This window comes from Sciscionella sediminilitoris (assembly GCF_000737195.2).
Lineage (GTDB): Bacteria > Actinomycetota > Actinomycetes > Mycobacteriales > Pseudonocardiaceae > Sciscionella > Sciscionella sediminilitoris.
The window spans coordinates 1-56,155 of record NZ_JALM01000009.1; the positions used below are offsets into that span (position 1 = coordinate 1).

Sequence of the window (56,155 nt, forward strand, 5' to 3'; positions counted from 1 at the left end):
CCTCCCGCTTCGGCTGCCGCAGCCGAAGCGGGAGGGCGGACTGACGCTCACCGAGGCGCCGAGCACGGTGAGCTTCACGGCCGATCCCGGAGCGGGCACCCCGCCGGGGCAGTTCCAGACGTTCTGGCTGTCGCTGGGCCCGCTGCCACCGGACACGGATGTGCTGCACCTGCCGACCGAACAGCGCTACGACGACGGAACGGTGGTGGACTGGGCCACCCCGGCCCGGCCGGGTGCCACGGAACCGGAACACCCGGCCCCGGAGATCACGCTGGCCGGTGTCTCCCGCCCTCGAGCAACGGCCCAGCACGCGGGAACCGGCGACGGGACGGCGCGACTACTCGGCGGGCTCGGCGTGGGGATCGGGGTACTCGGTCTGGGGCTCGCGATCGGGGTGCTGCTGCGCCAGCGAAGGGTGAACCGATGAGGCGGGCAGTGCTACTGGCCGCGCTGATGCTGGGATTCGCCGGGCTCGCCGGTCCCGCGTTCGCGCACAACACCTTCGTCGGATCGAGCCCGGGAAACGGTGCCACGGTCGGCAGTTCCCCGAAGCAGGTGACGGTGACCTTCGGCGAACCCGTGCAACAGGGGGAGAATCGCATCTCGGTGCTCGGCCCGGACGGGCGCAGCCAGTGGCAGGCACAGCGTCTGGCCACTGTGGACGGTGACAGCGTACGGGTGCCGCTGCGCGAACTCGGCCCCGCGGGCCGCTACACGATCGCGTACCGGGTGATCTCGGCGGACGGGCACCCGGTTTCCGGAACCGCCACGTTCACCCTGAGCACACCGGGCCACGGCACGCCCGCTGATCCGGAACAGTCCGAACAGGCCGGTACCGGCGGCGGGATCCCGGTCTGGGTCTGGGTGGCCGGGGTCGTGCTGCTGCTCGTGGTCGCGATCGGGCTGGCGCTGCGGCTGACCAGGCCCGCGAGGAAGTAGTGCGCGCTCTGCCCTTCGCGGCGCTCGCCGTGGTGGTGGCGCTGACCGCGGCGGCGCTCGGGGTGGCCACGATTCCCATTGCGGTGCCGGGGATCCCGAACAGCCCACCGGCCATCGGGATCGGAATCTCGGTACTGCGCGGAGTGTTCTACCTTGCCGCCGTGGCGCTGCTCGGTGTGCACCTGTTGCCCGCGCTGGGGGCTTCGAAGGCGGGAACCCAGCCCATCGCCGCCTGCGCCGCGCTGGTGCTCGGTGCCTCGGCGCTCGGTCAACTCGTGCTGCAGAGCGCGGATTTCCGCCCGGAGCGTCCGGTCACCCTTGCTTCGATCGGCGAGTACGTGGTGCTGGTCGGCGCGGGGAAGGCGCAGGTATTTCTGTTCGCCCTCGCCGTGGCCCTCGCGGTGCTCGCGGTACTGGATGCGCGGCGCGGCGGCGGGATCGCACCCGCGCTGCCGCTGCTGGTCTCCGGTGCCGCGGTGCTCGTCCTGCCGCTTGTCGGGCATGCCACGGATCAGCCGGACTGGCGCGGGCGGCTCGGCACCGTGGCGATGGAGCTGCACGTGCTCGGCGCGCTGGTCTGGACCGGAGGGCTGCTCGCGGTGCTGTACACGGCACGACATCCCGCGGCGACGGTGCTCGCCCGGTTCTCCACGGTGGCCGGGACATGCCTGGCCCTCGTCACGGTCACCGGGATCTGCTTCGGTCTGCTACAGCTTGCCGCTGTTCCGGGAATTCCCTGGTATGTCACGCTTTTCCGGAACGACTACGGCCTGCTGCTGTGCGCCAAGCTGGTCTGCCTGCTCGCGCTGAGCGGGCTCGGGGCTGCCATGCGCTATCGAGTGCTGCCCGCCGTGCTCAGCGGAGCGCGTGGCGGATTCGCCCGGCTCGCGGTCGTCGAGCTCGCCGTGCTGGGGCTGGCGATCGGTGTCGCGGTGGTACTCACCAGAACACCGCTACAGCAATAGTGCGCCGATTCGATTTATTCGATCCCGGATATGCTCGAATACGAGCATATAACGAGACTATAACAGTGCCAGTTGCCGGGAACTTTTCCGCATCGTCATTGTTGGTTCGTGAGCTGCGAATATGCCCGCTATTCCCTGCTTTGTACGCCTGATCGGGTGATGACAAGGATGGTGGGACACGTTGACATCACCCGCGCGGGGCGAAAATATTCACCCATGCTTCGTACGCTCCTGGTAGCGCGTATTCATGCGGACCTGTGCCGCACGGCGAGCGCACTCTGTCACTGAACTCCGTATTGTTTCTGAATTCGCGGTAATTCGAAGTATCTGTTTCCGCCGTATCCGGATCGGATGGGCGGGTTTGTTCGTGCCCTCGCACGCTGTTGGAATCTGAAATGGAGAGTGGATGGTGAAAACCTCGCGACGATGGTCCAAGGTTGCGGCCGTACTCGCCGCCGCCGTGGTCGGTACCGGCCTCGCGGCATTCCCCGGAACGCAACCGGCCGAGGCGGCCGTGCAGGTCTCGACCGAGCACGCCAAGGCCGCGGACGGCAGGGACTACTGGGTGAAAAACCACCTGGTTCCGGGAAATCTGGCGGCCAAGGCCGATACCGGAGGCAAACGCAAGGAATGGCTGCTCGTCTGGGCCGGTGACGAGAACGTCGCCGATACCGCGGTCAAGGACATCAAGGGGTTGCCCGGATCCCTCGGCGGTGGCCTGGACAAGGTGAAGAACGCCCTGCCGGGGCCGGACTTCCTCGCGGTGATCGATGCGACGAAGGGATCCCCGGACTACGGCAAGGTGGTCAACACGGCCACCGTGGGGCCGCTGGTGGAGAACGAGCCGCACCACATGCAGTACACCTGGCACAAGGGCGACACGATCTATGCCGGTGGTTTGTTCAGCGCGGCCACCTACGCCTTCGACGTGTCGGCGCTGCCCAAGCTTACGCTCAAAGGGGTGAGCCTGCCGACCCAGACGCTCGGCGGGTCGGTCCCCGACGCGTACGACACGCTCAAGGACGGCACCGCCTACGGCACCTACATGGGTGGCCCGGTCGTTCCCGGTCCCTATGTGGACAGTAACGGGAAAACCGTGATCTCCAACGGGTTCGCGGGAAGTCCGGGGGAGGTGGTGCGCTTCGACCGGAAGGGCAAGGCACTCTCCCAGGTCTCCGCCGCCACCCCGCAGGGCGACAATCAGAAACTCTGTGACGACCTGCCGCAGCTGGGCAAGGCGACCTGTGCGAACCCGCACGGCATCCAGGTGCGCGAGGATCTGAACACCATGGTCACCAGTGACTACGTGGAACCGCGGAACATCATCCTGGACCCGGTGAAACAACCCTCGCCGTATCTGCGCCGCCCGACGATCCGGACCTGGGACATCGCCGACCGCGATCATCCGAAGCTGAAGTCGGTGGCCTATCTCCCCGACGGGCCGCGGTCGAATCCGAAAGATCCGCTGCACAACGAGAGCCGCGCGGTGATGGAGAACGGGGTCACGCACAAACCGGGCCACAAGGGTGCCTTCGCGCAGACCATGCAGGGCGGCGCGATCTTCTACACCCCGGACATCACGGCGAAGAAGCCGGAATGGCGCGAGGTCTGGGACGACGGAACTGCGGGCAAGAAGTTCGCCCAGGGGAACGACAACATCGGATCCGGCACCAACGGCGGCTGGGTCGCGGTGAGCCCGGACGACAAGTTCCTGTACCACGCGGTCATCGGGCGACCGAAGGGCACGCTCGGCCCGAGCGATCCGGGGACCAGTGGCGGGGTCTACACGCTGAACATCCAGAAGCTGATCGGTGCCGGTGATGACGTCAAGTGCGCCATCGACACCAAGTCCAAGGCCGAACAGGGCGGCGGTGCCGACTGCCCGACACTGGCCGGGGCGGCCGGGATCAACCCGGGGCAAGCCGGTCAGGGCCCGCACTGGGGCACCTACGATCACTTCCAGACCGGCAAGGACGGCTACTACCACGAAACCGAGCAGCCCTCACGCATCGCGGCCTCGGACTACTTCGTGGCCCGCTCCGGGCTGGACGGGGACCACAAGGTGTGGATGCTCGGCCTCGGCAAGGACGGGAAGCTGTCGGTGGACAAGGACTTCCGGGACGAGGTCACCGGCCAGGTCGGGGTCGACTTCAACCGGAAATCCTGGCCGCACGGCGATTTCGGATACGCGAAACCGCACTCCGAACTGTTCGTCGTCGCCGACAAGGACCTGAAGTAGGTCACCGGCAAGGAAAACCGGTCGGTGGTGCCGGGATATCCCGGCACCACCGACCGCCGAGCTTGGAGTCGTCATGGACATGCCGGGGATGGATCACGCGGCGCAGGCCGCCGAGGCCGGAACACCGATCCTCGCGGTGCTGCTGCGGATCGTGCTCCTGGTGGCCACCGCAGTGGTCGCCGGGCTGGGACTGCTGCGTCCGGTGGTGCGCGCGCACTCGAAACGGACCACGGTCTCGGTGTGCGCCGCGGCCGGGATCGCCGTGCTGGCGGCCGCGCTGTCGGTTCCGTTCGCACAGGCGGGGATCGCGGTCACGGTGGTGCAGATCGTGCTCACCGCCGCGATCGCCGTGCTGCTCGGTAAACCCGGGCCGGTCGCGGTGCTCGCCGTGCTGTTGACCGGATTGCTGATCGCCGAGGGATCACGCGAGGCGGCAGGCGGGCTGTGGTTCGCGCTGGACCTGTTCTTCATCCTGGCCGCGGTGGTACTGCTCGGCGCGGCCGGTTATCTGGCCACTGTGGACATTCGGAACTGGCGCCTGGATCGGTCGCGGGTACGGACACTGGGCCTTGGCGCCGCCGCGGTGCTGGCGGTCACCGGGACCGGGCAGTTGCTCGCCTCCGGGGTTGCCTTCGACCGGCGGCTGTACCAGACGGCGTACGGGCTCGTGGTGTTCGCCGGAGCGGTGCTCGCCGTGCTGGTGCTGATCGCTCTGCTGCTGCGCCGGTACGCGCGGATCGCCTCCCGGGCGGCGGCGATCGCCGTGGTGCTGAGCTTCGGCGCCTGGACCGCGGTGGCCGCGATCCCCGAGCCCGGTGCGCTGCCCACGCCGGGGGTTCCCGAACTCACCCACGTCCGGCTCGCGGGCAAGCAGGTTCCGCTGCTGGTCACCCCGAACCGGCCGGGTCCGAATCTGGTGCACTTCCCGGATTCCGCGGGCAGGGACATCACCGTCACAGGCGCGGACGGCCACCGGGTGCGCGCCGGTTCCCGGCCAGGAGCCGAGGGCAGCTGGGCGCGGGTGAACCTGCCCGCGGGGCGCGGCACGCTCACCATCGGCGATCAGGAAGTGGGCGTGGACACCGGAACCGGTGCCCCGCTGCCGCAGGCGGCCGGGCCGGACGGGCCGGAGTGCGCGAGTGCCGCACTCGGTTCCCTGGTCACCGGGAACCGGAACGTACTGCGTGGCTGCCCCGCCGATGCGCTCAGCGCGGGCGATGCGCGGGATCTGCGCACCACCGTGGGATTCCTGGCCGGTCGCGGGGCGCGGGTGATCACCGTGGCCGGGGACGCGAGCCCGCGTTCCACGGCGGCACAACGGGTTGTCCGCGAGGCCGCCGCGCGGCACGGGATCACGATCGCCGCAAGCCCGCATCCCGATGGGGCACTGCTGGTGCTCGCCGGATGGCAGCACGCGAGCGACACCCTGGTGCACACCCGCCGCGCGCAGCAGGAGGATCCGCTCTACGCCTACGGGAACTACCTCGCGCCCTGGCTGCTCAACGCGCCGATCGTGAATTCGGTGCCGACCTCGGAGCTGCCGCTGCGGTTCGACCCGCGGGTGCGCGAATCGCTGGAATTCTCCGTGGCACTGGAAAACCTGTTCGGCGGGGAGAACCCGTCCACGGCGGCCTATCGTTCCTGGGCGGCCGAGACCGGCGCGCCGGTGGATGCCGGGCTGCAGATCTACGGCTGCGCGCAGGTGAACGCGATGCCGATGGATTCCATGACAGACATGGGAAAACCGTATCCGGGGCAGTGGATCCCGGACGGCACGATCGTCCCGGTCACCGGAATTCTGCGCTGAGACATGTCCCGGGCAGCACGAGAAAGGACGCGATATGACGGCAATCGACGGCGGTTTCGGACTACCCGCGGCGCGGGCGCCCTCGGCACGGGCAGGCGTGGTCGGCGTGGGACTGGTGCTGGCGGTGGCGCTCGGGCTCGCCGTGTTCAACGCGGCGGGCTGGAAACCGACCCTGCTGTACACGCTCGGCTTGCTGCTCGGCCTGGTGTTGTTCCACTCCCGGTTCGGATTCACCTCGGCGTGGCGGCAGTTGGTCACCGTCGGCCAGGGCAGCGCGCTGCGGGCGCACATGCTGATGCTCGCGGTCGCGTGTGCGCTGTACGCGGTGATCCTGGGATTCGGGGCGAGCCTTTCCGGGCGGCCGGAGGGGCTGGTCATGCCCGCCGGGGTCGGGGTGATCCTCGGCGCGTTCCTGTTCGGGGTCGGCATGCAGATCGGCGGTTCCTGCGCCTCGGGCACGCTGTTCGCGGTCGGCAGCGGCCAGACGGCGATCCTCTACACCCTCGGCGGGTTCATCCTCGGTTCGATCGCGAGTGCCTTCGCCGCGAACTGGATCACCGTGCTGCAGAACCTCGGTCCGAAGGTCTCGTTCGCCGAAACCCCGCTCGGATATCCGGGCGCGCTGCTGATCTCGCTGGTGATCATCGCGGGCGTGGTGCTCGCCTCGCGGTGGGTGCAGCGGCGGCGCAGCCCACCACCGGTGCAGCGACCGCCATCGGCGCGGGGCGTCGCCAGGGTGCTGCGCGGTTCCTGGCCGCTGTGGGCGGGAGCGATCGCGCTGGCCGTGCTCAACGCCGTCACGCTGTTCGTCTCCGGCGGCCCGTGGGGCATCACCTCCGCGTTCAGCCTGTGGGGCGCGAAGATCCTCGGCTGGCTGGGCATCGACATCTCCGGAGCGCCGTACTGGCAGGTGACGAAGAACGCCAAGGCATTGCACGCTTCGGTGCTCGCGGACAAGACCTCGGTGATGGACTTCGGCATCATGATCGGCGCGCTCATCGCCGCGGCGCTCGCCGGAGCCTTCGTGCTGCACCGCAGCGTCCCGCCGCGGATGGCGCTCGGGGCCGTGCTCGGCGGAATCCTGATGGGATTCGGCGCGCGGCTCGCGGGCGGGTGCAATATCGGTGCCTATTTCTCCGGTATCGCCTCGTTCAGCCTGCACGGCTGGCTGTGGGGAATCATGGCCATCGGCGGCACCTATGCGGGAATAGCATTGCGCCCGCTTTTCGGACTGACAAATCCCAAACCGACGGATTCGGTCTGCTGAATCCTGATCCGCAACAACAGTGAGGAGTACGTACCTATGAAACGACGTTTCGCGCGTGTCCTGATCGGTGGCGGTATCGTCGCGGCGGCGCTGGCCGGAGCGGCCGGACCGGCGAGCGCGGCGCAGCCCGCGGACCAGGACGGTCCCGCCGTCTGGCTGGTGCCCGGGGTCGACCTCGGCGGCGTGCTCAGCCCCACCGTGGGGCTGCCGACCGCCCTGCTCGCTCCGGTGGACAAACTGCTGACCGTGTTGCACGGCTGAGGGCACGAAAACGGGGCCGTCGCGCCGAATCCGGTGCGGCGGCCCCTGTTCGCGGGTTCAGCTTCCGGAGGGCAGCAGCTTTCCGGGGGCCTCGGCGACCGACTGGATCAGCCCGACGACCGGGACCCCGAGCACCGTGTAATCGGTCCAGATGTCGTGCAGACCGCTGGTGTCCGGCTCGCCCACGATCGCGGGATCGCCGCCATCGCCTGGGCCGCCGCCGGTCGCCGCCATCGCCGGTACTCCCGCGCCCGCGAGCAGGCCGAGCGCGATCACCGAGGACGTGATTCCACGCCGGAGACAAGTGCGCATAACCGTATTCCCAATCTGGTTCCGGTGGTTATTTTCCGGAACTACCGTGGCATCGCGCGCTGGGAAAAGAAAGCGTGATCCAGTTCTCGGGAATTCCTCGATATTCGAGTATTCGCGGGTCAGTAGGCGAGCGCGGCGCTGTTATTGCGGTTGTGCGAGGCGGCCTCGACCCGGCCGGTGACCGGATCCCGGGAGATCGCGACCCAGTAGCCCTCGCCGCCGAACCGCGCGGCCTCGGAGCTGACCTCGGTCCACGGTAGCCCGCTCGCCTCGAGCACGGCGTGGTCGTATTCGCCCTCGTGGAACACGGCGGTGGCGGCCCCGGTGGCCGGGTCGAAGGACGGCATGAAGAAGTCCGGCGTGTTCACCGCCTCCTCCACCGTCATCCCCAGCCGGAGGTGATTCAGCAGGCACTGGAAGGTTTTCTGGTGCAGGCCCGAGCCCATCGAGGCGAAGCCGAGCACCGGATCGCCCGCCCGGAACACGATCCCGGTCTCGGTGGGCGCGGGCAGCCGGCCGCCGGGTTCGGTGGCCGCGATCTGCTGTTGCTGGTGCGCGCCCGGATCGCCGACCGTGATCCCGTCCACCACGATCGCGGGCCTGCCCCACAGCACGCAGTTGATCGAGTGGGTGATCGCCGCGATGTTGCCGTGCTCGTCGACCGCGACCACATCGTCGGAGTGCCGCGGCGGCACGGTTTTCCAGGGCAGTGGGGAACCGTTCTCGATCCGCTGCCACAGCTGCCGGGCGTGCTCCGGGGTGACCCGGTTCTCCGGCGAGAAATCCAGCCCGGGGAACGCGGCAGCCACGGTCTCCGCCGGTAGACTCGACACCAGCAGCAGTTGGGTGATGTCCAGCGCGCGGCGCAGGGATTCCCCCGATTCCGTCCAATGTGGACTATCGGTCAGACCCGCCGCGGTGGCGAGGTTCTGCGCCTCGATCATCGCGATACCACCGGCGTTCGGCCACGGCGCGGTGGCGATGACCAGTTCCTCGCCGAGGTCCGCGCGCAGTGCGGGAGCCCACCGCACCTCGTAGTCGCGCAGGTCCTGCATGGTCATCCGGCCTCCGTCGGCGCGCACCGCTTCGACGATCCGTTCGCCGAGCGGGCCGTGGTAGAGATGATCGGTTCCCGTTTCGGCGATCTGCCCCAGGGTGCGCGCGAGCCGCGGCTGCCGAAGCGTTTCACCGTGACGGTAGCGCGAACCGTCCGGCTTCAGCAGGGTTTCCCTGGTCTCCGGAAGCCGCCGCAGGTCCTCCTCGCGCATCGTGTAGGCGAGGTCCAGCCCGGGACTGATCGGAATCCCGCGCTCCGCGAACTCGATCGCGGGTCCGAACAGGCTCGCGAACGGAAGCCTGCCGAACCGCTGGTGCCCCGCCTCCACCCCCTTGAGGAAACCGCCGACGAGCGCGGCCCTGCCGCTGGGCGCCGCGCCCCGCGCCGCCTCGACGCTGCCATCGAGGGTCACCCCGCCGGGGATCGACAGCGGATCGTTCTCCCCGGCGACCGTGTTCCACTCGGCGTTCATCGTGTGCACTTCGCCGCTGCTCGCCTCGTAGTACACCAGCGACATGATGCCGAAGTAGCTGACCGCGGATCCGGCGGTGAGCGCAACCTGGGCCAGCGCGGTGGTCATCGCCGCATCGGCCGCGGTGCCACCCTGGCGCAGGGCTTCGAGACCGGCCCGCGCCGCCGGTGCTCCGTAGGCGACGGTCACCGCCCCGTGGTCGCCGCTCGCCGCGCCGGCCCTGGTCCGCACCGCGGTCTGCGCCTGGAAAAACCGCTCGTACTCGCCCGGCTGCCAGCTCGCCGGGCCGAGATCGATCCCTGAATCAACCACGATGTTCCTTTGCTGCCGGGGACGACCCAAGAATCGGGCATCTCATGCTCACCGCGCGTCCGGCAACTGTCAAAAGATCCGGCCCGCAGGTGCGACAAGTGCCGAGCCTGGCCGCAGGCTATACCGATCTGTATAGTCGACCGCGGTATACAGATCGGTATAGTCAATCGGCTGGAGGAGTCCACATGACCTTTCTGAGCGGCGATCTCCTGGTGGACGGTGTTCGGCTCGCGTATCGCGATCGGGGTACGGGGGAGCCGGTGGTCTTCGTGCACGGCACGCCGTCGCATTCCCATGAATGGCGGGACGTGGTCCCCCGGGTCGAGGCGACCGGTCATCGCGTGCTCACCTATGACCTGTTGGGGTATGGGCGATCCGAGCGTCCGCTGGACCGGGACACCTCGGTGGCCGGGCAGACCACGCTGCTCGGGGCGTTGCTCGACGAGCTCGGTCTGGACCGTGTCACCATCATCGCGCACGACATCGGCGGTGCCATTGCTGCGCGGTTCGCCCTCGCCGCCCCCGAACGGGTGCGGCGGCTGATGCTGCTGGACACGGTCAGCTATGACTCCTGGCCATCGGCGAGCTGGCGCTCGATCATCGCCGAACACCTCGAGGACTACCGGAATCTGTCCCGGCGGGAGTTCGACACTTTGCTGACCCGCCAGCTCGAAATGACCGTGGCGGACAAGGAAATCATGACCGGCGCGGTACTCGAGGCCTACCTGGCACCACACCAGTCCGGCCTCGGGCCCGGTTCGTTCTTCGAACACCAGGTCCGCCACTACGACTCGATCTACACCGAGGAGATCAGCGCGCACCTCGGCCGGTTGCGCATGCCGGTGCGCATCCTCTGGGGTGCGCAAGACGAATGGCAGCCCCTCGACTACGCCCGGAAGCTCGCCGCCGACATTCCCGGCGCCGAACTCGTCACCATCCCGGATGCCGGTCACTTCGTCATGGAAGACGCGCCCGACCGGGTCACCGAGGAGATCCTGGACTTTCTCGGCATCTCAGCATGAGGGAACACCGGAGCAGGATTTCGTTGCGGTGACTGCGTTTTGTGGTCTTCGCGCGTCCGGGTGTCGCCTGAACGGCGGTAGGTCCGGTCCTGCCGCGGATGGCAGGCTCGATCCGGTGGGCGGATGCGCCGCTGTCCACATTGTCTAGTGGAAGGTCACTCGATGACGGTCCAGGGATCTGTCGGGCAGCAAGCGGTGAGCGCACTCGCCGCGCCGGACACCGAGGGTTTCACGACGCTGTGCGACATGCTGCTCAGAGCCGATGAGGCCCGGCTGGTGTTCCCGGAATCCGGGCAGGTACTGACGACCGGCGAACTGGTCGAGCGGGCGGGCGGAATCGCCGCCGAGCTGGCGGATTCCGGTGTGGGCACCGGATCGGTGGTCGGCGTTCTCGGCCCGACCTCTCCGGACTTCGTGGCGGCCGTCTTCGGGATCATGTTCGCCGGTGCGGCGGCCACACTCCTGCCGGTCCCCTCGATGGCCACCGGGCCGGACGCCGCAGTCGAGGCCTTCTCCGGCCTGCTGAACAAGGCCGGGGTGCGCCTCGTGCTCACCGACGCGGCGACCGCGGGCCTGCTCACCACGCTGATCCCCGGGGAAACCGGAATCCGGTTGCTGGAGGTGGGAAACTGCCGAACGGGCACGCCACCGATCGCCTGCCGCCCCGGCCCGCGGGATCCCGCGGTGGTGCAGTTTAGTTCCGGAAGCACGGCCGCGCCGAAGGGAATCGTGCTCACCCACGAGGCGCTGTTGCCCAGCATCCGGGGCACGCTGGCCCGGATGGGCACGACCAGCTCGGACATCGCGTGGCAGTGGGTTCCGTTGTTCCACGACTTCGGCCTGATCGGCCTGCTGAGCTTTCTCTACATCGGCCTGGAGGCCCATCTGGTCAACCCCGGCGCGTTCATCCGCGATACCGCGGGAGCGTTGCGCTATCTGGCCGAGCACCGGGTCACGATCTTCACCGGACCCAATTTCGCCTATGACCGCCTCGTTTCGGCCGCGCGGTCCGCGGACGGCCGCCCCGATCTGCGCTTTCTGCGCAGCGCGGTCAACGCCGGTGAGGTGGTCCGCGCGTCCACGATGCGCGATTTCGCCGAAATACGGGGAAAAGCGGGTGTGATGACGCCCGGCTACGGCATGGCCGAATTCTGCGTCGGTATCACGCTGCAGCACACGGAAGTGGTCTCCCGGACGGTGCACGTCGACCGGTCCAGCCTGGAGAACGGGGCCAGGGTCCGTTTCCTCGCCGAAGCGGATCCGTACGGACTGCCCGTTGTCTCCCAGGGGCCGCCGTTTCCCGGGGTCACCGTCCGGATCGTCGACGCAACCGGGTTTCCGCTTCCCGCCGGGCATGTCGGCGAGATCGAAGCGACCGGCCCCAACCTGATGAGCGGCTATCTCGGGGACCCCGAGGCCACCCGCGAGCGCATGCACGCGGGCTGGTTCCGCACCGGCGACACCGGTTTCCTGCACGACGGCGAGCTCTACGTCACCGGCAGGATCAAGGACGTGATCATCGTCGCGGGCCGCAATATCCACGCCGAGGACGCGGAATCGATCGCCGGTGTGGTCGACGGCGTCTATCACGGGCACTGTGTGGCCGTGGCCGAGCCAGACAGCGAACGCATGCTCGTCGTGGTGGAAACCCGGAGCGAGGACCACGATGCGCTCACCACGCGGGTGCGCCAGGCGATCTCCGGACGGCTCGGCATCGGCGAGATCGCGGTCCGCGCCGTGCCACGCGGCTGGCTTCCCCGCACCACCAGCGGCAAATGGCGGCGCGCCGAAGTGCGCGAACGCCTTGCGGCGCAACAGGAGCAGCACGGATGAACGAGACAACCGAAACACTGCGGGTCCTCGCGCGTCATCTCGCGCACGCGCTCGAGCTCGCCCCGGAGGACATCGATCCCGCACAACCGCTGACCGAGCTGCCGAACGTGGACTCGCTTCGGCTGCTGGATGCGGTCTCGGCGACCCAGGACGAGCTCGGTGTGCAGATCAGCGAGGAGGCCCTGTTCACCGCGCGCACGGTCGCCGACCTCGCGGAGCTGTGCCGTCCTGTCGGCCACGAAGGGAAAACCGCGTGACCACCGAACCGTTCACGATGTGCCCGTACCAGACCGATACCGATGCGAAACTGGCCGAGCTGCGGGAAAGCGGCCCGGTGCACCGGCGCGTGCTTTCCACCGGGCTCCCGGTGTGGATCGTCACCAGGTACGCCGAGGTGAAGGAGGCGCTGCAGCATCCACTCCTTTCCGCGAATCCCGCCACGGTCACCGATCCGCGGGCGCGCTTCGGTGGCAGCCGTCATCCCGAGGACGGCATCACCATGAGCGGCAGGCACGCGCTCAACACCGAGGAAACCGAGCACCGCCGGTTGCGTGCGGTGCTGTCCTCGGCCTTGTCGGCCAAGGCGGTGGCCCGGCTGCGGCCGATGGTGCACGAGGTCGTGGACAGCCGCCTCGAACACCTTGCGCGGCAACCGCGGCCCGATCTCTGCGCGGATTTCGCCTATCCGGTGGTTGCCGAGGTCGCCTGCCGGGTCTTCGGTATCGAACCGGGCCTGGCCGGGGAAGTCGCCCACCTGGTCACGACCATGTCCACCTTCGCGAGCCCGGTCCGCGGCGATATCGCCGAGGCGCAACGCGAACTCCAGCGGTTGTGTCTCGCGACGATCGAGGACAAGCGCGCCGCTGCCGGTGACGACCTGATCTCGCTCGCGGTGCACCGGTATTACCGGGCCGAGAAACTGAGCTTCCGTGAACTGGTCAGCACCGTCATGCTGGTGCTCGCCGCCGGTATCATCACCACGGCGACCGCGATCGGGTACGGTGCCGCCCTGTTCGCCGGGCAGCCGAGGCTGCTCGATTCCCTGCACGACGAGGATCCCGGGCCACTGATCGACGGGCTGCTCCGGCACCATCCCTCGATCCCGTTCGCCATCTGGAGATTCGCCAGTGCCGAGCTCGAACTCGGCGGGGTGCGTATTCCCCGCGACGCACACGTGATGCTCTGCCTGGCCAGCGCCAATCACGATCCGCGCGTGTTCAGCTCCAGCGGAGCGCTCGAGGAACAGAACTCCGCCGAGCCCGCGCACCTGAGCTTCGGGTACGGCATGCACTACTGCGCCGGTGCGCACCTGGCCCGGCTCGAACTGACGGTCGCGCTTCCCGCACTGTTCGCGCGTTTTCCCGGGCTGCAACCGGAAATTCCCGCCGAACGCCTGGAATGGACGCCGAACCTGATCGACCGCAGGATCGTCGAACTCCCCGTCCGGCTCGGCGCGGCCACCGCACCACGATGAGGATCGGCGGACAACTGCACCTCGCCGCCGCCACCGAATGGCTGCCGGACAAGCGTTATCGAGCGGAAGAAGCGGTGGCCGCGGGGGCCAGCACCGACTCGGACACCGCGAACGCCGCCTACCGCGCGGTGCCCGTCGCCGGGGAGATTCCCGCCTGGCGCATGGCACTGGCCGCGTGCCGGAACGCCTGCGCGACCGCGCGGATCGAGCCGGACGGGATCGATGTGCTCGGCTACTCCGGAATCACGCTGAGCGAGGAGGATCCCTGGTCGCCCGCGCACCGGATCGCGCGCACCCTCGGCGCCGAGCACAGCATCGCTTTCGCCACCGAGCAGATGTCGAACGGCGGGGTGGCCGCACTGCACTACGCCGCGAGCACCCTGCTCACCGAATCCCGCACCAGTACCGCACTCGCCTGCACCGCGGCGAACTTCAGCGAACTGCCCTACGACCGCTGGAACACCGCGCCGAGCACCGTCCTCGGCGACGGGGCCACCGCCGTGCTCATCGGAACCCGGCCGGGCCCCTACGCCGTGCTCAGTCTGGCCATCGCCGGTGATCCCCGTGCGGAGGAACGGTTTCCGCGGTTCCACCCGTTCCGCAGGCAACCGGAGGGCAGTGCCGAACTGAGCACCGATTTCGTGCACAACCTGCGCGCCATCCGCGAACTGACCGGGATCACCTGGCAGCGCGCCCTCGCCGATGCCGGGCTCACCGAGGAACAGGCGCGGGACACCATCGACGTCGTGTGCACCGTCCGCCTCGGTGCCCAGGTCGTCCGGCACTCGATCCTGGCCGCGCTGCCCGCATTCCTGCGCCGGCGCCATCTCCCGTTCGGCCACGAAACCGGCCACCTCGGGCCCGGGGACACCCTCGCCAATCTCGCCGCGCTCGCCCGGCTCGATACCCTGGCACCCAGCAGACGGGCGCTGCTGCTCTGTCTGGGTGCCGGTCTCACCACCAGTGCCCTGATCATCGAGCGAACGGATGTCCGCCAGCCGAATCGGACACAGGATGGCGGCCCTCAGGCGAAGTAGGCGCGGCAGGCGAGCTGGAGTCTGAGCCGCTGTTCCGGGTCGTCGAGGTCGGCGGCGAGTAGTTCACCGGCCCGGCGTACGCGCTGGCTGACGGCATTGCGATGCAGGTGCAGTGCGGCAGCCGCGTTGCTCGGCGAGCCGTTGTGGTCGAGGTAGCTTTGCAGCGCGGCGATCAGTGGTTCCGCTTTGTGCGCGCCGAGGCACAGCAGCGGACCGAGTAGTTCGGTCACGGCTTCGCGGGCGGGTGTGGATGAGTACCAGTCGAAAAGCATCCGGTCGAGACCTGCCGCGTCGTAGTAGCCGGGCGCGGTGGCATCGGGCTCGAGTCGTTGTACGGCACCGCGGGCCTCGCGAGCCGAGGCCTGGATACCGCGCGGGCCCTGATGTGCGGTGCCGACCCCGCAGCGGAATCCGTGCCCTGGCAGGCGAGTGCGGATGTGGTCGAGCAGCTGCCCGGCGTGCGAACGCGGCTCGGGCCGGTCGTGGTGCTCGGTGAGCAGCACGTGCACGGCATCGTCCGCGGTGCAGGTGGTGCGCTGGGCGCAGGGGTGGTCGAGGCCCTGGATTTCCCGTTCGGCGGTGGCGAGCAGCCGGTAGCGCTCGGTACCGGTACTGGCCGACGGTTCGATCCGGGCCACGGTGTGCGTTCCGTCGATGGCGAGGCCGAGTGCCCGGGCACGGGCGGCGAGGCTCAGCGCGTGTTCGGCAGGCGCACTGAGCAGTTCGGCGAGCAGCCCGCCGCGCGATCTGGCGGAGATGGTGCTCACCCCGGCGGCGTGTACCGCCGCGGCCAGGCTGAGCACGATTCGGCTGAACGGGGTGTCGGCGCCGCCGGAAAGCCGGTTCTCGCCGAAGGTCACGGTGCATTCGCCCGCCGTGGCGCCATCGTGACGCACCGGTTCCCCGATGGCTTGTGCCGCGATCTCGAGCGGATCGGCTTCGCCGGAGCGGAGTGCGCGGGCGGCCGTGTCGAGCCGGGAGAGCGCGGCGGTGGCATCGCCGAGCAGGGCATCGCGCATGATCAGGAACAGCTCGACCGGATCACGAGGAGTGTGCAACAGGCACAGCTCGCCCCGTTCGGCGATCCGCTGCGCCGTGACCGGGATCGCCGCGTCGGTCTCCACCAGCAGTGCGGCCAGCCCCGCGCGCACGGCGTCGCGCAGGGCCAGATCCAGCCGATGTCCGAGGTGCGGGCCGAGCAGCACGGCCAGGGTCCCCGGGGAGCATCGGGTGATCTCTTCGGCGGTACGCAGCAGCCGCGCCGACCGCGCCGAGCCCTCGGTGGGCCCGGCGAGTACGGAGATCCCGGCCAGTCCCGGGGTGGCGAGCAGTTCGGACAACAGCATCCGCACAGTGTGCTTGCTGCACAACGAATTCGCCAGCTGTGTGCGCACAGCCCTTCGTTCACCTCCCGGTGCGCCTTAGGGTGGCCGAATGCTGCTCACCGCCGAACTGGTTCCCGACCTCGCGCTGGGCTGCGCGGTCCTGGGCTCCGGAGGTGGCGGCAGCACGAGCCTGTCCGCGGCCCTCGCGGCGCAGGCGATCGAGGAATGTGGCCCTGTGCAGGTGTGCGCACCCGGCCTGCTGCCCGCCGATACCGCGGTGTTCACCGTGAGTCAGGCGGGATCCACCCTGCTGAGCGAGGAGATGCTGGGCGGGAGAGCGGACGCCGAGGTGATGCGCGAGGCCCTGGAACGGCTCACCGGACGGGTGCCGCGCGCCGTACTGTGCGCCGAGATCGGCGGGTTCGGCGGGCCGTTCGCGGTGGCCTGGGCGGCCCGTCTCGGCTTGCCGCTGTTCGATGCGGACGCCATCGGCAGGGCGTATCCGCGCATGGACCAGAACGTGTTCGAGCTCGCCGGGCTGCCCGCCGGTCCGGCGCTGCTCTGCGACGGGCGTGGGCGGACCGTGTTGCTGGACTGGGCGGACGGTGCTTGGCTGGAACGTTTCGTGCGCGCCAGCCTGGACGCGTACGGCGGCCAGGTCTTCTCCTGTGACTATCCGGTCGACGCCGGTCAGGTCGCCGAGTACGCGGTCGGGGATTCGGTGTCCCGCGCGCTGCGTATCGGCGCGGCGGTGCGTGCCGGTGATCCCGATGCCGCCGGGTTGCGCACGCTCGCCACGGCCAAGGTCACCGAGGTCGGGCAGTACGAGGGGCACACCGAGGCGGTGCTTTCCGGAGTGCTCGCCGATGCGGACCGGCTGTTGCGGCTGGTGGTGGCCGACGAATACCTCGCGGTGTTCGAGAACGGCGAACCGCTGGCCATGGTCCCCGATGTGATCACGCTGCTCGGCAGCAGTGGACCGGTGAGTGCCGAGGAACTGCGCTACGGGCAGCGGGTGACCGTGGTGACCGCGCGCAGCGCACCCGCCTGGTACACCCCGGCCGGTCTGGCGCTCGGTGGTCCGGAGGCATTCGGGGTGCGCACATGATCGGTGTGGACATCGGTGTCCGCGAGACGACGGCGGTGCTCGACGGTACGACGGTGCGGGTGCCGAGTACCGCCGATGTGTACGGCGGAGTGCGTACGGCGCTGGACCGGCTCGGTGCCAGCGGGCCGGTGGTCTATGGGCTGCACAATCTCGGGCGCGCGGTGCTGTGCCGTACCGGGCTTGCCCGGGTGGCGGTACTGCGTATCGGCGGTGGTGCGGTGGATGCGGTGCGCCCGTTGTACGACTGGCCGGAGCCCTTGCGCGCGGCGGTACACGCGGACAGCACGATCGTCGACGGTGGCGTGGAACGCAGCGGCCGCGCGATCGCCCCGCTGGACCGCGCCGCCACGATCGCCTTCGCCGAACGCAATCGTGGCGCCGCCTTCGCGATCTGCGGTCCGTTCGGTCCGTTGCACGACGAGCAGGAGCGGGACGCAGCCGAGCTGGTGCGTGCCGCTGCCGGAACCGAACACGTTTCCTGCTCGGCGGATATCGGATCGCTCGGTTTACGAGGGCGGGAGAACGCCTGTGTGCTGGACGCCGCGCTGCGTCCGCTCGCCGCCCGGCTGGCCGAACGGCTTGCCGCTCCGGATGCCTATTTCCTGTGCGGGGACGGCAGCTGCTGCGCGCTGGATCTGCTCGCCGAGCGGCCGAGCAGCGCACTGGGCAGTGCGCACGCGGCCTTGCTGCGCGGTGCGGCGGAGCTGCGCGGACGGACCGAATTGCTCGTCGTGCTGGAGGACGCCGTCGGTGCGGTGGCGGGCGAACTGCTCGTGGAATCCAGCGCGGCGCGGTTCGCCGGGGTTCCGGTGAGCCTGCCGATCGCCGAGACGCTCACCGCCACCGATGCCGAGGGGCTCGCCGAAGCGCTGGACCGGTTGGCGCCGGTACCGGGACAAACACCGGTGCAGCGGATCGGCGAGCTCGACGCCGATCCCGCGGTGGTGCGCGCCGTCGGGGCCGCCGCGGCTCCCGTCGTCGGGCGGAGCGTGCGGGTGGACGATTCGGGAGAGGCCGCCGAACCGGCCGCCCGCGCGGATGCGATCCGCCGCGGTGCCGAACCGGCGGACGTGCGCACCGTTTCCGCATGGCGGCACCGCTTGCCCTACCTGCACGCGGCGGGAATTCGTTCGATCGCGGTCGCGGCCGGCCCGGCGGTGCACCATGGGAAAGGAGCAGCGGATGGCGGATGAGGACTACCCGCTCGAACGGGTGCCGAGGGCCAAGCGGCATGCCTGGTTCGGGGTCGCGGTGCAGCGCTTCGGGCAGCTCTCCGATCTGACCCAGTTCCTGGTCGGTGCCTCGCTCGGGGCCGGGCTGACGTTCTGGGGCGCGTTCTGGGCGTTCACCCTCGGTTCGGTGACCCTGGAGGTCGTGTCGATCTTCATCGGGATCGCCGGGATGCGCGAAGGGGTCTCCACCTCGGTGCTGGCCCGCTGGACCGGTTTCGGCCGGTACGGCGGGGCGTTGCTCGGCCTGCTCATGGCGGTGAGCCTGTTCGGCTGGTTCGGTGTGCAGACCGGGGTGTTCGCCGAAGGGCTGCATTCGATGCTCGGCGGGGTGCCGCTGTGGGCCTGGTGCCTGATCGCCGGGGTCGGCACGACCCTGTTGGTGCTGCGTGGTTTTCGCGCGATGGGCTGGACGGCTTTCGTCACGGTGCCCGCTTTCCTCGGTCTTGTCGGCTGGGCGGTGGGAACACGTTTGGCGGATCAGCCGGTGCACGCGGGTTTTGCCGGGCACCCGTTCGGCGCCCCGCTGACCATCGCCAGCGGGGCCACCATCGTCGCCGGTTCGTACATGATCGGCGCGCTCACCACTCCGGACATGACCCGGTTCAACCGCACCGCCGGGGATGTGGTGAAGCAGACGGTCGTGGGTATCACGCTCGGCGAGTACGTGCTCGGGCTCGCCGGGGTGTGGCTGGCCCAGGCGATGCGTTCCTCGGATCTGATCGCGCTGATCACCGCTTCCTCGGGGGCGGTCGGGGTGCTGATCCTGATCTGCGCCACCGTCAAGATCAACAACTGGAACCTGTACTCCTGCGTGCTCGGGCTGATCAACGCCGTGCAGACGCTGTTCGGGATCCGGCTGCACCGGGTGACCTGCACGATCGTGCTCGGGGTGCTCGGCAGTCTCGCGGCCGCGCTGGGCATTCTCGGCGCGTTCACCGGTTTCCTGAACGCGCTCGGGATCGTCACCACCCCGGTCGCGGGGATCATGGTCGCGGAGTACTTCATCGTCCGGCGCTGGCGCGGTGAGCTGGACGTTTCCCGGGCGCGCGGCAGGCTCCCGGACACCGAGGTCGGCTGGGTACCCGGCACGATGCTGGTCTGGGCACTGGCGATCGCCGTAGGCTGGCTCTCGGATTCCCTTGGCTGGTGGGGGATTCCCGCGTTGAACGCGCTGCTGATCGGGCTGCTCGGCTATGTCGTGCTCGGCAGGCTCGGCTGGCTCGGCGCGCGCGGGAGCTTCACCTTCGAACAGCCGGAAAACCCGGCGGCAACCGTCGAGATCGGAGAACAACACGGTGCGAATCGGGATTGACGTCGGTGGCACGAACACCGACGCGGTCGTGCTCGACGCGGACAACCGGGTCCGGGCGTCGACCAAACAGGTCACCACGGCCGATATCACCACGGGCATCACGGCCGCGGTGGGCGCGCTGCTCGCGGAGATCGATGCGGAGATCGAGTCCGTGATGATCGGCACCACGCATTTCCTGAACGCGCTCATCGAGCGCAGCAGGCTGGCGAAAGTGGCCGCGGTCCGGCTGTGCCTGCCGTCCTCGGCCGCGGTGCCACCGATGGTCGACTGGCCCGGCGAACTGCGCACCGCGCTGGGGGACACGGCCTTTCTGTGCCACGGCGGCCGGGAGTTCGACGGCCGCGAACTGTCCACTATAGACACCGAGGAACTGCGCCGGATCGCCGCGCGGATCGCCGATTCCGGGATCGACTCGATCGCGATCTCCTCGGTGTTCTCTCCCGCGGCCCCGGAGGACGAACGGATCGCGGCGGAGATCCTGGCCGCCGAACTCGGCGAGGTGCACATCTCGCTGTCCAGCGATATCGGCCGGATCGGTTTGCTGGCACGAGAAAACGCGACGATCGTGAACGCCTCGCTGCGCGGGCTCGCGGAGCACATCGTGGATTCCTTCGCCACCGGGCTCGCCGAGGTCGGGGTCACCGCGCCGATCTTCCTGTCCCAGAACGACGGCACCCTGATGGATGTGCAGCGGGCGCGCCGTTATCCGGTCGCCACCTTCGCCTCCGGGCCGACCAACTCGATGCGCGGCGCCGCCTTCCTCTCCGGGCTCACCGACTGCGCCGTGGTGGACATCGGCGGAACCACGACCGATATCGGCATCCTCTCCGCCGGGTTCCCGCGGATCGCCGCGAACGAGACCAGGATCGCCGGAGTGCGCACGAATTTCCCCATCCCGGACGTGTACTCGGTCGGGATCGGCGGTGGCTCGCTGATCGCCGGGGACGCCACGACGGGCCCGCGCAGCGTCGGCTACCGGCTCACCGAACAGGCCATGGTGTTCGGCGGGGATACCCTGACCGCCACCGATCTCGCGGTCGCCGCGGGATATGCCGAGATCGGTGATCCGGCCAGGGTGGCGCAGCTGGACCGGACGACGGTGGACACCGCGCTGCGCGGGATCGCCACCCGGATCGACGAGGGGATCGACCGGATGCGCACCTCGGCGGCCGCGTTGCCGGTGGTGCTCGTCGGCGGGGGCAGTGTGTTGCTGCGCGATCGGCTGCCGAACTTCGCCGAGGTGCACCGCCCGGACCATTTCCCGGTGGCGAACGCGGTCGGGGCCGCGATCGCGCAGTGCAGCGGTCTGGTGGACGGCATCTACCGGATCGGCCCCGGACAGCGGGAGACCGTGCTCACCGAGGCGCGCGCCGAGGCCATCGACCGGGCCCACCGGGCCGGTGCGCGGCAGGGAACGGTGGAGATCGTGGACATCCAGGAAATCCCGCTCGCCTATCTGCCCGGCGGGGCGACCCGGATCTGTGTCAAAGCGGTGGGCGAGCTCGCCGCGCGAAAGGAGGAGCCGAGCCGTGCGTGAGATCGGCGTAGCACAACTCGAGGATCTGGCCAGGGGTGCGGCGATCCTCGGCACCGGCGGTGGCGGCGATCCCTATGTGGGGATGCTGTACGCGCGTGGTGCGATCGAGCGCAACGGACCGGTGCGAGTGCTGGAGTTCGGCGAGGTCCCCGCGGATGCGGCGGTGCTGGCCATCTCCGGGATGGGAGCGCCGACGGTGCTGCTGGAGAAACTTCCCGCGGGCACCGAGGAAATCGCCGCACTGCGCGCCTATGAGCACTACACCGGCATCACGGTGAGCCATATCGCGCCGATCGAGATCGGCGGCATCAACTCGATGATCCCGCTCGCGCTCGCCGCCGAACGCGGACTGCCCGTCGTGGACGGGGATGCGATGGGCCGGGCGTTCCCCGAGCTGCAGATGGTGCTGCCGAACCTCGCCGGGATCAGGGTCACCCCGATCGCGCTCGCCGACGACAAGGGCAACACGCTCGTCGTCGACGCGGTGGACGCGCACGCTGCCGAACGCATCGCGCGCGCCGCGTGCACCGAACTGGGCGGCCAGCTCAGCAGCGCGGACACGCTGATCCGGGGCGAGCAGCTGGATTCCGCGCTCGTGCCGGGAACGCTCGGGCTGGCCGAACGCCTCGGCGCCACGGTGCGCACCGCCCGCGAACAGGGCGCGGATCCGATCGCCGCGGTCACCGAACTGCTCTCCGCGGTCGTGCTACTGCACGGAAAGGTCGAGGATGTCGCGCGGCACACCGCGGGCGGGTTCGTGCGCGGGCACGCGTGGATCACCGCGCCGGAGGGAAAACTGCGGCTGGACTTCCAGAACGAGCACCTGCTCGCCACCGTGGACGGGCGGATCCGGGCCACCACACCGGATCTGATCTGCGTGCTGGACACCGAGACCGGCGAACCCGTCACCACCGAGGGAATGCGCTACGGGCTGCGGGTCACCGCGATCGCCGTGCCCTGCGATCCGCGCTGGCGCACCGAGGCGGGCCTTGCGCTGACCGGTCCGCGCTATTTCGGCTACGAGACCGATTACCGCCCGATCGCCGCGGACCGCTAGGAGAGGGGTTCCCCTGGTTTGTCCGCGGTCTTCCGGCCCGGGTTCAGGTCGTGCTCGATCTCCTCGAGGCTGCGGCCGCGGGTTTCCGGAACCCAGCGGTACATGAACAGCACGGCAGCGATGGTGAGTGCGAGGTAGAGCAGGAAAACCTGGGCCTGGCCGAGAAGTTCGACCAGTGGCAGGAAGGTGATCGAGACGATCGCGTTCGAACCGAAGATCATCATGGTGGCCAGCCCCGCGGCCCGTGCCCGCAGCCGCAGCGGATAGATCTCGGAGTTGATCAGCCAGAACGCGGGGCCGAGCCCGATGGCGAACGCGCCGACGAAAGCCATCAGCGCGGTGACGCTGAGCCAGCCGGGTGCGCTGGCGGAGAAGACGAACGCGAGCAGCGCCAGGCAGACCGCCATCACGGCGGTACCGGCGATCAGCAGGGTGCGCCTGCCGATCCGGTCGAGCAGCAGCAGCGAGACCACGGTCATCGCCAGGTTGACCACGCCGATGCCGACCGTGCTCAGGGTGGCGCTCTGCGCGGAGAATCCGACGTCGTCCAGGATCGTGGGCGCGAAGTAGATGACCGTGTCGATCCCGGTGATCGTCTGGAACAGTGCCAGGGTCAGCCCGATGAACAGTGCGGGCCGGACGGCGCGGCCGAGCAGCGCCCGCATCCCGGCTTCCGGTCGTTGCGAGGCGGCGCGGATCTCGCCGAGTTCGTGTTCGGCCGAATCCGCCCCGGTGACCCGGGTCAGCACGGTGCGAGCCCGATCGAGGTGGCCCTTGGTGGCCAGCCAGCGCGGGCTTTCCGGTAACACCGCCAAGGCCGCGAGCAGCACCAGCGCGGGGACCGCGGCCAGCCCGAACATCCACCGCCAGCCGCCCGTCGGGGCGAACGCGGAGTTGACCAGATAGGACACCAGGATCCCGGCGGTGATCATCAGCTGGTTCAGCGAGACGAGCGCGCCGCGGAATTTCGGTGGCGCGATCTCCGCGATGTACACCGGAACGGTGAGCGCGGCGGAGCCCACCCCGATTCCCTGCAGAATCCGGGCCAGCACCAGGATTCCGTACCCGGGCGCGATGGCGGCGAGCACCGCACCGGCCACGAACGCGACCGCGGCGAAGCTCAGCGCGCGCCTGCGGCCCCACCGGTCCGAGACGGGCCCGCAGACCCGCGCACCGGCCACGGCACCCAGCTGCATCATGCTGACCACCACGCCCTGCTGGAAGGAGGTCAGGTCGAACTCGGTGCGGAAGAACAACAGGGCACCGGAGACGACGCCGGTGTCATAGCCGAAGAGCATGCCACCGAGCGCCGCGGCGGAGGCGATCAGCCAGATCGAGAACCGGGAAGTGCTTCGTCGCACGGATTTTCCTCTCAACGCGGGACAGGGTGATGGTTCGGTAGCAGTTCCGGTCCACCCGTTTCCGGGAACGTGGGCAGCTGGCGGAATGCCTCGCCGTACCGGGCGCCGACCAGGGCACCGCGATCGGCGGCGTGCCCGCGCATCAGATCCTGGTACTCGATGCCGTAGGCGGTGTGCAGCCATTCGCGCTGGCTGCGGTGTTCGCCGAGGATCGCGGACTTGCGGTCGATCACCGTGGACACGTCGACGATCTGCTGTGGCGCGAAGCCGTGCCCGCCGAGGGTGTCCATGATGAACACGGTGGGGATCTCGCATGCGGGGAACGCGCCCTCGATGAGCGGGACCGCGCAGGGGATCCGTGCGTCCTGGGCGATCTGGCCCGCGGTGCGGTGATCCGGATGGTAGTCCGCGGTGGAGTGGGTGAACAGCACCCGCGGCCGCGCCTGGCGGATAGCGTCGATGAACCGCCGCCTGGTGGGCTCCTCGTTGAACAGGAACTCGTCCGGGTACCCGAGCCAGATCAGCTCGGCGCCCAGCCGTCCGGCCGCGGCAAGGGCTTCCCCGTACCGGCGTTCGGCGATCTCTTCCTTGGTGCCGAAACTGGAACCGACCTCGCCGTTGGTGGCGATGGCGATGGTGACCTGATCGCCGCGGTCGGCATAGAGCGCGAGCGTGCCGCCGCACAGCAGCTCGACGTCGTCCGGATGGGCGCCGATGGCCAGAACGTTCATGACTGCTCCGTTTTCGCGGTGTGCCGGGGATTCAGACGCTCACCGAGGACTTGGCGAGGACACCGCCGTCGCAGCCGATGAGTGAGCCGGTGGTGTAGGAGGAGGCGGCGGAGAGCAGCCACAGCACGCACTGGGCGATCTCCCCGGGACGGGCGAGGCGGCCGAGCGGGACCTCGCCCGCGATCCGCTCCCGGATGGCCGCGCGCTCGGTTGCGGTGACATTGGCCCACATCAGTTCGGTCTCGGTGGGCCCGGGGAGTACGGCGTTGACCCGGATGCCGTGCCGTGCGTAGTCCACGGCGAGGGTTCTGGTCATGGACGAGATCGCGCCCTTGGACGCGCCGTAGGCGGTGACCCCGCCCGCGGCGAACCCCACCTGCGCGGCGGGGGAACCGCAGAGCACGATGCTTCCCCCGCCGCCGGTGGCGAGCATCGCGCGCAACGCCTGCCGCACGACCAGGAACGTCCCCGTCGCGTTGACCTCCAGGACTTTCCGGAAGGTGTCCGGACCGAGTTCATGGGCGAGGCCACCGAGATCGACCCCGGCCGAGGTGAAGACCCCGCGCAGTGCGGGTCCGCGGGCCACCGTGGCGAACGCTTCCTCGACCTGCTCCTGCGCGGTGACGTCGACGTGGTGCGCGGTGGCCCGCCCACCGGCCGCGTGGATCTCCCCGAGCAGGGCGTGCAGCCCCCCGGCGTCCCGGTCGAGCGCGTGGATGTGCTGTCCGCCAAGGGAAGCGGCCAGGCAGACGGCGCGCCCGATTCCCGATGCGGCGCCGGTGACCAGGACCGCGGTCTCGCTCATCGGTCCGCTCCGAGCAGCGCCTCGGCATCGGTGTAGCGCCCGAGCGCGTCCGGATCGAGTTCGATGCCGAGCCCCGGTCCCTCCGGAATCGGGAGCATGCCCTCGCTGTCCAGCGCCCAGGGCGTGCTCAGGATGTCGTCCACATACGGGGAACCGGTGACGTACTCGACCAGATCGGTGTCCGGCAGCGCGGAGGCGAGCTGCAGATCGGCGGCCAGGCCGACGGCCGTGTTCCATCCGTGCGGGATGAGCCGGATGCCGTGATCGTGGGCACTCCAGCCGACCCTGCGCAGTTCGCTGATCCCGCCGACCTTGGTGACATCGGGCTGGACGATGTCGAAGGCGCCGCGCTCGATCCAGGGCAGGTAGCTCTGCCGCCTGGTCAGTACCTCGCCCCCGGCGATCGGGACCGGGGCGTGCTCGCGAAGCCGGATGTAGTCCTCGATGGCATCCGGCGGAAGCGGTTCCTCGAACCAGGCGATGTCGTAGGCGCGCAGCATGTCCGCGGTGCGCCGCGCCCATTTGTAGCCGTTGCGCCAGGCGCTGTCGCTGGCCCCGGCGTCCACCATGAGCAGCGCATCGGGCCCGACGGCTTCCCGCGCGGTGGCCACGATCCGTTCGTCGAGCGCGGCGCCGGACCGGCCGAACGGGCCCCAGCCGATCTTGAACGCGGTCCATCCGGCGGCCACGCAGGGGCGGAGGCGATCGGCCAGCTGTTCGGGCTGCGTCATGAGCAGGGAGGCGTACGGCCGCACCCGATCCCGGTGGCGGCCGCCGAGCAACCGCCCCACCGGCTGACCGGTCGCCCGCCCCAGCAGGTCCCACAGTGCGGCGTCCACTCCGCTGATGGTGTGCGTGATCGAGCCGCCGCGGCCGAGCCAGAACGTGGCCCGGTGCAGTCCCTCGGCGAGCCGCTCGGGTTCGAGCGCGCTCTCCCCGATCAGCAGCGGGCGCAGCACATCCAGCGCGGCGCGGACCAGGTTCTCACTGGTGAACACGCTGCCGAGGCCGAGGATCCCGGCATCGGTGTGCACCGCGACCAGGGTGTGCACGACATCCTCGGAACGCAGTTCCTCGGTCCAGCCGCCTTCCGGAGTGGCACCACGCAGGCCGGCCGCGCGGACATCGGTGATCTTCATGGGGAAGCAACCTAGGCGGCAAATGGCAGATGGTCAACCATCTGGCACTTGCTAGGGTTCGGGAATGCAGTTGTCGGTGCCCCCCGAGAGTCCTCCCGAGTCCCGCCGCGACTGGGTCGTGCGGCAGATCCGCGGCCGCATCGCCGCCGGTGACCTGGTCGCCGGGGACCGGCTCGTGGAGCGGGATCTCTCGGCCGCCTACAACCTCAGCAGGGGCCCGGTCCGGGAAGCGATCATGGTCCTGGAGCACGAGGGCCTTGTACAGACCCAGCCCTATCGCGGCGCCGTCGTGGTCGGGATCGAGCAGGCGGAGATCACCGAGATCCTGGTGCCCATCCGCCTGGTCATCGAGCGGGCGGCGTTCCGCGCTGTCCTCCGGTCCCGGCCCGACGGCCTGCTCGACAAGCTCGAGGGCATCGTCGCCAGGATGGAACAGGCCGCGCGGATCCCGGTGAACTTCGACGCCCTCGTGGACCTGGACGTGGAGTTCCACGAGAGCGTCATCGCCGCGGCCGGTTCCGCGCAGTCGCTGCAGATCTGGCGCACCATCCAGCCACGCGTCCGGGCGTATTTCCTGCGCGACGCCTCCGGGCACACCTCGCCCCAGGATGTGGTCGACCAGCATCGCCTGCTGCTGGATGTGCTGCACGAAGGGCGGCCCGAGCGGATGGACATCGCGGTGGAGAACCACGTGCAACTGTTCCTCGACGCCGACCAGCACGCCTAAAGCGGACAGGTTCCGGCCGCTTCCTCTGCGATCCTTGCCGATCCGAAGCGAAGGAGCCGATCTTGTCCGTCCCGACCACCACCCGCCTGAGTACCCGCGCGCTCAATCGCGCCACCCTGGCCAGGCAGTTGCTGCTCGACCGCGCCGAGGTCCCGGTGCACGAGGCCGTCGCGCACCTGTGCGGGCTGCAGGCCCAGGAACCCCAGGAACCGTTCATCGGGCTGTGGTCGCGGTTGCGCGCCTTCGATCCGCACGCCCTCTCGGACCTGCTCGTCCGGCGGAGCGTGGTGCGGACCCATCTGATGCGCCGGACCGTGCACCTGGTCACCGCCGAGGATGCCCTCGCGTGGCGGGCCCGGCACGACGCGATGCTGCGCCAGCGGGTGCTCGGGAACTACCGCCGTGAGCTCGCGGGCGTGGACCTCGAGGAGCTGGCCGCGGCGGGTGCGGCGGTACTGGCCGACGGCGAACCCCGTTCGATGACCGGGCTCGCGCGGGAACTCGAGGAGCGCTGGCCGGAACCGGGGCCACGGGCGCTGGGGGAGATGCTGGTCGCAGCGCTGCTCCCGATGGCGCAGTTGCCGCCGCGCGGACTGTGGCGCACGAACGGCGGGGTGCGCAATGTGCTGCTCTCCTCGTGGCTGGGGCGCGAGATCGAGCCGCTCGCCCCGGACGGCAGCGATCCGGCCGGTGCCGCGCTGGTGCTGCGTTATCTGGCCGCGTTCGGTCCCGCGGCCGTCGCGGATCTGCGTGCCTGGTGTGGACTCGCCGGATTTCCGGCCGCGGTTGCCGAGATCCGCGAGCGGTTGATCGGTTTCCGCGATGAGCGTGGCCGGGAACTGCTGGACCTTCCCGATGCGCCGCGCCCCGATCCGGACACTCCCGCCCCGGTGCGGTTTCTGCCCGCCTTCGACAACGCGGTGCTCGGCTATCAGGACCGCGGCCGGATCATCGATGACGCGCACCGCGGACTGTCCGTTGCCGGGGAGCGAATGGTGCTCGTGGACGGCCGGGTCGCCGCGACCTGGAGGCTTGAGGAGGGCACCGTGCTGGTCGCGCCGTTGCGCCGGTTCTCCCGGGCCGACCGTGGGGCCGTGGCCGAGCAGGGGCGGGAGCTGGCGGCGTTCCTCTCCGAGGGGGCGTGTCAACGGGTGCGGGTGGCCGCCTCGCCGCGCTGATTCGACGTTTGCGGCGAGCTGCGCTAACCTGATGACGAACATGTTCGTTACGAACACATTCGAGGGAACCGATGCCTGAACCACGCAGCCGCCGCGACCGGCCGGCGAAGCCACCGCTTTCCCGGCAGTGGATCATCGACACGACGATCGGGATCATGCGCCGCGAGGGGCTCGGCAAGGCGACGATGCGCCGGGTCGCGAAGGAACTCGACACCGGACCGGCCTCGCTCTACGTCTATGTGCGGAACACGGCGGAACTGCACGCCGCGGTCATCGACGAACTCCTCGGCGCGGTGACCGTCCAGGAACAGGGCGACTGGCAGGACCGGCTGCTCGCGCTGGTCACCGACTACCGCACCATTCTCGCGGCCCATCCGGGCCTGGCCCGCTCGGCGCTGGTGATCCGCCCGTCCGGACCGCATCTGCTCGCCCTCTTCGACCGCGCGATGGGCCTGTTCATCGAGGGAGGCGTGGATCCCGCCCAGGCCGCGTGGGGAGTGGACCTGTTGTTGCTGACCGCCACCGCGAGCGCGGCCGAACACGCCGAGCCCGAGGACGGGGATGTGGACGCGGACACCGATGCGCCCGCGAAGTGCGACGCCATGGCCGAGGCGGTCCGCGCCGCGGAGGCCCCGCTGCTCGCCGAGCACGTCGACGCGGTCCTCGGCGGCACCCCGCAGGGGCGCTGGACCTGGTATTTCCGGGCGCAGATCGCCGGGATCGCCGCAACACCGACATCGAACGACTGAACAGGGGAGTCCCATGACCGCGATACCGCATTTTCCGATCGCCATCATCGGCGGTGGCCTGGGTGGCCTGACCGCCGCGCGCGTGCTGCACGTGCACGGCATCGAAGCGGCCGTTTTCGAACTCGAAGCGGGCCGCCACATCCGGACCCAGGGCGGCATGCTCGACATTCACGTGGAGAACGGGCAGCGGGCGCTGCACGCGGCCGGTCTGTTCGAGCAGTTCCTCGGGTTGATCAACCGGGGCGGGGAGGCCATGCGCATCCTCGACAAGCACGGCACCGTGCTGCGTGACGAGGCCGATGAGGGGAACCTGGAACGGCCCGAGATCGACCGCGGCACCCTGCGGGATCTGCTGCTCGACTCGCTGCCCGGGGACACCGTGCACTGGGGGAGCAAGGTCGCCGCGATCCGGGCGGTGCCAGGGCATTCCGGGCGGCACGAGGTCACCCTCGCCGAGGGCGGCACATTCACCACGGATCTGCTCATCGGCGCGGACGGTGCCTGGTCGAAGGTGCGCCCCCTGGTCTCCACCGCCTGGCCCGCGTACACCGGGATCTCGTTCATCGAGGCGGATCTCTTCGATGGCGCGGAAAAGCATCCGATCGAGGCCGCCGTGATGGGTGAGGGCATGCTGTTCGCGCTCGATGGCCGGTCCGGTCTCGGTGTCCTCGGGCACAAGGAAACCGATGGCAGCCTGCACGTGTACCTCGGGTACCGGTGCGGTCCGGAATGGGTGGCGAGCATCGATTTCACCGACACCCCGGGCGCGAAGGCGGCGATCCTGGAACTCCTCGAGGGCTGGGACGAGGGACTGCGCGGGCTGATCGCGAACGCCGACACCGGGCTGATTCCCCGGCACATCAACGCTTTGCCGGTCGGACACTCCTGGGACCGGGTGCCGGGGGTGACCCTGCTCGGCGATGCCGCGCACGTCATGTCCCCGTTCGCGGGCGAGGGGGCGAATCTCGCCATGCTGGACGGCGCGGAACTCGCGCTGGCGATCGCCGCGCACCAGGATGCTTCGCCCGCCGAGAACCGCGAGGCCGCGCTCGCTGCCTACGAGGCCGAGCTGTTTCCCCGATCCGCTGCCTCGGCCCAGGAATCCGCGGACGGGCTCGAGATGATCTTCGAACCCGAGGCGCCGAAGGGCCTGGTCGAGCAGTTCGCCGCGTTGGATCGGGAGGTTCAGTGATGGCAGGGAATCCGGTGTACGAATCCGGGAGCGGCCGGCCGGTTCTGGTGCTGCATGGTGCGCCCGGACCACAGGGCGCGCGGCAGATGGTCGACCATCTGGCAGGTGTCGGTCATGTCTACGCGCCGACCCACCCCGGCTGGGAGGACGTCCCGCTGCCCGAGGGTGAGGTCTCGGTCCCCGCGCTCGCCCGCCGCTATCGGGAGCTGCTCGCCGAACTCCGGCTCGAGGATGTGCTCGTGGTCGGCACCTCGTTCGGCGGATGGATCGCCGCCGAGCTGGTCGCCCAGGACGCGAGCGCGATCCGGGGACTCGTACTCGTCGACAGCGTCGGCATCGAGATTCCCGAACATCCGCTGCGGATGCCCGAGGGGCTGCCGCTGCTGGACGCCTACGGCAAGGGCGCGCTCACCGATGCCACGCTGGGACCCCGGCTCGCCGGGACCACCGTGCCCAGCCTGGTGATCTGGGGCGAGGACGACCCGATCGCGCCGTTGCCCTACGGCAAGGCGGTCGCGGCGAGCCTGCCCGGGGCCACCTTCGTGCCCATCGCGGGTGCCGGGCACGTGCCCTACCGGGACGCACCCGAGGAGGTGTGGGCGGCGCTGGACCGCTTCGCCGGGTAGCGGCACGCATGGCTTGACCCTGCCCTTGGGACACGGTTTCGAATGAGGCCACGTCGCGAACCGCGACGCCCGCCGACCGTCAAGGACCATTCGATGACCACGACCCTGGATCAGGGCACGAACCGTGTGTCCCGCCTCGGGAAACCGTTCCGGATCATCCGCGCGAACCTGCGCGCCTACCTGGTGATGAACGCGATCGTCTATGGCCTGTGCCTGATCGGCATGGGCGCGGGGCTGCTCTTTCCCGGGCTGACCGCCGCGCGCAACACCACCCTGCGCCAGGACGGGACGGCGGATCTTGTCGGCTGGCTGCTCGGGAACATGTGGCTGTTCAGCCTCGGCATCCTGGTGGTCAACATCCTCACGGTCGGCCTGCTGAAGATCCTGCTGCCCTCGACGATCGTGCCGTTCGCCGGAATCGCGGTCTACGCGTACTGGGCGTTCAACACCGGAGTAACCCTCGCCCCGGTGAACGCGGTCGCCGCGAAGACCATGATCCCGCATTCGCTGACCGTGCTGATCGAGTTCCAGGCCTACGCACTGCTGATGCTCGGCGCCTATCTGCTCGGCAGGTCCTGGCTGCGTCCCGGGAGCATCGGCGCGCGGAATCGCCGTCAGGGGTATGTCCGCGGGCTGGCCCGGATCGGCTGGCTGAGCCTGCCCGCGCTGGCGCTGTTCGTCATCGGCGCCGTCTACGAGGCCTTCGAGGTGATCCACCTGGTTCCGCGGCTGGTCGCGGGCTGATCCGGGAACCAGCAGAATGAGCGTGCACAACGTGGGAGGAAACGATGGCGTGGAGCACCCGGCAGCTCGCCGAACTCGCGGGCACGACGGTGAAAGCCGTGCGCCACTACCACCGGATCGGGCTGCTGGAGGAGCCCGAACGCGCGTCGAACGGGTACAAGCGCTACGGGGTGGCGCACCTGGTCCGGCTCGTGCAGATAAAACGGCTCGGCGAACTCGGGGTTCCGCTGGCGCAGATCGCGGCGATGGAGCGGGCAGATGAGGAACCGGACGAGGCGATCCGGGTGCTCGACGCCGAACTCGAGGCGACGATCGGGCGGTTGACCCGGATCCGCGCGGAACTGGCCGTGATCCTGCGTCATCGCGCACCACTCGGGGTGCCGCCCGGATTCGAGACCATCGCCCGGGATTTCTCCACCACCCAGCGAGCCCTGCTGACGGCCTATTCGACGGTCTTCAGCGAGGAGGACATGGCGGAGTTCCGGGAAATGGTGGCGGCACGGGAGGAGACCGACGACGAATTCGACCGGTTGCCCTCCGAGGCCGGGGACGCCGTGATCGAACGGCTCGCCGAGCGCCTGGCGCCGGTCGTGCGCCGGAGCCGGGAAGAGCACCCGCGGTTCGCGGATACATCCGGGTATTCCCCGCAGACCATCAGCACCATGGCGCATGCCGTCGCGGAGCTGTCCAACCCGGCCCAGATCCGTGTGCTGCACCGGGTGAACGAACTTCTCGCCGGGGAGACCGGATGACCCGGGACCCCTCCCGAGCGGACGGCCGCATCATGGTGGTCTCTGGCGACACGTTCAGGAGCGGGCCATGGGTGCGACGCTGAAGACCGAAGTTCGTTACCGGCGCGGGGCACCGGCATGAGTTACGTGCTGCCCGCGGCCCCGTCCGGAGCGGGAACCGGCGGGAAAACCGAGCACCGCATGGCCCCGGCCCGGCTGCTCGGCAAGTGGTCGCCGTGGCCATGGCGCCGCCTGTTCGAGCGGCTTCGCGGCGCTCGCGCGAGAACTGTGAGCTGAACCACCCTGTTCGGATGTTGAGTGTGCCGTAACGGCACAGCTTTTACTGGCCGCACCACAACATCCGGGAGGACAGCGATGAGCACACTCGAGAAGACTCCGGACCGCGCGGCCGATCCGAAGCAGGCACTGCTCGATGGACTGGGCGGCGTCTCGGGAATGGTGTACACGGCCCTGCCGGTCGCGGTTTTCGTTGCCGCCAACGCGTTTTTCCCCCTGCCGGTCACGATCGGGATCGCGGTACTCGCGGCGCTGCTGCTCACCGGCTGGCGGAAGCTGCGCGGGGAACGGCTGATGTCGGCGGCCGGTGGGCTGTTCGGTGTCCTCGCGGCCGGCGGCGTCGCCGCATGGACCGGTTCGGCGAACGGTTTCTTCCTGATCGGGATCTGGGCGGCGTTCGGCGGCGCCGTCGTCATGCTCGCCTCGCTGCTCGTCCGCAGGCCACTGACCGGGGTCGTCTGGAACCTGGTACACGGCGGAAAACACGTGTGGCGGGCGGACCGGCCGAGCCTGCGCGCGCACGATCTCGCCACGCTCGCGGTGACGCTGGTGTTCGCGGCCCGGTTCGTGGTGAAGCAGTGGCTGTACGTCGAGGACGCCACGGGCTGGCTGGCGTTCACCAAGATCGCGATGGGTGCCCCGCTGACCGCGCTGGCCGCCGTGGTGGTCCTCTGGGCGTTCCGCCGCTGCAGCACCCGGCTGACCGGTGCCACCGCGGCTGCCGGGCGATGACTGGAGCAGAAACCCATGAATCCGACGCTGCCGCAACGGCTTTACCTGTTGTGCTTCGACCCCGGCCGGAACAAACTCGACACGGCGAGCGTCCTGGTGCGCGGTTCGCTGCTGCGCGCGGCCGCGGTCGCCGAGTTGCGCATGCGGGGGCTGCTCAGTGACCGGGACGGCAGGGCGGTACGCGAGACCAGCGCGACACGGCCGAGTGATCCGTTTCTCGCCGGAGTGCTCGACCACGTTTCCCCGCACAAGCCGTGCCGCTGGTTCACCCTGCTGGAGCGCGACTGGTACAAAGCCGAGAAGACCGTGCGAGAACAGCTCGAAGCGAACGGGCCGGTCATCGGAAACCGGGTGCGGCGACTGGGAATCCTGCCCGGAAAGGAGTTCAGCCTCGCCGATCCGGGACAGGTGAGCGCTCTGCGGGAGAACACGAGGAACACCGTGCTGCGCCACGGTGATCCGGCCGTTTCCCCGGTGGAAATGGCCGTACTGGCCGTGTTCTCCGCCGACGGCGATGTCCGCAGCGTGTTCACGACGAAGGAACGCCGCGAGCACAAGCAGGCGATCAAGGCGCTCCGCGCGCGGGTCGAGGACGAATTACCCGGGCTGCGCAAGGCACTCGGTTACGCGATCGCGGCGCGCAGGATGCCCGCGTCCTCGGGCTGAACCGCGTGCTGGCCGCTCAACGCCGGGTACCGGCGATTGGTCTGTTCGAGGGTTAGTTGTGCACCGCGGCTGGTGTTTCCGCTGGGACATCAGGACATGCGGATGCGCCGTGTATGAACGCAGGTTCAGCTCCGGCTGATCCCCGCCGAGTTCCGGATTGCCCCGGCTGTGCCGCAGATCGTTCGGTTTCGCCCGCATGATCGGCGAGTGCATCCCGTGGCCGGGTGCGCACCAGGAGGTTGTCCCGCGTCCGGTGTGCCGGGCCGTGGATGCTGCGCTATTCCACCACGACTTGTCAACTCGGATTGATCGCTCGGCTGGTGGGATTGCGGGACAACGGCGCGGCCGTGGTCGGTGCTGCCCCGGGGAATATTGGCGATTGGTCTGTTCGGGGGAATCTCGGGTGAATGGCGGGAATCCGCGTTGCCGGTTGGTATTATAGATGTATGAACACTGGGGAAATGGAAACGATATTGTCTAGCCGGGAGCGGCTGGACCGGTTCATTGAGCAGGCTGCTGTGGTGCGGCGTGCTGAGGCGGAGTTGTTGCATCAGCTTGCGGAGTTGGACAAGGAGGGTGCTCCGGTCGAGTTCGGATACTGTGGCTCGGCGGCGACTTTGGCACAGGATGTGTTGCGGATCAGTCGTGCCGAGGCCCGCAGGATGGCCGAGAGTGCGCGGGTGTTGTTCGGTGCGCTGGGAATCAGTGGGGAGCCATTGTCTCCGGATCTGCCGAATACCGCGGAAGCGTATTCGCGTGGTGAGGTCGGTGTCGAACATGTGGATCGGATTCGTCAGTTTGCCGCCGAATTGCCCGCGGAGGTACTAATCGGAGACGCGTGGCCGATCGCGGAAAACGCCCTCGCCCAGATCGCCGGGGAAGTGGGTCCACGTGGGCTCGTCCGGCCGATTCGGGAAATACGGGCGCGCCTCGATCCGGATGGGCAGGCACCGACTGATCGCGAGCCTGCCCGTCCGGATCGGGAAATCTGGCTCCGGCAACGCAACAACGACTGGGAAATCCGGGGACACTTGGACTACGAAACCGGACTCAAACTCCGCAGTGTGCTCGACGTGCTCGGTAAACCCCGTAGCAGCGAAGCCAACGGCGGCACCCCCGATACCCGAACTCCAGCCGAACGCGACGCCGATGCCTTCGCTGAGATCGTCCAGCTCGCGGCGAACCCGGAGAGTCTTCCCGAAAACGGCGGGGAACCGTTCACGATCATGGTCACCATGACCGAAGAATCCCTGCGCGAAGGCATCGGAACCGCGACAACCATGGACGGCACCATTATCCCCGCCACCCAGCTACGCAGAATCGCCTGCGACGCCGGAATCATCCCCACCATCCTCGGCAGTGAAGGCGAAGTGCTGGATATGGGCTGCCGGGATCGCACCGCGTCGCCGAAACTCCGACGCCGACTCATCGCCCGCGACAAGGGTTGTGCGCACCCCGACTGTGATAAACCGCCCGCACTCACCCAAGCCCACCACATTCAGCACCACGCCAACGGCGGACTCACCGTCGAAGACAACATGGTGCTGCTCTGCCGCCACCACCATGCCCTCATCCACCACACCGAATGGCAAGTCCGCATCCACAACGGAAAACCGGAATTCACCCCACCCGAATACCGGCCTGCCTTCAGCTCGACGGCATGAGAACCCCGTCGATAATGTAGACGACCGCGTTCGCTGTCCGGACATTGCCGCAGATGATCTTCGCGTTGTCGTTGACGGTGAAACTGGTACCGGAACCACCGGTCCGGATCGACTGGCCGGTCAACGAAGTGAAGGTTCCGTTGTTCAGCTGGATGTCCTTGACGCTGTTGAGCGTGCCGACCAGCTCGGCCTTCTTGACCGCGGTGACCGCAGGGAATCCGCTCCGCAAGCGTGCTGCCCCCGGAGACGGACCGGGCAACGCAGCCGACCACCCGGCCACTGCTGACCTTCCCGGTCGGCTGAGCGGAATCGCTCAGGGCACCAGGTCGAGGAATTCCCAGTGTGCCCCGGGCTGCGCGCCACTGAGCCATTTCCCGCAGTTCTGCAACACCACCGGACCGGAGGTGATGTGCTGGCTCCCGGTGCGCAGATCGCGCAGGAACCGGTCGATCGGCCCGCGCCGGATCGCGGTCGTGGCCGCCCAGCGGTGCACCGTCTGGCCGATGTCCTGCGCGGTCCAGGTCGCGTGGTTGAGCGCGAGCCGGAGCAGGGTTTCCTGTTCGGTGCTCAGCAGTTCGTCCGCGTCCAGGGTGCGCTCATTGTCCCGCCACACCTGGAGCGCCCAGGCCCCGGCCGCACGCAGTTTCGCTTCCGCGTTCGCGAATTCGGCATGGAACTGCGCGGTGTCCACGGCAGCGCCCGGGGCGCCGGACTTTCTCGCGGCGTAGCTCCTCAGTTCGTCGAGCAGGCGCCGCCCGGCACCGAGCGCCCAGCCGGTGTGCACGATCGCGGCCATGTTCACCAGACCCACCCGGTAGATCGCGCCGCCGTTCGCGGGCCGCATCGTGGTCGCGGGATAGGTGTGCGTTTCCGGGACGTACACATCCGCGCAGTGGTAATCGATGCTGCTCGTCGCGCGGAGCCCGAGCACATGCCAGTTGTCCACGAGGGTCACCGCGGATTTGGGCATCGCGAGCACCCGTGGCTCGCCGGTGTCCTCGACCTGGATGGCGCTGTGGATATGGGTGGCCAGCGCCATCCCGGAGGCGAACTGCCAGTGCCCGCTCACCAGATAACCACCCGGTACCGGGACCGCGCGGCCGGGCCGGGTGCCGTGCCCGGAGAGCAGCGCGTGCTCCCCGGCGGGCACATCGGGAAACAGCTCGGCCGCCGCGACGGAACCGAGATAGGCCGCGGTGGTCCCGGTCATCAGCTGCAGCGCCAGCATCGTCCAGCCGATCGCGGCATCGTGATAGCTGAGCCGTTCGATCGTGCGCAGCAGCTGGCGCGGGGAGAACTCGTCCCCGCCGAGGTCGCGCGGCAGACCGGCCCGGACGACCCCGGCCGCCAGCAGGGCCTCCGCGATCTCCTCGGCGGGCCCGCCGAGCTCTTCGGCCCGGTCCGCCGCAGCGTCGATGGATTCGCCGAGCGTGTCGATCTGTTCGAGCAGTGCGGGGAATTTCGCACTGACGTGCAGCCGGGCCGGTTCCGTCATGGATCGCTCCTCGCTCAGGCCTTCGTGGTCTGCTCCGGATCCACCTTGCCAGCCCGGGAGGTCCGAGTGGCAGTGGTTTCACCCGAGAATCAGGCCGCGCCGCCGAGCATGGCGGCGGTCAGCACGGTGCCGCCGACACCCCAGCCGCCGTCCGGGACCTCCTCGACGAGGACGACCGTGCTCGCGCGCGCCCGCTCCCCGTAGATCTCGGCGTACAGCTCGGTGGTGCGTTCGACGATCTTCTTCTTGTCCGCCGCGGTGATCGTGCCGTCCGGGACCTTGAAGTTGGCGAATGGCATGGTTTCTCTCCCTTGTCGGTAACGGGTTGCCGGTATTGGGCTGTCAGACCAGGCCACCGTTGGCGCGCAGGATCTGACCGTTGATCCAGTGGCCCTCGGCACTGGTCAGGAAGGCCACGACCTCGGCGATGTCCTCCGGGGTGCCGAGGCGTTCCAGGGGCGGGGTTTTCGCCAGGGCCTCGATCTCGTGTTCGGTCTTGCCGTCGAGGAAGAGCTCGGTCGCGGTCGGGCCGGGGGCCACGGTGTTCACCGTGATGTCCCGTCCGCGCAGTTCCCGCGCCAGGATCAGGGTCATCGACTCGATCGCGCCCTTGCTGGCCGCGTACGCGCCGTAGCCGGGGAACTGGGTGCCGACCACTGAAGTGGAGAAGCCCACGAAGGAACCGCCCGCGCGCAATCGGTTCGCCGCCTGCTTGGCGACCACGAAGGCCCCGCGGATATTGGTGCGGTGCAAGCGATCGAGCTCGTCCAGATCGAGTTCGGCGATGGGGGAGAGGGCAAGGCGGCCCGCGGCGTGCACGACGACGTCCACGCCGCCGAACTCCGCCCCGGCCCGGTCGAAGAGCTCGGTGACCGCGGATTCCTCGGAGATATCGCCCTGGACCGCGATCGCGTTCCCGCCCGTTTCGGTGATCGCGGCGACCGTCTGCTCGGCGGCGCTGCGGTCACCCGCATAGTTGACGAGGACGCCCATGCCTCGGGCGGCCAGTTTCCGGGACACGGCCCGGCCGATGCCGCGCGAGCCCCCGGTGACGATGGCGGCCCTGCCGGTCGCCTCGGTGCTGTCGTTGGATGCCATGACTCCACGATGCGGCGGTTCCGCCGGCGGAACCAGGGGATGTCATCCCCTGTCGCGGTTGCCGAGGGTGGCGCAGACTGGTGCCATGCGGACCACGAAGTACGCCGAGCTCGGCGCGTTCCTCCGGTCCCGGCGAGAGCGCATCCGCCCGGCGGAGGTCGGACTGGTCTCCGGGCCGCGGCGCCGGGTTCCCGGGCTGCGCCGCGATGAGGTCGCCCAGCTCGCGGGCGCCTCGGTGGACTACTACACCGAACTCGAACGGGGCGCCGGATCCCAGCCCTCCGAGCAGATGCTCGCGGCCTTGGCACGGGCGCTGCGGCTGACCGCCGATGAGCGCGATCACCTCTACCACCTCGCCGAACGCCCGGTCCCGGCGCAGGGCGGGATCTCCGCGCACGTGCACCCCGGAATGCTCGACCTGCTCACCCGGCTGACCTCCACACCCGCCCAGGTGATCACCGATCTGCACGCCACGCTCGTGCAGAACTCGCTCGCCCTCGCCCTGTTCGGCGACCAGTCCGGCCTGCGCGGGAACCAGGCGAGCTTCGTGTACCGCTGGTTCACCGATCCCGGCGCGCGGCGGATCTATCCCGAGGCCGACCACGCCGAACAGTCCAGGGCGTTCACCGCCGATCTGCGTGCCGCGGCGGCCCGGCGCAGTGCCGCGGACACCGAGGCGAGCGCGCTCATCGAGGAGCTGCTGGCGCGCTCACCCGAGTTCGCCCGGCTCTGGGCCGAACACGATGTCGCGTTCCGCCGCAACGACCGCAAACGCCTCGTCCACCCCAGCCTCGGCCTGCTCGAGGTCAACTGCCTCAACCTGTTCAGCGAGGATGGCCGCCAGCGGTTGCTCTGGTTCACTCCCGCGGTGGGCACGGAAAGCGCGGGCAAACTGGATCTGCTCGGCGTGCTCAACACCCAGTCGCTGAGCGAATCCTAGGGGTTCAGCGCTTCGAGATCCGCTCGCGTCCTGCCGGTTGCCGTGCTCAGCTCGGCCGGGTCGATCGCCCCGCAGTCGAGACCGCGGAGCAGGAAACCGGACAGTGCCCGGGCCGTTGCCGGTTCGTCCAGTACTCCGCCCGCGGCGTGCTCGAGGTAGCGGCGCAGCCGGTCCGCGGCCGCGGGGAAGCCCGCGCGGAAGAACGCGTAGGTCGCCGCGAACCGGGTGGGCAGCTGGGCCGGATGCAGATCCCAGCCCTGGTAGAAGCCGCGTTCGAGGGAGCGCCCGACCAGCCGGGTGTGCAACCGCCAGGCGTGGTGCACCTGCTCGGCGGTACCGACCGGGAGGATGTTCGTGGAGCCGTCGGAAAGCCGCACCCCGGTCCCGGCCACGGCGAGCTGCATGACCGCCTTGGCGTGATCGGCGACCGCGTGCTCCATGCTCTGGTGCTCCGCGGCGATCCCGCAGGCCGCCGAATAGTCGTAGGTGCCGTAGTGCAGACCCGCGCACCTGTTCCCCGCGACGTGCACCATCCGCGCGATCGGGGCCGTGCCATCGGCGCCGAGCACGGTCTGCGGGGTCTCCACCTGGATCTCGAACCGGAGGCTGCCGTTGTCCAGGCCGTGCGCGCGTTCCAGTCCCGCGCACAGGGCGAGCATGGCCTCCACCTGTTCCACCGCGGTGACCTTCGGCAGCGTCACCACGAATCCCTCCGGGAGCGTCGTGGTGGCCAGCAGTGCCGCGAGGAACGTGTCCAGGGTGCGGATTCCGCGCTGCCGGGTGGCCGCCTCCAGGCTCTTGATCCGGATCCCGTGGAACGCGGGGGCGCTCCCGTCCGCGATCGCGGTGCCGAGCTCGGCCGCCGCATGCCGCGCGGTGGCGTACTCCTGTTCCGCGGAATGCCCGAGGTAGCCGTCCTCGAAGTCGATGCGCAGATCCTCGATCGGTTCGGCGGCCAGTTTGGCGCGCACCCGCGGGTAGAGCTCACCGGCCAGCACCGGGTCGATACCGCTCGCCGCGGCGAACCCGTCCGGATCCGGGCCGAACTCCGCGAGCGCGCGGATGGCCCGATCGCCCCATTCGCGGCACAGCCGCGCACCGAAGCGGTCGGCGGGGACGTAGACGGTGTGCACCGGCTGGCGCTCCCGGCGCTCCCCCGGATACATCCGGGCGAATGCCGCGTCGACCGGTTCGAGGTTGCGTTCGATCTCTGCCAGGACATTCGCGTCGATGTGCATCCGTCTCCTCGAGTGCGTGCGATGGTTGACATCGGCCGACCGGGATTCCAGTATATATTCCACAAAACGGTATGACAATTTCATTGAACGAAATTTACGGCCGGAAAATCGCGGCGGTCGAGGAGAGGACGCCATGGATCTCGTGTTCAACGCACCTCGGGTGATCACCGCCGGGGGAGAGGTCGCCGCGTCCATCGGGGTGCACGAGGGCCGCATCCGCGCGATCGAACCACTGGGCACCGAACTGCCCGCCGAGCGCACCGTGCACCTGGACGGCGACGAGGTGCTGTTGCCCGGGCTGGTGGACACCCACGTGCACGTCAACGATCCGGGGCGCAGCGAATGGGAGGGCTTCGAAACGGCGACACGGGCCGCGGCCGCGGGCGGGGTCACCACCATCGTGGACATGCCGCTGAACAGCCTGCCGCCCACGGTGGATGTGGCCGCCCTGGAGACCAAACGCGCCGCGGCACAGGGCCGGGTGCACGTGGACGTCGGATTCTGGGGCGGCGCGGTACCGGACAATCTCGGCGAACTGCGCGGACTGCACGAGGCCGGGGTGTTCGGCTTCAAGTGTTTCCTGTTGCACTCCGGGGTGGACGAGTTCCCGCCGCTGGACCAGCAGCAGCTGCACGCGGCGGCCACCCGGATCCGGGAACTGGACGCGCTGCTGATCGTGCACGCGGAGAACTCCGCGGCGATCGAGCAAGCCCCTGGCGCGCACGGCAGGCGGTACCGGGACTTCCTCGGTTCCCGCCCGCACGATGCGGAGAACATCGCCATCGCCGAGGTGATCGAGCTCGGCAAAACGACCGGGGCACGGCTGCATCTGCTGCATCTGTCCAGTGCCGAGGCGATCGGGATGCTCGCGGACGCGCGCCGCGAAGGCCTCGCGCTGAGCGTGGAGACCTGCCCGCACTATCTCAGTTTCGTGGCCGAGGAGATCCCGGACGGGGCGACCGAGTTCAAGTGCTGTCCGCCGGTGCGCGAGGCGGCGAACCGGGAACTGCTCTGGCGCGGGCTGGCCGAGGGCACCATCGACTGCGTGGTCAGCGACCATTCCCCGTGCACGCCCGAACTGAAACGCCGGGACACCGGGGATTTCGGCGCGGCATGGGGCGGGATCGCCGGGCTGCAGCTCGGCCTGCCCGCGGTGTGGACCCAGGCGCGCAGGCGCGGATTCACGCTGACCGATGTGGTGCGCTGGATGGCCGAACATCCCGCCGCGCAGACCGGAATGCGGCGCAAGGGCCGTATCGCGCTCGGCTGCGACGCGGACTTCGGGGTGTTCGCGCCGGACGAGACCTTCCTCGTGGACGCCGGGAAACTGGAACACCGCAATCCGGTCACCGCCTATCACGGGCTTCCGCTTGCCGGGGTGGTGCGCCGGACCTGGTTGCGGGGCAGGGAAATCGGCGGCAGGGAAATCAGCGGAGACGAGCCGTCCGGCGTGCTGCTGCGCCGCGGTGACTGCTGAACGGGGGCAACCGATGCGCATCGTCGTGGTCAACGTGAACACCAGCGAGGCGGTCACCGAGGCGATCGGCGCGCAGGCGCGGGCCGTCGCTTCCCCGGACACCGAGATCCTCGCGGTGACCCCGTTTTTCGGCCCCGAATCGGTGGAAGGGAACTTCGAGAGCTACGTGTCCGCGGTGGCGGTGCTGGACCGGGTGACCGCGATCGGGGAACCGTTCGACGCCGTGGTGCAGGCGGGTTTCGGGGAACACGGCAAGGAAGGGCTCGCCGAACTGCTCGAGGAACCGGTCGTCGACATCACCGAGGCCGCCGCGCAGCTGGCCTGCCTGCTCGGGCACCGTTACTCGGTGATCACCTCACTGGACCGGGCGGTCCCGCAGATCGCCGACCGGCTCGCCCTGGCCGGGCTCGATGGGCGGTGCGCCTCGATCCGCGCCACCGGGCTGCCGGTGCTCGAGCTGGAGGCCGATCCGGAACGGGCACGGGAACGGATCACCGAGGAGGCCGCGGCCGCGATCGCCGAGGACCGGGCCGAGGTGATCTGCCTCGGCTGCGCGGGAATGTCCGGGCTCGCCGAACGGATCACCGCGGCCACCGGGGCGCCGACGGTGGACGGGGTCGCCGCGGCCGTCGGGCTCGCCGAGACGCTGGTGCGCTCCGGACTGCGCACCTCGAAGCTGGGCGGTTACGCACGGCCACGGCCGAAGCGGATCACCGGCTGGCCGATCACGCCGCGCTGAGCCGGTTGCCTGTTCGCTCGTTTCCGATAGGCTCGAAACTGAGCATTGGTCACCGTTTCACCGGCCGCCGAGGAGGGCACCGTGGCGAGGCATCATGGCAGTTCCGGAAGTCACGGGTCCGGTCACTCCGGGTCATCGGGTTCCGGTGACAAGGACTCCAAGCGGGACGACAAGGGCAACGACAAGCGGGGCAATTCACGCCGCAACGACCGGGGTTCCGGCAGTTCCTCCTCGGGGTCGAACGACCGCTACTCCGGTGGCCGCGGATTGAAGACCGATCTCTCCGCGGTGGATTCGATGGCCAAGAAAATGGGCAACCTCGGCTCGAAGCTCGACGATGTGGGCTCCAAGGTCGGTTCCGCGCATCCGGGCAACAGTGCCTTCGGCGTGGTGGGCCAGTCGCTCGGCGGGCGGCTGGGCACGGTGCTGAGCAGCGCACAGCAGCACATCGGCCAGGTGGCGAACGGGGCGCGCGGGGCCGATCAGAAGCTGCGCAAGGTCGGCTCGAGCATGCGGCACAACGAGGACACGAACGCGAAGCTGATGAAGGACATCGGCGACTCGCTGAAGGGCTCGCCGGGAAAGGGCTCGGGCCAGTCCTCCAGGAGCGTGCCGTCCGGCAGCGGCAGCGGATCGGGCAGCGGTGGCGGCGGCCGCAAACGCAAGGACCCGCCCGGCGGCAGCGGGTCCGGAAGCGGTGGCGGTTCGAACAAGAAGCCGAAGAACAACAATCCGCCGACCTGGAACAACCCGACTCAGGACGGGCTGTACCCGCATTCGCAGAATGTGCCCTACGCCGGGATTCACAAGGACTCGAAGCAGCACTCCAAGCAGTTCCACCAGGAATCCGAGCACGTGGTCCCCTCGAACGTGACCGGGCGGCCACCGGATGGCCAGCCCGCGATCTCCATTCCCTACGATGCCCACCGCGGGCGTCCGGGTGAACGCCTCGGCGGGGTCAGCTCCACCGGAAGCGGCGACACCGCACGCCAATGGCGGGACCAGATGCGCGGGCCGTGGAACGATCCGGCGCGGCGGCACGAGGCAGTCCGCATGGGCGTGATCGACAACCTGAACGCGAACATCGAGTCGGCGCCCGGCCTGCACACCGTTATCGAGGAACACTTCCGGCAGGGCAACCTCACCCGGCAGCAGGCCAACGAACTGCAGAACGAGGTCGCGGACACCTACTACCGGCGCACCGGAAGGCGCAACCGCTGAGTCCGCTCAGACCCCCTCGGCGAGCACCAGGTCCAGGTGGGTGTCGATGAGCCATTCGGTGACCTGGTCGTTGTGCTCGATGGCCAGGCCCTGCGCCAGCTGTTCATCGGTGTCGGCGACCGCGTCCACGAGCCTGTTGTGCGCCTTGACCACATCCGGCACGTAACGCTCGGCCTCGGGACGGGTCCACAGCAGCGGTGCGCGTTCCCCGGCGATCTGCACGGTGGCCGTGGTCAGCCGCCGGGACTGGGCCGCGACCGCGAGTTCGATGTGGAACCGGCTGTCCGCGCGGCGGCGCTGCTGCGGACCGTCCGCGGCTTCCAGCTGTCCCACGAGATTGCGCAGCCGGGTGATGTCCGGCTGATCGGCACGCGCGGCGGCGAGCCGGGCCGCGGCCGCACCGGCACTGCCCGCGAGGTCGCCGAGATCGCGCAGCGCCTCGGTGCTGCGTTCGCGCAGCCGCCGCTCGGCCTCCGCGGCGGAGACGACATTGGTGTCCCGCACGACGCTGCCCCCGCCGCGTCCCCGCCTGGTCTCGACGAGCCCGCGATCGCGCAGCATGGCCAGCGCCTGGCGGACATTGAGCATGGTGACCCCGAGCTGGGCGGCCAGGCTCGGTTCCGGGGGCAGGCGTTCCCCGTCCCCGATGAGCCCGACCGCGATGGCGGTCTCGAGCTGGGTGGCGACCTGCTCCGCGCGGTTCCCGCCGTCGAACTCGCTGGTGCGCAACTGCGCCACGAGCGTGAACGGCTTCCCCACCTGCTCGGCGTTGCTGCTGGCTGCCATGTGCTCAGGGTAAGTCAGTCCGCGCCGTCCGCTCATCCGACGGTGATCAGCCGCCATGGCAGGCGATCCGGTTCGATCGAGCGCACCGGGACCGCGCCGGTGTCCCGGGAACCGGAACGGAACCGGGATCCCGTCACGTGCCGGGCGCTGTTGGACGCGATCACCCGGTCGTTCCCGGCGAGCAGCACCACCTTGTGCTCCCGGGTGCCGATGCTGTGCAACAGCAGCACTTCCAGGGCGGGCATGGACAGGTCCGCACCGATCACGCAGTCCCCGCCGGAGGCGAGGGTGAGTGGGATGGCGAGCGTGACGGTGTACATATCGGTGCCCCCGGCGTCCAGGTAGGGACCGGTCGCCGCCGGTGCGCCGCGGCCGATCGGGGCGCGGAACCATTCGCGTGCCTGGTAATCGTAGAAACCGACCACCTCGGGATTGAGCTCGTGCCGGATGAACTGGCTCTGCCCGCCGGGTGCGCGCTGCCACCAGTCCAGCCACCGCGGCGCGTCGGTGAGCACATCCGGTTCGACGGCGACCCCGATGCCCCAGATCAGCGGTTCCTCGCGGGCGAGCAGTCCCTGGATCGTCGGGCGAACCGTGGAAAGGCCCTCGCGGTCCAGCGGACGGCGCCGTTCGGCCGCCCGTTCCCCGACATCGGCCACGTGCCTGCGCAGCCGGTGCAGTGCGGTGAACACCCCGTCGATCCGGGTGGCGATGGTGTCCGCGGTATCGGTGAGCAGTCGGTCGAGTGTTTTCATGACGGGGACTCCACAATGGACTCGGCGGGCCTTGGTGCCGACGGGTCCGCCGCGTGCCCGGGCAGCACCCCGGCGCGGTGCCGCAACCGGAAGTGGAACAGCAGCCAGCCGCCCACCACCAGTACGCCGAGCACCAGCACCCCGGCCCAGCGCAGGTACCAGTGATGCGGCGGTTCCGGGTTGTACACCTCGGCCCGTGGCCACACCATGTTCAGCGCCATCGCCGCGCCCCAGACCACGGCGAGCACGTTCACCACCAGCCCGGCGACCCGCCCGATGGAGTACTCCCCGGGGCGCCGGTCGGCCAGCGGCCAGCGCCCGCGCAGCCTGCTGACCAGCATCGGCACCGTGACCAGGAGATAGGCGGAGTAGATGAGCACGATCGCGAGGGTGGACAGCACCACGGAGATCTGCGGCTGGGTCATCATCACCGCCAGGATGGCCAGGGCGATCACCCCGGTGGTCACCGCGGCATTGGTCGGCGTCTTGCGCACCGGGTGCACCTGCGCGAGCCAGCGGGCGAACGGCAGATTGTTGTCCCTGGCCATGGCGAACACCATGCGGACCGCCGCGGCCTGGATGGCGAGGGCGCACACCAGGATCGCGATCGCCACGCACACCAGGAACACCTTGCCGAGTCCGCCGCCGAGCACGGACAACACGATGTACTGCAGTCCGCCCTCGCTGGAGGCGAGCTTGGGATCGGCGAGGCTGCGCGCGGCGAGCAGGCCGAAGAACAGCAGCGCGCCACCGAGCAGGAAGGAGGCGGTGACCGCGCGGATGATGGCGCGCGGGGCGGTGCGCTTCGGGTCCTTGGTTTCCTCACCGAGCGAGGACGCGGTGTCGAAACCGAACATGACGAAGCCGGAAGCCAGCGCTGCCACCAGGAACGCGCCGAAGTAGCCGAGCGGTTGCCCCTGTCCGTGCTGCTGGGTGTCGACCAGCACCGAGGGGCCGCGCACCGCGTTGATCGCCAGCACCACCACGAGCCCGACCGCGGCGAGCAGTTCCACGAAGACACCGATGCTGTTGATGATCGTGGTCAGCCGCACCCCGAATGCGTTGACCAGGGTGGTGAACGCGACCAGCGCCCCGGCCAGGATCACCCCGTTCAGCGAGGCGTCGTGCGCTCCGGTGCCGTCCCCGATGAACTGGAAAACGGACCAGATCTGGGGAAGCGTGACCTGGATGGTCACCGCGACCGCTCCGACGGTGACGATGGAGGACACGATCAGCAGCCAGCCCGCCAGCCAGGAGGTGTGCGGACCGGTGAGCTTCTTCGCCCAGTTGTACAGCGAACCGGCGACCGGATAGCGGCTGGCCAGTTCGGCGAAACACAGCGCAACCATCAGCTGCCCGACGAAAACCATGGGCCAGGACCAGAAATACGCCGGACCGCCCGCGCCGTACCCGACATAGAACAGCCCGAAGACCCCGGTCAGGATCGAAATATAGCTGACACCGGCGGCGAAGCTGGCGAATCTGCCGATGCTGCGATCGAGTTTCTGGTCGTAGCCGAACTCGCGGACCCCGTGATCCGCATCGGTTCCGGTATTCGCTCGCGCGGACATGACTCTCCCTCCCTCAGCCGAACAGCCTGCGGGTGGTGGCATTCAGGAACACCCCGTCCGGGTCGAGTTCCCGGCGCACCGCACGGAAACTCTCGAATTCCGGGTACAGCCGCGCGACCCGGTCCCGGTCCAGGAAATGGATCTTGCCCCAGTGACAGCGCGCGCCGAACTCGCCGAGAAGTTCGTCCACGGCGCGCAGATAGGGCCAGTAGTCGGTTTCCGGCGCGCCGGAAACGGAAAGCACGGTGGTGTCCCGGCCGTGGAACGGCGAGAGATACGCCTGGTCTCCTTTGACCCAGCGGGTCTCCAGCGGATAGCGCTCATTCGGGAACCGGGTGCGCATCAGGTCCTGCATGGCCTCGATGGCTTCCAGCCCGCGTTCGGCGGGGACGTAGTACTCCAGTTCGTGGAACGGGATCATGAACCCGCCCGCGTAGATCCGGTACGCGCGGTCGGCCCGCCTGCCTTCCTCGGTGACCAGGTCCCCGGGTTCGGCCAGTTCGGCCTCGACGTATTTCTTGGTGTAGGCGCGGCCGGTCATGTCCAGCCCGTCCGGGGTCGGCAATTCGTACAGTGCCGCGGAATCCGGCTGCGGGCACCACAGGAAGGAGAAGTGCCGATTGGCCGCGAGCTCGGCACCGATCTGCTCGCGCAGCTGATCCCAGTGCGGATAGCTGATCTCCTCGCGCAGGTGATAGCGCGGGGAAACGGCGAGCTCGACCTCGGTCATGATGCCGAGCGTGCCCACCGCGACCTGGGCCGCGCGCAGCCGGTGCAGATCCTCCTCGCCGATCTCCACGATCTCGCCGTGCCCGGTGACCAGGCGCACCCAGCGCAGCCGCTCGGAGAAGCTGGTGTACTCGATCCCCGAGCCGTGGGTGGCGGTCGCGATCGCCCCGCTGATCGACTGCTTGTCGATGTCCCCCTGGTTGGACAGGGAAAGACCGTTGTCCCACAAGGGATCGCCGATCTCCGAGATCGGGGTCCCGCCGCGCATCCGCACCCTGCGGCGCGCGGAATCGGTCCCGGTGATCCCGGTGAGCGCATCGGTCTCGATCAGGACCCCGTCGGTGGCCACGATCGGGGTGAACGAATGCCCCGCGCCCATCGCGCGCACCGGAAGCCCCTCGCGGATCGCGAAGCGCACGGCGTCGAGCACCTCCTGCTCGGTGCGCGGGCGGACGGTGAAGGCCGGGGTGCAGGACTGGTTGCCGCCCCAGTTGGTCCAGCGCTGTTCGGTGCGGAACGGGACGGGCGGAGTGGAAGGCATGATCCGGGCTCTCCTCGGTGCGAGTTCAGCGGCCGTTGTTGGTCATGACGTGTTTGGTCCGGGAGTAGTCCTCGAGCGCGTAGATGGACAGATCCCGCCCGTAGCCGGATCCCTTGAACCCGCCCCAGGGCACCTCATTGGCCAGCACCAGATGCGAATTCACCCAGACGGTCCCGAAATCCAGCGCCGCGGCCACCTGCTGGGCCCGGCGGCCGCTCTCGGTCCACACCGAGGAGGCGAGCCCGTAGGGCACCGCGTTGGCCCGCCGCACCGCTTCCTCCTCGGTGCGGAAGGTCTCCACGCTGACCACCGGGCCGAAGATCTCCTCCTGCGCGCACTCGGCGCCCTCGGGCACATCCACCAGGACCGTCGGCGCCACGAAGTAGCCGGGACCGTCCAGTGGCCCGCCACCGACCGCGGCGCGGATGCCGTTTTCCTCGGCGCGGCGCAGGAATCCGCACACCCGCTCGTAATGCGCCTTCGACACCACCGGGCCTAGTTCCACTTCCGCGGCGGCGGGTTCGCCGACCACGATGGCGCGCACCGCGTCCACCAGTTTCGCGGTGAACTCCTCGGCGACCGATTCGTGCACCAGCACCCGGCAGGCCGCGCCGCATTCCTGCCCGGAGTTCCAGAATCCGGCGGTGCGCAGCGCGGTGGCGGTCGCGTCCAGGTCGGCATCGTCGAACACGAGCACCGGCGCTTTTCCGCCGAGTTCCAGGTGCACCCGCTTGAGCGAGTCCGCGGCCGCGCGTGCGACCGACTGCCCGCTGCGCACCGACCCGGTCAGGGCGATCATGTCCACATCCGGGTGCGCGGCCAGTGCCCCGCCGACCTCCGGACCGAGCCCGGTGACCACGTTCAGCGCACCCGGTGGAAGCAGATCCGCGGTCAGCTCGGCGAATTTCAGCGTGCTCAGCGGGGTCTGCTCGGACGGTTTGAGCACCAGGGTGTTGCCCGCGGCCAGGATCGGCGCGATCTTCCAGGCCGCCATCAGGAAGGGATAGTTCCAGGGGGTCACCACCCCGACCACGCCGAGCGGTTCGCGCAGCAGCACCGAAAGGTGCTGTTCCACGTATTCCGCGGCGGCCTGCGCGGTGCTCGCGCGGACCGCGCCCGCCATGAACCGGAAGGTGTCCGCGCCACTGAGCACATCGTCCTCGGCGACCTCCGGGGGTTTTCCGGTGTTCGCCGATTCCAGCCGGGCCATGGTCTGCGCGTGCTGCTCGACCCGTTCGGCGATCCGGTACAGCACGCTCGCCCGGTCCTTGGGGGACAACCGTGCCCAGTCCGGCTGCGCCCGGCGCGCCGCCGTGACGGCACGATCCACCTCGGCGGCAGTGCCCTCCGGAACCGCGGCGATCCGCGCCTCGGTGCACGGGTCGACGATTTCGAGTTCGCCTCCGGACGCACCGGGTACGAATTCGCCACCGAGAAAATGCCGCTGTGGTGGTAACTCCGTGGGATCGAGGGTCAGTGGACCCCTGCGGATCGTCTGCGCGGGATCGACAGCTGTGGACATCCGTTCGCCTCCTCACCGTGCGCGGCCATCGGCGGCCGCGTCCTGCCTGGTCAGCGCGGCGCGGCCGGATCGACAGCGCCGCGCGGAAACCTCGCCGGATAAAGCTCGGAATTAAAGTTTCGGATTCGCATGTTTCATGCTCGCCACGTGTCCTGTCAAGACACGAATGCGGAATGCGCACCCTGCGCAGGGGTATCGGGCACCCACGGTGAGCGGGCGGAGGATGCCGGGCTCGCTAGGAGGCGCCGGCGGTGGTGTCGTCCAGCTGGGTGCCGAGTGCGCGCGCGGTCTCCCGCACGATCGGCACGATCTTCGTGATCACCTCGGGGGTGAGCCTGCCTTCGGGGCCGGACACCGAAACCGCGGCCGGGGCGGGTCCACCGGGAACGGCGACGGCCACGCAGCGCACCCCGAGCTCCTGCTCCGCCTCGTCCAGCGCGTAGCCCTGCTCGGCGATGGCGGCCAGCTGGGCGAGCAGCGCATCCGGATCGGTGTAGGTGTGTTCGGTGTAGGCGGGCATCCCGGTCCGGCCCAGCAGCGCGCGCACCTCCTGCGGGTCGAGGCAGGCGAGCATCGCCTTGCCGACCCCGGTGCCGTGCGGCAGCACCCGCCTGCCGACCTCGGTGAACATCCGCATGGAGTGTTTGGAGGGCGCCTGGGCCACGTACACGACCTCATCGCGCTCCAGCACCGCGAGATTCGCGGTCTCGCCGACCGCGTCGACCAGTTCGGCCAGCAGCGGCCGGGCCCAGGTGCCGAACTGCATGCTGGCCTGCTCGCCGAGCCGGATCAGCCGGGCGCCGAGCGCGTACCGGCGATTGTCGTTCTGCCGCACGTATCCGGCCGCGACCAGGGTGCGGATCAGCCGGTGGATGGTCGGCATCGGGAGTTCGGTCGTCGCGGCGAGTTCGGAGAGGCTCGCTTCCCCTCCGTTGTCCGCAAGCCCTTCCAGGAGCTCGAAAGCGCGCTGCAGGGACTGCACGCCGCTACCGGCACCGTCCACGGGCATGATCGTCCTCTCCGTCCTGCCACCGACCGTATTCCACGATACAGAAACGATACTCCACGAATTCAGTCGGTGCTCGATACGGCGATCGACTCGCCGGAGACCGCGCGATAATCCCGGTGGCGCTCGGCGATCAGGTAGTACAGCAGCGCGGCGATCCCGGCGCCGAACAACCAGGAGAACGGGGCCACCACGGCGAGTTCGGGCACGAAGGCGACCGCGACCGCGATCGCGCCGGCCACCGCGAACGCGAGAACCGCGCGCGGGTTGACGCCAGCGCGGTAGTGGTATTCGGCATCCGGTGCCGGACTGTACAGCGCGGGAATGTCGATCCGGGCCCTGCGCACCAGCCAGTAGTCCGCGATGAACACCCCGAACAACGGGCCGAGCAGCGCGCCGAGCCCGCCGAGAAAGTATTCGACGACGACCGGGCTGTTGTACAGATTCCACGGCAGGATCACGATCCCGATGATCGCGCTGATCAGTCCACCGCGCCGGAAATTCAGTTTCTTCGGGAACAGGTTCGCGATCGCGTAGGCGGGTGCGACGAAATTCGCCATCAGGTTCACCGCGACCGTGAGGATCAGCAGCGCGAGCGAGGCGATGACCAACAGGAAGGTGTTCGGGATGGCGTGCACGATATCGGTGGGGCTCTTGATGATCTGACCGTTCACCGTGAACTGCGCACCGCACAGGACGACGGTGACGATACCGAAAATACAGATGTTGATCGGCAGTCCCCAGAAATTGCCCAGGGTGATCGATTTCTTGCTCTTCGCGGATCGGGTGAAATCGCAGAAGTTGAGCAGGAAGGTGCCGTAGATGGCGATCCAGAGCGAGCCGCCCGCGAAGATCTTGTTCCACATCGGCGCGCCGGACAGTTCGGAACCGGTGGACCAGGAGATGGAACCGCCCGCGCGGAAGAACATCCACACGGCGAGCGCGCCCATGGTGAACAGGATGATCGGGCCCGCGAACGCCTCGTATTTGCGCACCATCTCGAGGCCGTACATGAGGATGACGACCTGGACGATCCACAGCACCCCGAAGCAGATCCAGCCCAATGTGGACAGTCCGAGGATGGAATTCCGGTACAGCGCGGACAATCCGGGATCGATCGCGATCAGCATCACGCAGAACACGACCGAGGCCAGATAGGTCTGGATACCGAACCACACGATCGCGACCGCGCCACGGATCAGCGCCGGGATCTGCGCGCCGCGGATCCCGAAGCTGATCCGGCTCAGCACCGGGAACGGCAGCCCGGTCTTGTAGCCCATGTACCCGGAAAGGTTCAGCAGCACGAACAGCAGTGCGGCGCCGATCATCAGGGCGAGCAGCACCTGCCAGGCGCCGAGTCCGAGCGCGAACAGGCCGATGGCGAAGGTGTAGTTGCCGAGGCTGTTCACATCGTTGGCCCACAGCGTGAAGATGTTGTAGGCCCGCCACCTGCGCCCGGCGATCTTGGTCGGGGCGAGATCCTCGTTGTACAGCGCGGTGCTCACCGGGCCGGAGGCCGCCGGATCGGTACCGGCGGTCTCGGCGATACGCGAGGCGGTGATACGCGAGAGCAGGCCCATACCCCAACTCCGAGCTGTTTCGGTGTATGGAATTGAAATACTGTCTTGCGGAAACAAGCGTATGGCCCGGTGAGGCCGTGGTCAAGGGTGCACGCTCAGGAACCGCGCAGGAGCTCGCGCAGGGCCGCGGCGGGCGCCTCCGCGATGTCCGCCGCCCTCAGCGCCGCGTCCAGCCCCGCCGCGTCACGCAACGGCCGGTGCGCGAGGACCGCGGCCGCCGGTGCGGCCTCCAGTCCGGCCTCGGTGCTCAGTACCGCCGCGGCCGCGGAATCGGGCAGCCGGTCGAACCAGTCGAAGCCGAGGTGTTCCCGGCCCGCCGCGGTGAGTTCCCCGTAGGCGCGGAACCGGGCGAAACCACCGTCCGGGTAGACGTCCACCCGCAGCGCGCCCACCGGTTCGCCCGCGCGGATCCGGAACCGGTGCCGGGTATCGGCTTGCAGCGCGGTGCGCGGCAGGAGTTCGGTCCACCGCGCGGAGTCCGTGTCCGCGGCGCCCCCGCTGAGCCGGAACCAGCCGGGCGCGTTGCCCTTGAAGTAGCGGGTGTCGATCTCGATCTGGTGCGGCACGCCCTCTCCGGCTAGGCGCACCGTGACGAAGTCGTTCCCGTCGTCGCGGCGGCGCGCCGTTTCCCAGCCATCGCCCATGCTGCGCGCGAGATCGGGGCGCAGCAGGTTGTTCGGCGCGGAGTAGAACCGGTTCGAGCAGTCCGCGACCATTCCGCCGTTCTCCAGCGCGGCGAGGTCCAGCGGCGCACCCGCGATCCAGCGCGGATCCGCGACCGCGGTCCCGTGCACCCGCAGCCGGGCGACCCCGCCGTCCGGGAAGATGTTCAGCCGCACATGGGTGAACCGCTGTGCCGAACGCACCTCGAAGGAGTTCTCGGTGTCCCCCTCGAGCGCCGAGTTCGCCACGATCGGCACCCAGTCCACATCCGGGGAGGAAAGCTCCTCGGGACTGGGGTGACCATCGATCGCAGCCGCCTCGACCGAGCAGGATTCGGGGTAGTTGCCGGTGAAGAAGGCGGTGTCCACGATGACGCCGTGGATCACCCCCGGTGCCCCGAGGCGCACGATCGCCCAGTCGTTGCCCGGACCCCTGCGCCGCCTGGTCTCCCAGCCGTCGTAGACCTTTCCCTTGTGCCCGAAGGACTGTGCGTCGAAGCTCGCGGGACCGGGTTTGATCAGGTTCTCCCGCTCGGCGAAGAACTCGTCGTTCGCCACGAGCACCGCACCGCCGAGGTCCCGGCAGGCGAGGTCGGGCAGCGTGCGGAATTCCGGTTCGGTCATGAGGCTCCCTAGGTTGTCAGAGTCCTTCTCCGTTGGTACCGCGTCATCCGAGCGGCAGGATCGCGGTCGGCGCGTGTTTGGGATTCTCGGCCAGTTCCTCGAACTCCACGGTGTTGTCCAGCTCGGTGCCCATGGCGATATTGGTGACCGGTTCCAGGATCACCTCGACCAGGACCGGAACCTGATGGGTGGCCATGAGTTTCTTCGCCTCCTCGAGCGCGGGCAACAGGTCCGCGGGTTCGCTGACCCGGATGGCCTTGCAGCCCAGCCCCTCGGCGACCTTCACGTGGTCCACGCCGTAGGAGCCGATGCCCGGCGAGTTGATGTTCTCGTAGGAGAGCTGCACGCAGTAGTCCATGTCGAACCCGCGCTGCGCCTGGCGGATCAGTCCCAGATAGGAATTGTTCACCACCACGTGCACGTACGGAAGGTTGAACTGGGCGCCGACCGCGAGTTCCTCGAGCATGAACTGGAAGTCGTAGTCCCCGGACAGCGCCACCACGGTTGCCTCGGGTGCGGCCCGGCAGACCCCGAGGGCGGCGGGCACCGTCCAGCCGAGCGGCCCGGCCTGTCCGGCGTTGATCCAGTGCCGCGGCCGGTACACGTGCAGGAACTGCGCCGCGGCGATCTGGGAGAGCCCGATCGTGCTCACATACCGGGTCTCCGCGCCGAAAGCCCGGTTCATCTCCTCGTACACCCGCTGCGGCTTGATCGGCACGGTGTCGAAATGGGTGCGCCGCTGCATGGTCTGCTTGCGCGCGCGGCAGGAGTCCGCCCACGCGGTCCGGTCCGGGAGCCGCCCCGCGTCCCGCCATTCCCTCGCCACCTCGACGAACCGGGTGAGCGCGGCGTGCGCGTCGGAGACGATCCCGTAGTCCGGGGCGAAGATCCGCCCGATCTGGGTCGGCTCGATGTCCACGTGCACGAAACTACGGCCCTGCCGGTACTTCTCCAGCCCGCCGGTGTGCCGGTTCGCCCAGCGGTTGCCGATACCGAGCACGAAATCGGATTCCAGCAGGCTCGCATTGGCGTAGCGGTGCGCGGTCTGCAGCCCGGCCATCCCGGCCATCAGCGGGTGATCGTCGGGGATGCTGCCCCAGCCCATCAGTGTCGGGATCACGGGCGCGCCGACCAGTTCGGCGAACTCCACCAGCAGGGCGCTCGCCTCCGCCTGCACCACACCGCCCCCGGAGACGATCAGCGGGCGCTGCGCCGCGGCGAGCATGGCCATGGCCTTCTCGATCTGCGCCCGGCTCGCCGCGGGCCGGTGCACGGGCAGCGGCGCGTAGGTTTCCGGATCGAACTCGATCTCGGTCTGCTGCACATCCACGGGGAGATCGATCAGCACCGGGCCGGGCCGCCCCGAACGCATCAGCTGGAAGGCCTTGCTGAGCGCGCCGGGAACCTGGGCGGCCTCGCGGACGGTCATCGCCAGTTTGGTGACCGGGCCCGCGATGGACTCGATGTCCACGGCCTGGAAATCCTCCTTGTGCAGCCGCGCGACCGGTGCCTGGCCGGTGATGCACAGGATCGGCACCGAATCGGCGGATGCCGAGTACAGCCCGGTGACCATATCGGTACCCGCGGGACCGGATGTGCCGATGCACACCCCGATATTGCCCGCCTTGGCCCGCGAGTAGCCCTCGGCCATGTGCGAGGCGCCCTCCACGTGGCGGGTGAGCACGTGCTCGATGGCGCCGCTGTCCCGCAGCGCGGCGTAGAACGGGTTGATCGCCGCGCCCGGCACGCCGAAGGCATCGGTGATTCCCTCGGCGCGCAGCACCTCCACCGCCGCGCGGGCGGCCGTCATTCGTGGCATGGCAAGGCTCCCTCGGTCAACTACGGTTCGGCTTCCCGGACAGTTCATCGGCGAGCTTGAGCAGCCCCGAATGGTCGAGGCCGCCGTCGCCGCGCGCGACGAGCGCGGCGACCAGTTGGGAGACAACGGAACCGAGCGGCAGCGGCACACCGGCGTCCCGCGCGGCCGCCTGCGCGATACCGAGGTCCTTGTGGTGCAGTTCCAGGCGGAATCCCGGGGTGAACTCGCGGTTGAGCATGCCCGCGGCCTTGCGGTCCAGGATCGCGTTCCCGGCCAGCCCGCCCGCGAGCACCTTGACCGCGGCCTCGGTGTCCACGCCGTGCGCCTCGAGGAACACGATGGATTCCGCGACGAGCTCGATGGTGCCCGCCACGATCAGCTGGTTCGCCGCCTTGACGGTCTGCCCGGAACCCGCGGGCCCGACGTGCACCACCGTCTTGCC

Annotated in this window: 55 protein-coding genes (1 of these 55 cut by a window edge); 33 read left to right on the forward strand and 22 right to left on the reverse strand. The window is 69.2% G+C overall.

Features of this window, described 5'->3' with window-relative positions:
- The 8 genes from AD72_RS03305 to AD72_RS03335 form a co-directional block, all read left to right on the forward strand.
- A partial coding sequence (locus AD72_RS03305; RefSeq protein ID WP_037344740.1) for a DUF1775 domain-containing protein occupies positions 1-427 on the forward strand: 427 nt, incomplete at its 5' end.
- Positions 424-939, forward strand: coding sequence for a copper resistance CopC family protein (locus tag AD72_RS03310; RefSeq protein ID WP_031464868.1), 516 nt, complete (start codon positions 424-426; stop codon positions 937-939). The genes AD72_RS03305 and AD72_RS03310, both read left to right, overlap by 4 nt.
- On the forward strand, positions 939-1,904 hold the full coding sequence (locus tag AD72_RS03315; protein ID WP_031464869.1) for a copper resistance D family protein: 966 nt from the start codon (positions 939-941) through the stop codon (positions 1,902-1,904). Before AD72_RS03310 ends, AD72_RS03315 begins: the two co-directional genes overlap by 1 nt.
- Before the next feature lie 216 nt (positions 1,905-2,120).
- Positions 2,121-2,192, forward strand: a complete 72-nt coding sequence (locus tag AD72_RS38150) for a putative leader peptide (protein ID WP_425480752.1) — start codon at positions 2,121-2,123, stop codon at positions 2,190-2,192.
- Positions 2,193-2,310: 118 nt separating this feature from the next.
- Positions 2,311-4,143, forward strand: a complete 1,833-nt coding sequence (locus AD72_RS03320) for a hypothetical protein (RefSeq protein WP_051897815.1) — start codon at positions 2,311-2,313, stop codon at positions 4,141-4,143.
- Positions 4,144-4,216: 73 nt separating this feature from the next.
- Positions 4,217-5,950 carry a hypothetical protein gene (locus tag AD72_RS03325; RefSeq protein ID WP_051897817.1) on the forward strand — a complete coding sequence of 578 codons (1,734 nt, stop codon included), beginning with the start codon at positions 4,217-4,219 and terminating at the stop codon, positions 5,948-5,950.
- Positions 5,951-5,984: 34 nt separating this feature from the next.
- The gene (locus tag AD72_RS03330; protein ID WP_031464872.1) at positions 5,985-7,217 is read left to right on the forward strand and encodes a YeeE/YedE family protein; all 1,233 of its coding nucleotides are present in this window, start codon (positions 5,985-5,987) and stop codon (positions 7,215-7,217) included.
- A gap of 36 nt (positions 7,218-7,253) precedes the next feature.
- The gene (locus AD72_RS03335) at positions 7,254-7,478 is read left to right on the forward strand and encodes a hypothetical protein (RefSeq protein WP_031464873.1); all 225 of its coding nucleotides are present in this window, start codon (positions 7,254-7,256) and stop codon (positions 7,476-7,478) included.
- A gap of 57 nt (positions 7,479-7,535) precedes the next feature.
- On the opposite strand, the gene AD72_RS03340 is transcribed toward AD72_RS03335, so the two are convergent.
- Positions 7,536-7,790, reverse strand: coding sequence for a hypothetical protein (locus AD72_RS03340; protein WP_031464874.1), 255 nt, complete (start codon positions 7,788-7,790; stop codon positions 7,536-7,538).
- 119 nt (positions 7,791-7,909) lie between these two features.
- On the reverse strand, positions 7,910-9,631 hold the full coding sequence (locus tag AD72_RS03345) for a gamma-glutamyltransferase (protein WP_031464875.1): 1,722 nt from the start codon (positions 9,629-9,631) through the stop codon (positions 7,910-7,912).
- 185 nt (positions 9,632-9,816) lie between these two features.
- On the opposite strand from AD72_RS03345, the gene AD72_RS03350 reads away from it, so the two are divergent.
- The 5 genes from AD72_RS03350 to AD72_RS03370 all read left to right on the forward strand — a co-directional run bounded on the left by AD72_RS03350 (position 9,817) and on the right by AD72_RS03370 (position 14,997).
- Positions 9,817-10,653: an alpha/beta fold hydrolase gene (locus tag AD72_RS03350; RefSeq protein WP_031464876.1), complete on the forward strand. Its 837-nt coding sequence runs from the start codon at positions 9,817-9,819 to the stop codon at positions 10,651-10,653.
- A gap of 162 nt (positions 10,654-10,815) precedes the next feature.
- Positions 10,816-12,486: an AMP-binding protein gene (locus AD72_RS03355; protein ID WP_197284865.1), complete on the forward strand. Its 1,671-nt coding sequence runs from the start codon at positions 10,816-10,818 to the stop codon at positions 12,484-12,486.
- Positions 12,483-12,743 (forward strand): acyl carrier protein, encoded by a 261-nt coding sequence (locus AD72_RS03360; RefSeq protein WP_031464878.1) that lies wholly within the window; start codon positions 12,483-12,485, stop codon positions 12,741-12,743. The genes AD72_RS03355 and AD72_RS03360 overlap by 4 nt, the downstream gene beginning before the upstream one ends.
- Complete coding sequence (locus tag AD72_RS03365; protein WP_031464879.1) at positions 12,740-13,960, forward strand: cytochrome P450; 1,221 nt, start codon at positions 12,740-12,742, stop codon at positions 13,958-13,960. Before AD72_RS03360 ends, AD72_RS03365 begins: the two co-directional genes overlap by 4 nt.
- The gene (locus AD72_RS03370) at positions 13,957-14,997 is read left to right on the forward strand and encodes a beta-ketoacyl-[acyl-carrier-protein] synthase family protein (protein ID WP_031464880.1); all 1,041 of its coding nucleotides are present in this window, start codon (positions 13,957-13,959) and stop codon (positions 14,995-14,997) included. The genes AD72_RS03365 and AD72_RS03370 overlap by 4 nt, the downstream gene beginning before the upstream one ends.
- On the opposite strand, the gene AD72_RS03375 is transcribed toward AD72_RS03370, so the two are convergent.
- Complete coding sequence (locus AD72_RS03375; protein WP_051897819.1) at positions 14,985-16,391, reverse strand: PucR family transcriptional regulator; 1,407 nt, start codon at positions 16,389-16,391, stop codon at positions 14,985-14,987. The genes AD72_RS03370 and AD72_RS03375 overlap by 13 nt on opposite strands.
- Positions 16,392-16,431: 40 nt before the next feature.
- On the opposite strand from AD72_RS03375, the gene AD72_RS03380 reads away from it, so the two are divergent.
- Genes AD72_RS03380 through AD72_RS03400 form a run of 5 tightly spaced genes read left to right on the forward strand, consistent with a single transcriptional unit; the run spans position 16,432 to position 22,568 of the window.
- Positions 16,432-17,430 carry an S-methyl thiohydantoin desulfurase family protein gene (locus AD72_RS03380; protein WP_031464882.1) on the forward strand — a complete coding sequence of 333 codons (999 nt, stop codon included), beginning with the start codon at positions 16,432-16,434 and terminating at the stop codon, positions 17,428-17,430.
- Complete coding sequence (locus tag AD72_RS03385; protein ID WP_051897821.1) at positions 17,427-18,623, forward strand: hydantoinase/oxoprolinase N-terminal domain-containing protein; 1,197 nt, start codon at positions 17,427-17,429, stop codon at positions 18,621-18,623. Before AD72_RS03380 ends, AD72_RS03385 begins: the two co-directional genes overlap by 4 nt.
- Positions 18,613-19,974: a purine-cytosine permease family protein gene (locus AD72_RS03390; protein WP_037344743.1), complete on the forward strand. Its 1,362-nt coding sequence runs from the start codon at positions 18,613-18,615 to the stop codon at positions 19,972-19,974. The genes AD72_RS03385 and AD72_RS03390 overlap by 11 nt, the downstream gene beginning before the upstream one ends.
- Positions 19,958-21,511 carry a hydantoinase/oxoprolinase N-terminal domain-containing protein gene (locus AD72_RS03395; RefSeq protein ID WP_031464885.1) on the forward strand — a complete coding sequence of 518 codons (1,554 nt, stop codon included), beginning with the start codon at positions 19,958-19,960 and terminating at the stop codon, positions 21,509-21,511. The genes AD72_RS03390 and AD72_RS03395 overlap by 17 nt, the downstream gene beginning before the upstream one ends.
- Positions 21,504-22,568 carry an S-methyl thiohydantoin desulfurase family protein gene (locus tag AD72_RS03400; protein WP_031464886.1) on the forward strand — a complete coding sequence of 355 codons (1,065 nt, stop codon included), beginning with the start codon at positions 21,504-21,506 and terminating at the stop codon, positions 22,566-22,568. The genes AD72_RS03395 and AD72_RS03400 overlap by 8 nt, the downstream gene beginning before the upstream one ends.
- On the opposite strand, the gene AD72_RS03405 is transcribed toward AD72_RS03400, so the two are convergent.
- From AD72_RS03405 to AD72_RS03420, 4 genes are read right to left on the reverse strand one after another with little or no spacing between them, the layout of a single operon-like run.
- On the reverse strand, positions 22,565-23,929 hold the full coding sequence (locus AD72_RS03405) for a sugar porter family MFS transporter (protein ID WP_037344745.1): 1,365 nt from the start codon (positions 23,927-23,929) through the stop codon (positions 22,565-22,567). The genes AD72_RS03400 and AD72_RS03405 overlap by 4 nt on opposite strands.
- 11 nt (positions 23,930-23,940) lie before the next feature.
- The gene (locus AD72_RS37470; protein WP_031464888.1) at positions 23,941-24,660 is read right to left on the reverse strand and encodes a PIG-L deacetylase family protein; all 720 of its coding nucleotides are present in this window, start codon (positions 24,658-24,660) and stop codon (positions 23,941-23,943) included.
- A 31-nt stretch (positions 24,661-24,691) separates the two neighbouring features.
- Positions 24,692-25,465: an SDR family NAD(P)-dependent oxidoreductase gene (locus AD72_RS03415; RefSeq protein WP_031464889.1), complete on the reverse strand. Its 774-nt coding sequence runs from the start codon at positions 25,463-25,465 to the stop codon at positions 24,692-24,694.
- Positions 25,462-26,604 (reverse strand): mandelate racemase/muconate lactonizing enzyme family protein, encoded by a 1,143-nt coding sequence (locus AD72_RS03420; RefSeq protein WP_031464890.1) that lies wholly within the window; start codon positions 26,602-26,604, stop codon positions 25,462-25,464. The genes AD72_RS03415 and AD72_RS03420 overlap by 4 nt, the downstream gene beginning before the upstream one ends.
- Before the next feature lie 64 nt (positions 26,605-26,668).
- Here AD72_RS03420 and AD72_RS03425 point away from each other — a divergent pair, with 64 nt between their 5' ends.
- From AD72_RS03425 to AD72_RS03470, 11 genes are all read left to right on the forward strand, one after another.
- On the forward strand, positions 26,669-27,331 hold the full coding sequence (locus AD72_RS03425; protein WP_231644720.1) for a GntR family transcriptional regulator: 663 nt from the start codon (positions 26,669-26,671) through the stop codon (positions 27,329-27,331).
- Positions 27,332-27,393: 62 nt separating this feature from the next.
- Positions 27,394-28,509, forward strand: a complete 1,116-nt coding sequence (locus AD72_RS03430) for a winged helix DNA-binding domain-containing protein (protein ID WP_031464892.1) — start codon at positions 27,394-27,396, stop codon at positions 28,507-28,509.
- Positions 28,510-28,580: 71 nt separating this feature from the next.
- Complete coding sequence (locus AD72_RS03435) at positions 28,581-29,258, forward strand: TetR/AcrR family transcriptional regulator (protein WP_031464893.1); 678 nt, start codon at positions 28,581-28,583, stop codon at positions 29,256-29,258.
- Between the two features lie 13 nt (positions 29,259-29,271).
- Positions 29,272-30,450 (forward strand): FAD-dependent oxidoreductase, encoded by a 1,179-nt coding sequence (locus AD72_RS03440; RefSeq protein WP_031464894.1) that lies wholly within the window; start codon positions 29,272-29,274, stop codon positions 30,448-30,450.
- Positions 30,450-31,076, forward strand: coding sequence for an alpha/beta fold hydrolase (locus AD72_RS03445; protein ID WP_031464895.1), 627 nt, complete (start codon positions 30,450-30,452; stop codon positions 31,074-31,076). Before AD72_RS03440 ends, AD72_RS03445 begins: the two co-directional genes overlap by 1 nt.
- A gap of 93 nt (positions 31,077-31,169) precedes the next feature.
- The gene (locus tag AD72_RS03450; protein ID WP_051897826.1) at positions 31,170-31,820 is read left to right on the forward strand and encodes a stage II sporulation protein M; all 651 of its coding nucleotides are present in this window, start codon (positions 31,170-31,172) and stop codon (positions 31,818-31,820) included.
- Positions 31,821-31,864: 44 nt separating this feature from the next.
- Complete coding sequence (locus AD72_RS03455) at positions 31,865-32,572, forward strand: helix-turn-helix domain-containing protein (protein WP_031464897.1); 708 nt, start codon at positions 31,865-31,867, stop codon at positions 32,570-32,572.
- 117 nt (positions 32,573-32,689) lie between these two features.
- Positions 32,690-32,848 carry a hypothetical protein gene (locus AD72_RS36350; protein ID WP_156365032.1) on the forward strand — a complete coding sequence of 53 codons (159 nt, stop codon included), beginning with the start codon at positions 32,690-32,692 and terminating at the stop codon, positions 32,846-32,848.
- Between the two features lie 78 nt (positions 32,849-32,926).
- Positions 32,927-33,580, forward strand: coding sequence for a DUF3159 domain-containing protein (locus AD72_RS03460; protein WP_031464898.1), 654 nt, complete (start codon positions 32,927-32,929; stop codon positions 33,578-33,580).
- Between the two features lie 15 nt (positions 33,581-33,595).
- Positions 33,596-34,246: a GOLPH3/VPS74 family protein gene (locus tag AD72_RS03465; protein WP_031464899.1), complete on the forward strand. Its 651-nt coding sequence runs from the start codon at positions 33,596-33,598 to the stop codon at positions 34,244-34,246.
- A gap of 446 nt (positions 34,247-34,692) precedes the next feature.
- A complete protein-coding gene (locus tag AD72_RS03470; RefSeq protein WP_082468743.1) occupies positions 34,693-35,910 on the forward strand; it encodes an HNH endonuclease signature motif containing protein in 1,218 nt (405 codons plus the stop codon).
- Here AD72_RS03470 and AD72_RS03475 read toward each other — a convergent pair.
- From AD72_RS03475 to AD72_RS03490, 4 genes are all read right to left on the reverse strand, one after another.
- Positions 35,894-36,139: a fasciclin domain-containing protein gene (locus AD72_RS03475; RefSeq protein WP_031464901.1), complete on the reverse strand. Its 246-nt coding sequence runs from the start codon at positions 36,137-36,139 to the stop codon at positions 35,894-35,896. The two genes, AD72_RS03470 and AD72_RS03475, sit on opposite strands and share 17 nt — an antisense overlap.
- 84 nt (positions 36,140-36,223) lie before the next feature.
- Positions 36,224-37,405 (reverse strand): acyl-CoA dehydrogenase family protein, encoded by a 1,182-nt coding sequence (locus AD72_RS03480; protein WP_031464902.1) that lies wholly within the window; start codon positions 37,403-37,405, stop codon positions 36,224-36,226.
- A gap of 89 nt (positions 37,406-37,494) precedes the next feature.
- Positions 37,495-37,704: a 4-oxalocrotonate tautomerase family protein gene (locus tag AD72_RS03485; RefSeq protein ID WP_031464903.1), complete on the reverse strand. Its 210-nt coding sequence runs from the start codon at positions 37,702-37,704 to the stop codon at positions 37,495-37,497.
- 43 nt (positions 37,705-37,747) lie between these two features.
- Positions 37,748-38,503 (reverse strand): SDR family oxidoreductase, encoded by a 756-nt coding sequence (locus AD72_RS03490; protein WP_031464904.1) that lies wholly within the window; start codon positions 38,501-38,503, stop codon positions 37,748-37,750.
- Positions 38,504-38,588: 85 nt separating this feature from the next.
- Here AD72_RS03490 and AD72_RS03495 point away from each other — a divergent pair, with 85 nt between their 5' ends.
- Positions 38,589-39,443: a helix-turn-helix transcriptional regulator gene (locus AD72_RS03495; RefSeq protein WP_031464905.1), complete on the forward strand. Its 855-nt coding sequence runs from the start codon at positions 38,589-38,591 to the stop codon at positions 39,441-39,443.
- On the opposite strand, the gene AD72_RS03500 is transcribed toward AD72_RS03495, so the two are convergent.
- Entirely contained in the window at positions 39,440-40,681 is a 1,242-nt protein-coding gene (locus AD72_RS03500) for a DUF6986 family protein (protein ID WP_031464906.1), read from the reverse strand. The two genes, AD72_RS03495 and AD72_RS03500, sit on opposite strands and share 4 nt — an antisense overlap.
- A gap of 133 nt (positions 40,682-40,814) precedes the next feature.
- Between AD72_RS03500 and allB the strand changes: the two genes are divergently transcribed.
- The 3 genes from allB to AD72_RS03515 all read left to right on the forward strand — a co-directional run bounded on the left by allB (position 40,815) and on the right by AD72_RS03515 (position 44,118).
- Positions 40,815-42,158: an allantoinase AllB gene (allB, locus tag AD72_RS03505; protein ID WP_031464907.1), complete on the forward strand. Its 1,344-nt coding sequence runs from the start codon at positions 40,815-40,817 to the stop codon at positions 42,156-42,158.
- Between the two features lie 13 nt (positions 42,159-42,171).
- Positions 42,172-42,897, forward strand: a complete 726-nt coding sequence (locus tag AD72_RS03510) for an aspartate/glutamate racemase family protein (protein ID WP_031464908.1) — start codon at positions 42,172-42,174, stop codon at positions 42,895-42,897.
- Positions 42,898-42,978: 81 nt separating this feature from the next.
- Positions 42,979-44,118, forward strand: a complete 1,140-nt coding sequence (locus AD72_RS03515; RefSeq protein ID WP_156365033.1) for a hypothetical protein — start codon at positions 42,979-42,981, stop codon at positions 44,116-44,118.
- A gap of 6 nt (positions 44,119-44,124) precedes the next feature.
- On the opposite strand, the gene AD72_RS35405 is transcribed toward AD72_RS03515, so the two are convergent.
- The 10 genes from AD72_RS35405 to AD72_RS03565 all read right to left on the reverse strand — a co-directional run.
- Complete coding sequence (locus AD72_RS35405; protein ID WP_051897832.1) at positions 44,125-44,904, reverse strand: FadR/GntR family transcriptional regulator; 780 nt, start codon at positions 44,902-44,904, stop codon at positions 44,125-44,127.
- 32 nt (positions 44,905-44,936) lie between these two features.
- Complete coding sequence (locus AD72_RS37085; protein WP_031464911.1) at positions 44,937-45,659, reverse strand: cache domain-containing protein; 723 nt, start codon at positions 45,657-45,659, stop codon at positions 44,937-44,939.
- A complete protein-coding gene (locus AD72_RS03530; RefSeq protein ID WP_031464912.1) occupies positions 45,656-47,230 on the reverse strand; it encodes an APC family permease in 1,575 nt (524 codons plus the stop codon). Before AD72_RS03530 ends, AD72_RS37085 begins: the two co-directional genes overlap by 4 nt.
- A gap of 13 nt (positions 47,231-47,243) precedes the next feature.
- Entirely contained in the window at positions 47,244-48,500 is a 1,257-nt protein-coding gene (locus AD72_RS03535) for a D-arabinono-1,4-lactone oxidase (RefSeq protein ID WP_037344749.1), read from the reverse strand.
- 25 nt (positions 48,501-48,525) lie between these two features.
- The gene (locus AD72_RS03540; RefSeq protein ID WP_031464914.1) at positions 48,526-50,022 is read right to left on the reverse strand and encodes an aminobutyraldehyde dehydrogenase; all 1,497 of its coding nucleotides are present in this window, start codon (positions 50,020-50,022) and stop codon (positions 48,526-48,528) included.
- A gap of 235 nt (positions 50,023-50,257) precedes the next feature.
- Complete coding sequence (locus AD72_RS03545; RefSeq protein ID WP_031464915.1) at positions 50,258-51,031, reverse strand: IclR family transcriptional regulator; 774 nt, start codon at positions 51,029-51,031, stop codon at positions 50,258-50,260.
- 62 nt (positions 51,032-51,093) lie between these two features.
- A complete protein-coding gene (locus AD72_RS03550) occupies positions 51,094-52,608 on the reverse strand; it encodes an NCS1 family nucleobase:cation symporter-1 (RefSeq protein ID WP_031464916.1) in 1,515 nt (504 codons plus the stop codon).
- 95 nt (positions 52,609-52,703) lie between these two features.
- The gene (gene alc / locus AD72_RS03555) at positions 52,704-53,894 is read right to left on the reverse strand and encodes an allantoicase (RefSeq protein WP_037344752.1); all 1,191 of its coding nucleotides are present in this window, start codon (positions 53,892-53,894) and stop codon (positions 52,704-52,706) included.
- Between the two features lie 43 nt (positions 53,895-53,937).
- Positions 53,938-55,713, reverse strand: a complete 1,776-nt coding sequence (gene gcl, locus AD72_RS03560) for a glyoxylate carboligase (protein ID WP_031464918.1) — start codon at positions 55,711-55,713, stop codon at positions 53,938-53,940.
- A 16-nt stretch (positions 55,714-55,729) separates the two neighbouring features.
- Positions 55,730-56,155, reverse strand: partial view of a 2-hydroxy-3-oxopropionate reductase gene (locus AD72_RS03565; protein ID WP_031464919.1) — the 3' portion only. 462 nt of this gene lie beyond the right edge of the window; 426 of the gene's 888 nt are visible here — the last part of the coding sequence; its start codon lies beyond the right edge, outside the window — the gene reads right to left on this strand; it ends in the stop codon at positions 55,730-55,732.

Coding starts and splice junctions, on each gene's coding strand:
- AD72_RS37470 (WP_031464888.1), bottom strand. CDS start 24,660: ATGAACGTTCTGGCCATCGGCGCCCATCCGGACGACGTCGAGCTGCTG.
- alc (WP_037344752.1), bottom strand. CDS start 53,894: ATGACCGAACCGGAATTCCGCACGCTGCCCGACCTCGCCTGCCGGGAC.
- AD72_RS03455 (WP_031464897.1), top strand. CDS start 31,865: ATGGCGTGGAGCACCCGGCAGCTCGCCGAACTCGCGGGCACGACGGTG.
- AD72_RS03385 (WP_051897821.1), top strand. CDS start 17,427: ATGATCGGTGTGGACATCGGTGTCCGCGAGACGACGGCGGTGCTCGAC.
- AD72_RS03495 (WP_031464905.1), top strand. CDS start 38,589: ATGCGGACCACGAAGTACGCCGAGCTCGGCGCGTTCCTCCGGTCCCGG.
- AD72_RS03500 (WP_031464906.1), bottom strand. CDS start 40,681: ATGCACATCGACGCGAATGTCCTGGCAGAGATCGAACGCAACCTCGAA.
- AD72_RS03450 (WP_051897826.1), top strand. CDS start 31,170: ATGACCACGACCCTGGATCAGGGCACGAACCGTGTGTCCCGCCTCGGG.
- AD72_RS03415 (WP_031464889.1), bottom strand. CDS start 25,465: ATGAGCGAGACCGCGGTCCTGGTCACCGGCGCCGCATCGGGAATCGGG.
- AD72_RS36350 (WP_156365032.1), top strand. CDS start 32,690: ATGAGTTACGTGCTGCCCGCGGCCCCGTCCGGAGCGGGAACCGGCGGG.
- AD72_RS35405 (WP_051897832.1), bottom strand. CDS start 44,904: ATGGCAGCCAGCAGCAACGCCGAGCAGGTGGGGAAGCCGTTCACGCTC.
- AD72_RS03445 (WP_031464895.1), top strand. CDS start 30,450: ATGGCAGGGAATCCGGTGTACGAATCCGGGAGCGGCCGGCCGGTTCTG.
- AD72_RS03390 (WP_037344743.1), top strand. CDS start 18,613: ATGGCGGATGAGGACTACCCGCTCGAACGGGTGCCGAGGGCCAAGCGG.
- AD72_RS03470 (WP_082468743.1), top strand. CDS start 34,693: ATGAACACTGGGGAAATGGAAACGATATTGTCTAGCCGGGAGCGGCTG.
- AD72_RS03440 (WP_031464894.1), top strand. CDS start 29,272: ATGACCGCGATACCGCATTTTCCGATCGCCATCATCGGCGGTGGCCTG.
- AD72_RS03425 (WP_231644720.1), top strand. CDS start 26,669: ATGCAGTTGTCGGTGCCCCCCGAGAGTCCTCCCGAGTCCCGCCGCGAC.
- AD72_RS03465 (WP_031464899.1), top strand. CDS start 33,596: ATGAATCCGACGCTGCCGCAACGGCTTTACCTGTTGTGCTTCGACCCC.
- allB (WP_031464907.1), top strand. CDS start 40,815: ATGGATCTCGTGTTCAACGCACCTCGGGTGATCACCGCCGGGGGAGAG.
- AD72_RS03490 (WP_031464904.1), bottom strand. CDS start 38,503: ATGGCATCCAACGACAGCACCGAGGCGACCGGCAGGGCCGCCATCGTC.
- AD72_RS03550 (WP_031464916.1), bottom strand. CDS start 52,608: ATGGGCCTGCTCTCGCGTATCACCGCCTCGCGTATCGCCGAGACCGCC.
- AD72_RS03310 (WP_031464868.1), top strand. CDS start 424: ATGAGGCGGGCAGTGCTACTGGCCGCGCTGATGCTGGGATTCGCCGGG.
- gcl (WP_031464918.1), bottom strand. CDS start 55,713: ATGCCACGAATGACGGCCGCCCGCGCGGCGGTGGAGGTGCTGCGCGCC.
- AD72_RS03535 (WP_037344749.1), bottom strand. CDS start 48,500: ATGCCTTCCACTCCGCCCGTCCCGTTCCGCACCGAACAGCGCTGGACC.
- AD72_RS03545 (WP_031464915.1), bottom strand. CDS start 51,031: ATGCCCGTGGACGGTGCCGGTAGCGGCGTGCAGTCCCTGCAGCGCGCT.
- AD72_RS03350 (WP_031464876.1), top strand. CDS start 9,817: ATGACCTTTCTGAGCGGCGATCTCCTGGTGGACGGTGTTCGGCTCGCG.
- AD72_RS03480 (WP_031464902.1), bottom strand. CDS start 37,405: ATGACGGAACCGGCCCGGCTGCACGTCAGTGCGAAATTCCCCGCACTG.
- AD72_RS03435 (WP_031464893.1), top strand. CDS start 28,581: ATGCCTGAACCACGCAGCCGCCGCGACCGGCCGGCGAAGCCACCGCTT.
- AD72_RS03380 (WP_031464882.1), top strand. CDS start 16,432: ATGCTGCTCACCGCCGAACTGGTTCCCGACCTCGCGCTGGGCTGCGCG.
- AD72_RS03355 (WP_197284865.1), top strand. CDS start 10,816: ATGACGGTCCAGGGATCTGTCGGGCAGCAAGCGGTGAGCGCACTCGCC.
- AD72_RS03510 (WP_031464908.1), top strand. CDS start 42,172: ATGCGCATCGTCGTGGTCAACGTGAACACCAGCGAGGCGGTCACCGAG.
- AD72_RS03485 (WP_031464903.1), bottom strand. CDS start 37,704: ATGCCATTCGCCAACTTCAAGGTCCCGGACGGCACGATCACCGCGGCG.
- AD72_RS03420 (WP_031464890.1), bottom strand. CDS start 26,604: ATGAAGATCACCGATGTCCGCGCGGCCGGCCTGCGTGGTGCCACTCCG.
- AD72_RS03330 (WP_031464872.1), top strand. CDS start 5,985: ATGACGGCAATCGACGGCGGTTTCGGACTACCCGCGGCGCGGGCGCCC.
- AD72_RS03340 (WP_031464874.1), bottom strand. CDS start 7,790: ATGCGCACTTGTCTCCGGCGTGGAATCACGTCCTCGGTGATCGCGCTC.
- AD72_RS37085 (WP_031464911.1), bottom strand. CDS start 45,659: ATGAAAACACTCGACCGACTGCTCACCGATACCGCGGACACCATCGCC.
- AD72_RS03370 (WP_031464880.1), top strand. CDS start 13,957: ATGAGGATCGGCGGACAACTGCACCTCGCCGCCGCCACCGAATGGCTG.
- AD72_RS03540 (WP_031464914.1), bottom strand. CDS start 50,022: ATGTCCACAGCTGTCGATCCCGCGCAGACGATCCGCAGGGGTCCACTG.
- AD72_RS03320 (WP_051897815.1), top strand. CDS start 2,311: ATGGTGAAAACCTCGCGACGATGGTCCAAGGTTGCGGCCGTACTCGCC.
- AD72_RS03460 (WP_031464898.1), top strand. CDS start 32,927: ATGAGCACACTCGAGAAGACTCCGGACCGCGCGGCCGATCCGAAGCAG.
- AD72_RS03530 (WP_031464912.1), bottom strand. CDS start 47,230: ATGTCCGCGCGAGCGAATACCGGAACCGATGCGGATCACGGGGTCCGC.
- AD72_RS03335 (WP_031464873.1), top strand. CDS start 7,254: ATGAAACGACGTTTCGCGCGTGTCCTGATCGGTGGCGGTATCGTCGCG.
- AD72_RS03325 (WP_051897817.1), top strand. CDS start 4,217: ATGGACATGCCGGGGATGGATCACGCGGCGCAGGCCGCCGAGGCCGGA.
- AD72_RS03360 (WP_031464878.1), top strand. CDS start 12,483: ATGAACGAGACAACCGAAACACTGCGGGTCCTCGCGCGTCATCTCGCG.